General features: G+C 65.7%; 46 protein-coding genes (1 of these 46 only partly in view). 24 read left to right on the top strand and 22 right to left on the bottom strand.

Features of this window, described 5'->3' with window-relative positions; all coding sequences use genetic code 11:
* The 3 genes from PXJ20_RS29060 to PXJ20_RS29050 all read right to left on the bottom strand — a co-directional run.
* Positions 1-513: AAA family ATPase (locus tag PXJ20_RS29060; protein WP_421057462.1), on the bottom strand; the 513-nt coding region annotated here is incomplete at its 3' end.
* Between the two features lie 407 nt (positions 514-920).
* Positions 921-1,688: a type I methionyl aminopeptidase gene (gene map / locus PXJ20_RS29055; protein WP_017775488.1), complete on the bottom strand. Its 768-nt coding sequence runs from the start codon at positions 1,686-1,688 to the stop codon at positions 921-923.
* The gene (locus tag PXJ20_RS29050; protein WP_017775487.1) at positions 1,685-1,897 is read right to left on the bottom strand and encodes a ParD-like family protein; all 213 of its coding nucleotides are present in this window, start codon (positions 1,895-1,897) and stop codon (positions 1,685-1,687) included. The genes map and PXJ20_RS29050 overlap by 4 nt, the downstream gene beginning before the upstream one ends.
* 350 nt (positions 1,898-2,247) lie before the next feature.
* On the opposite strand from PXJ20_RS29050, the gene PXJ20_RS29045 reads away from it, so the two are divergent.
* Entirely contained in the window at positions 2,248-3,210 is a 963-nt protein-coding gene (locus PXJ20_RS29045) for a PTS sugar transporter subunit IIA (protein WP_421032136.1), read from the top strand.
* 68 nt (positions 3,211-3,278) lie between these two features.
* Here the strand turns inward: PXJ20_RS29045 and PXJ20_RS29040 are convergent, their stop codons facing one another.
* Both PXJ20_RS29040 and PXJ20_RS29035 read right to left on the bottom strand, forming a co-directional pair.
* Entirely contained in the window at positions 3,279-3,620 is a 342-nt protein-coding gene (locus tag PXJ20_RS29040) for a hypothetical protein (protein ID WP_017775485.1), read from the bottom strand.
* Between the two features lie 156 nt (positions 3,621-3,776).
* Positions 3,777-6,107, bottom strand: coding sequence for a putative bifunctional diguanylate cyclase/phosphodiesterase (locus tag PXJ20_RS29035; protein WP_421032135.1), 2,331 nt, complete (start codon positions 6,105-6,107; stop codon positions 3,777-3,779).
* Positions 6,108-6,484: 377 nt separating this feature from the next.
* On the opposite strand from PXJ20_RS29035, the gene PXJ20_RS29030 reads away from it, so the two are divergent.
* Both PXJ20_RS29030 and PXJ20_RS29025 read left to right on the top strand, forming a co-directional pair.
* Entirely contained in the window at positions 6,485-6,979 is a 495-nt protein-coding gene (locus PXJ20_RS29030) for a RidA family protein (protein WP_421032134.1), read from the top strand.
* Between the two features lie 113 nt (positions 6,980-7,092).
* Positions 7,093-7,386, top strand: coding sequence for a DUF1330 domain-containing protein (locus PXJ20_RS29025; RefSeq protein ID WP_017775482.1), 294 nt, complete (start codon positions 7,093-7,095; stop codon positions 7,384-7,386).
* A 72-nt stretch (positions 7,387-7,458) separates the two neighbouring features.
* Here PXJ20_RS29025 and PXJ20_RS29020 read toward each other — a convergent pair whose 3' ends face one another.
* From PXJ20_RS29020 to PXJ20_RS29010, 3 genes are all read right to left on the bottom strand, one after another.
* On the bottom strand, positions 7,459-8,349 hold the full coding sequence (locus PXJ20_RS29020; protein WP_421032133.1) for an amidohydrolase family protein: 891 nt from the start codon (positions 8,347-8,349) through the stop codon (positions 7,459-7,461).
* Between the two features lie 64 nt (positions 8,350-8,413).
* On the bottom strand, positions 8,414-9,748 hold the full coding sequence (locus PXJ20_RS29015; RefSeq protein WP_421032132.1) for an MFS transporter: 1,335 nt from the start codon (positions 9,746-9,748) through the stop codon (positions 8,414-8,416).
* Between the two features lie 106 nt (positions 9,749-9,854).
* Entirely contained in the window at positions 9,855-10,577 is a 723-nt protein-coding gene (locus tag PXJ20_RS29010) for a GntR family transcriptional regulator (protein ID WP_413215949.1), read from the bottom strand.
* 198 nt (positions 10,578-10,775) lie between these two features.
* Between PXJ20_RS29010 and PXJ20_RS29005 the strand changes: the two genes are divergently transcribed.
* Positions 10,776-12,044, top strand: coding sequence for an MFS transporter (locus tag PXJ20_RS29005; RefSeq protein WP_421032131.1), 1,269 nt, complete (start codon positions 10,776-10,778; stop codon positions 12,042-12,044).
* A 144-nt stretch (positions 12,045-12,188) separates the two neighbouring features.
* Here the strand turns inward: PXJ20_RS29005 and PXJ20_RS29000 are convergent, their stop codons facing one another.
* Positions 12,189-13,046 (bottom strand): class I SAM-dependent methyltransferase, encoded by an 858-nt coding sequence (locus tag PXJ20_RS29000; RefSeq protein ID WP_421032130.1) that lies wholly within the window; start codon positions 13,044-13,046, stop codon positions 12,189-12,191.
* Positions 13,047-13,372: 326 nt separating this feature from the next.
* On the opposite strand from PXJ20_RS29000, the gene PXJ20_RS28995 reads away from it, so the two are divergent.
* Positions 13,373-14,002, top strand: a complete 630-nt coding sequence (locus tag PXJ20_RS28995) for a transglycosylase SLT domain-containing protein (protein ID WP_421032659.1) — start codon at positions 13,373-13,375, stop codon at positions 14,000-14,002.
* Positions 14,003-14,109: 107 nt separating this feature from the next.
* Here PXJ20_RS28995 and PXJ20_RS28990 read toward each other — a convergent pair whose 3' ends face one another.
* The 3 genes from PXJ20_RS28990 to PXJ20_RS28980 form a co-directional block, all read right to left on the bottom strand.
* A complete protein-coding gene (locus PXJ20_RS28990; RefSeq protein ID WP_421057461.1) occupies positions 14,110-15,144 on the bottom strand; it encodes a hypothetical protein in 1,035 nt (344 codons plus the stop codon).
* Positions 15,145-15,379: 235 nt separating this feature from the next.
* Positions 15,380-16,714, bottom strand: a complete 1,335-nt coding sequence (gene argG, locus PXJ20_RS28985; RefSeq protein ID WP_199544990.1) for an argininosuccinate synthase — start codon at positions 16,712-16,714, stop codon at positions 15,380-15,382.
* A 145-nt stretch (positions 16,715-16,859) separates the two neighbouring features.
* A complete protein-coding gene (locus tag PXJ20_RS28980; RefSeq protein WP_421032128.1) occupies positions 16,860-17,663 on the bottom strand; it encodes a FadR/GntR family transcriptional regulator in 804 nt (267 codons plus the stop codon).
* 141 nt (positions 17,664-17,804) lie between these two features.
* Between PXJ20_RS28980 and PXJ20_RS28975 the strand changes: the two genes are divergently transcribed.
* The 4 genes from PXJ20_RS28975 to PXJ20_RS28960 all read left to right on the top strand — a co-directional run bounded on the left by PXJ20_RS28975 (position 17,805) and on the right by PXJ20_RS28960 (position 22,673).
* The gene (locus tag PXJ20_RS28975) at positions 17,805-18,584 is read left to right on the top strand and encodes a (Fe-S)-binding protein (RefSeq protein ID WP_421032127.1); all 780 of its coding nucleotides are present in this window, start codon (positions 17,805-17,807) and stop codon (positions 18,582-18,584) included.
* Positions 18,581-19,345, top strand: a complete 765-nt coding sequence (locus PXJ20_RS28970; RefSeq protein ID WP_421032126.1) for a LutC/YkgG family protein — start codon at positions 18,581-18,583, stop codon at positions 19,343-19,345. Before PXJ20_RS28975 ends, PXJ20_RS28970 begins: the two co-directional genes overlap by 4 nt.
* Positions 19,342-20,796, top strand: coding sequence for a LutB/LldF family L-lactate oxidation iron-sulfur protein (locus PXJ20_RS28965; RefSeq protein ID WP_199544985.1), 1,455 nt, complete (start codon positions 19,342-19,344; stop codon positions 20,794-20,796). The genes PXJ20_RS28970 and PXJ20_RS28965 overlap by 4 nt, the downstream gene beginning before the upstream one ends.
* 155 nt (positions 20,797-20,951) lie before the next feature.
* A complete protein-coding gene (locus PXJ20_RS28960) occupies positions 20,952-22,673 on the top strand; it encodes a lactate permease LctP family transporter (protein ID WP_421032125.1) in 1,722 nt (573 codons plus the stop codon).
* Positions 22,674-22,844: 171 nt separating this feature from the next.
* Here the strand turns inward: PXJ20_RS28960 and PXJ20_RS28955 are convergent, their stop codons facing one another.
* The gene (locus PXJ20_RS28955) at positions 22,845-24,158 is read right to left on the bottom strand and encodes an Nramp family divalent metal transporter (RefSeq protein WP_421032124.1); all 1,314 of its coding nucleotides are present in this window, start codon (positions 24,156-24,158) and stop codon (positions 22,845-22,847) included.
* A 252-nt stretch (positions 24,159-24,410) separates the two neighbouring features.
* Here PXJ20_RS28955 and PXJ20_RS28950 point away from each other — a divergent pair, with 252 nt between their 5' ends.
* From PXJ20_RS28950 to PXJ20_RS28930, 5 genes are all read left to right on the top strand, one after another.
* Positions 24,411-25,856, top strand: coding sequence for an NAD-dependent succinate-semialdehyde dehydrogenase (locus PXJ20_RS28950; RefSeq protein WP_017775468.1), 1,446 nt, complete (start codon positions 24,411-24,413; stop codon positions 25,854-25,856).
* Between the two features lie 246 nt (positions 25,857-26,102).
* Entirely contained in the window at positions 26,103-27,002 is a 900-nt protein-coding gene (locus tag PXJ20_RS28945) for a DMT family transporter (protein ID WP_421032123.1), read from the top strand.
* Positions 27,003-27,124: 122 nt separating this feature from the next.
* Positions 27,125-28,309 (top strand): PAS domain-containing sensor histidine kinase, encoded by a 1,185-nt coding sequence (locus tag PXJ20_RS28940; RefSeq protein WP_421032122.1) that lies wholly within the window; start codon positions 27,125-27,127, stop codon positions 28,307-28,309.
* 305 nt (positions 28,310-28,614) lie between these two features.
* On the top strand, positions 28,615-29,700 hold the full coding sequence (locus tag PXJ20_RS28935; RefSeq protein WP_413215066.1) for a fatty acid desaturase: 1,086 nt from the start codon (positions 28,615-28,617) through the stop codon (positions 29,698-29,700).
* Positions 29,701-29,718: 18 nt separating this feature from the next.
* Positions 29,719-30,510 (top strand): phosphate/phosphite/phosphonate ABC transporter substrate-binding protein, encoded by a 792-nt coding sequence (locus PXJ20_RS28930; RefSeq protein WP_421032121.1) that lies wholly within the window; start codon positions 29,719-29,721, stop codon positions 30,508-30,510.
* A gap of 103 nt (positions 30,511-30,613) precedes the next feature.
* Here PXJ20_RS28930 and PXJ20_RS28925 read toward each other — a convergent pair whose 3' ends face one another.
* The 4 genes from PXJ20_RS28925 to PXJ20_RS28910 all read right to left on the bottom strand — a co-directional run bounded on the left by PXJ20_RS28925 (position 30,614) and on the right by PXJ20_RS28910 (position 36,433).
* Positions 30,614-32,638, bottom strand: coding sequence for an acetyl/propionyl/methylcrotonyl-CoA carboxylase subunit alpha (locus tag PXJ20_RS28925; protein WP_421032120.1), 2,025 nt, complete (start codon positions 32,636-32,638; stop codon positions 30,614-30,616).
* A gap of 126 nt (positions 32,639-32,764) precedes the next feature.
* Positions 32,765-33,553, bottom strand: coding sequence for an enoyl-CoA hydratase/isomerase family protein (locus tag PXJ20_RS28920; protein WP_413215068.1), 789 nt, complete (start codon positions 33,551-33,553; stop codon positions 32,765-32,767).
* A gap of 37 nt (positions 33,554-33,590) precedes the next feature.
* Entirely contained in the window at positions 33,591-35,198 is a 1,608-nt protein-coding gene (locus PXJ20_RS28915) for a carboxyl transferase domain-containing protein (RefSeq protein ID WP_421032119.1), read from the bottom strand.
* 53 nt (positions 35,199-35,251) lie between these two features.
* Positions 35,252-36,433, bottom strand: a complete 1,182-nt coding sequence (locus PXJ20_RS28910; protein WP_017775460.1) for an isovaleryl-CoA dehydrogenase — start codon at positions 36,431-36,433, stop codon at positions 35,252-35,254.
* A 245-nt stretch (positions 36,434-36,678) separates the two neighbouring features.
* Between PXJ20_RS28910 and PXJ20_RS28905 the strand changes: the two genes are divergently transcribed.
* A complete protein-coding gene (locus PXJ20_RS28905; RefSeq protein WP_421032118.1) occupies positions 36,679-37,458 on the top strand; it encodes a TetR/AcrR family transcriptional regulator in 780 nt (259 codons plus the stop codon).
* A gap of 283 nt (positions 37,459-37,741) precedes the next feature.
* Entirely contained in the window at positions 37,742-38,752 is a 1,011-nt protein-coding gene (locus PXJ20_RS28900; protein WP_421032117.1) for a DUF2891 domain-containing protein, read from the top strand.
* A 28-nt stretch (positions 38,753-38,780) separates the two neighbouring features.
* Here the strand turns inward: PXJ20_RS28900 and PXJ20_RS28895 are convergent, their stop codons facing one another.
* Positions 38,781-39,776 carry a LysR family transcriptional regulator gene (locus tag PXJ20_RS28895; protein ID WP_421032116.1) on the bottom strand — a complete coding sequence of 332 codons (996 nt, stop codon included), beginning with the start codon at positions 39,774-39,776 and terminating at the stop codon, positions 38,781-38,783.
* A 116-nt stretch (positions 39,777-39,892) separates the two neighbouring features.
* Between PXJ20_RS28895 and PXJ20_RS28890 the strand changes: the two genes are divergently transcribed.
* The gene (locus PXJ20_RS28890; protein WP_421032115.1) at positions 39,893-40,336 is read left to right on the top strand and encodes a VOC family protein; all 444 of its coding nucleotides are present in this window, start codon (positions 39,893-39,895) and stop codon (positions 40,334-40,336) included.
* A gap of 114 nt (positions 40,337-40,450) precedes the next feature.
* Here PXJ20_RS28890 and PXJ20_RS28885 read toward each other — a convergent pair whose 3' ends face one another.
* A complete protein-coding gene (locus PXJ20_RS28885; RefSeq protein WP_199542457.1) occupies positions 40,451-41,923 on the bottom strand; it encodes an NCS1 family nucleobase:cation symporter-1 in 1,473 nt (490 codons plus the stop codon).
* 546 nt (positions 41,924-42,469) lie between these two features.
* On the opposite strand from PXJ20_RS28885, the gene PXJ20_RS28880 reads away from it, so the two are divergent.
* The 5 genes from PXJ20_RS28880 to PXJ20_RS28860 all read left to right on the top strand — a co-directional run bounded on the left by PXJ20_RS28880 (position 42,470) and on the right by PXJ20_RS28860 (position 47,817).
* Positions 42,470-43,210 carry a GntR family transcriptional regulator gene (locus PXJ20_RS28880; protein ID WP_126878786.1) on the top strand — a complete coding sequence of 247 codons (741 nt, stop codon included), beginning with the start codon at positions 42,470-42,472 and terminating at the stop codon, positions 43,208-43,210.
* Positions 43,211-43,560: 350 nt separating this feature from the next.
* Positions 43,561-44,571, top strand: coding sequence for a sugar ABC transporter substrate-binding protein (locus PXJ20_RS28875; protein ID WP_277598386.1), 1,011 nt, complete (start codon positions 43,561-43,563; stop codon positions 44,569-44,571).
* 62 nt (positions 44,572-44,633) lie between these two features.
* A complete protein-coding gene (locus PXJ20_RS28870) occupies positions 44,634-45,626 on the top strand; it encodes an ABC transporter permease (RefSeq protein WP_017775452.1) in 993 nt (330 codons plus the stop codon).
* 67 nt (positions 45,627-45,693) lie between these two features.
* Complete coding sequence (locus PXJ20_RS28865; RefSeq protein ID WP_017775451.1) at positions 45,694-46,491, top strand: ATP-binding cassette domain-containing protein; 798 nt, start codon at positions 45,694-45,696, stop codon at positions 46,489-46,491.
* 60 nt (positions 46,492-46,551) lie between these two features.
* Entirely contained in the window at positions 46,552-47,817 is a 1,266-nt protein-coding gene (locus PXJ20_RS28860; RefSeq protein WP_421032114.1) for an ROK family transcriptional regulator, read from the top strand.
* A 98-nt stretch (positions 47,818-47,915) separates the two neighbouring features.
* On the opposite strand, the gene PXJ20_RS28855 is transcribed toward PXJ20_RS28860, so the two are convergent.
* The gene (locus PXJ20_RS28855) at positions 47,916-51,068 is read right to left on the bottom strand and encodes a transglycosylase domain-containing protein (RefSeq protein WP_421032113.1); all 3,153 of its coding nucleotides are present in this window, start codon (positions 51,066-51,068) and stop codon (positions 47,916-47,918) included.
* Between the two features lie 371 nt (positions 51,069-51,439).
* Between PXJ20_RS28855 and PXJ20_RS28850 the strand changes: the two genes are divergently transcribed.
* Positions 51,440-52,708 (top strand): NAD(P)/FAD-dependent oxidoreductase, encoded by a 1,269-nt coding sequence (locus tag PXJ20_RS28850; RefSeq protein WP_421032112.1) that lies wholly within the window; start codon positions 51,440-51,442, stop codon positions 52,706-52,708.
* Positions 52,709-52,917: 209 nt separating this feature from the next.
* On the top strand, positions 52,918-53,598 hold the full coding sequence (locus PXJ20_RS28845; RefSeq protein ID WP_026121590.1) for a TetR/AcrR family transcriptional regulator: 681 nt from the start codon (positions 52,918-52,920) through the stop codon (positions 53,596-53,598).
* 57 nt (positions 53,599-53,655) lie between these two features.
* Here PXJ20_RS28845 and PXJ20_RS28840 read toward each other — a convergent pair whose 3' ends face one another.
* Positions 53,656-55,032 (bottom strand): MFS transporter, encoded by a 1,377-nt coding sequence (locus PXJ20_RS28840; RefSeq protein ID WP_421032111.1) that lies wholly within the window; start codon positions 55,030-55,032, stop codon positions 53,656-53,658.
* 93 nt (positions 55,033-55,125) lie between these two features.
* Positions 55,126-55,190, bottom strand: partial view of a shikimate dehydrogenase gene (locus tag PXJ20_RS28835; protein ID WP_421032110.1) — the end only. Its footprint extends 790 nt past the window's final position; only the last 65 of its 855 coding nucleotides appear in the window; its start codon lies beyond the right edge, outside the window — the gene reads right to left on this strand; it ends in the stop codon at positions 55,126-55,128.

The raw sequence follows: 55,190 nt of genomic DNA, 5'->3' as shown, positions 1-55,190 counted from the left end.
CACTTCGATTCCATTCTCTCTCGCGGTATCTCCGTACAGAACGGGTTTTGCCGACTTCCTCGATGTTGCGTTCCTGATGTAGTCCGAGACGGGGATCCGCTTCGAATCCGCTTCATGGATCGAGGCAAGCAATCCATATTCGAGCGCCTCACAGAGACTCGACTTTCCGGTCCCGTTCGGCCCGTAGACGAACGTGTACGGGTTTTTGAATTCGAAAGTGTGCCTCTCGGAAAACCCACGAAAATGCTCGACCTCCAATTTGGTAAGCCGGACGATCTCCCTCTCGTTTGCTTTCGCTTCGTCCGCCACGATTTCGAGTGCCGAAGGCGCTGCCTCCCCCTTGGCGACGATCAGTTTCGCCAAGACTTTCCCGCGCCGACCTCCGGCCGTCCCGACCGATGCGACTTCGTCGAACCCACCCAGTATCAGATTGGCCAGCTTTTTCTCGTGTTCGGACAGAGTCGGGGCCGATTTGGTCAAGAAGCGTTTGAATTCGACTAGGGATTTGGACATTTCCGTTCGCTGAGCGGTTGTTATCGGTTATGCGGTCGGGCGCGGATCGTTGACACGATGTCTTCATTTTATGCGAAAGCATTTTCTGGGAAAGCCGTGTGCGACGTTTTGCGGAAGGCCGCGCGAGGTGTCAAGCGACGACTTTTAGCGCGCCGCCGGACAAAAAGCTGGCTCTCCGTCCGCTCGACTCAGTTTCTTGCCATTGGCAGCGTAAACCAACGTACGTCCGGATTGGGTCGATCTATGCCCTTTGGCCGCGCCCCCGCCGATCGCCGCACTTGGCATCGGACGCGAGCCGGCCATGAGCAGACTTACTCAATCGCCCGACCGATGTCCATTGACGATCGGCGAGCCGCCACGAATGACGACCTCGCGCCCGTATGCGCCAACGCGTGGTTGCCGAGCCGTCAATTGAGCATCGTTTCCTCGGGACGCAGCGTTAAGACACGTACGCCGTTTCGGGTCACGGCTACGGTGTGCTCGAACTGCGCGGACAGTTGCCCATCGCGTGTAACAACCGTCCAGCCATCGTCTTCAGTCCAAACGGCGGAACGTCCCTGGTTAATCATCGGTTCGATGGTGAATACCATGCCTTCCCGCAACATCAAACCCGTTTTCGGTTTTCCCCAGTGCAGCACCTGTGGATCCTCGTGCATTTCCCGCCCAATGCCATGCCCGCAATATTCTCTTACGACCGAATAGCCGTTTCTCCGAGCGTGCCGCTCGATGGCATAACCCACATCGCCAAGCCTCGCGCCTGGACGAACGGCGCTAATCCCCTTCCACATCGCTTCGTAAGTCACTTGCACGAGCTGTTTAGCCCGCGGCGACACGTCACCAACAAGGTACGTTTTGCTGGAATCAGCGATATAGCCATTTTTCTCTAACGTGATGTCGAAATTAACGATGTCCCCGCTTTGCAAGATATCTGTCGTGGACGGAACGCCATGGCAGACCACGTTGTTGCGGGAAGAATTGAGCGCGTAGGCATACCCGTACTGTCCCTTGCTTGCTGGGCGTGCGTCGAGTTCATTGACGATGAAGCTATCGACCAGATCGTTCACCTGCATCGTGGACATGCCGATCAAGCTCAATTGATCCAGATAGCCGAACACATTCGCCAGCAACTTGCCCGACTCCGCCAGTAATGCGATTTCTTCCGGTCTCTTGGTCATATCGAAGTCGCCTTGATGGCTGGTGCTACAACGCCAGCGGCTCGCATTTCCTGTGCGACGATCTCATTGAAACCCATCGTCGGATTCATTTCGCACAACATGCCGACCTTGATCCAGAAAGCAGCTTGCGCGTTAATTGACCTGCACGACACTGCACTTGCCTTTCGTATCTGATCGTGCAAATCGTCGTCGATATTGACAATGCCCACTCGCCCCTCCATATACGAAACATATACTAATCGTATATTCAAATCGGACGGGAGTGCAAGGGCTTTCCGGCAGGAGACGCCCGCAACTATCCTGACGAGGACCGCTCCGGGTCGATAACGCCCCCACCTCCCGTATAGTCTTCAAACCTCCCCCCCAGCACCACGAGTCCCCCATGACGCACCCGCTGTCCGCCCTGCGCGCCCTTGGGGCTCTTCTGAAAATGGCTCTCCTGAAAATCCGCAAACCGCGAACCGACATCGCCGGCATGGCCCGCCACGGCAAACCGATCGCATCCAAACCGCCTGTCACCCACGACACCCGTCGCCCCCCATCCACGAGCCGCTACGTGATGATGCACGTCACCGTGGACCCGCAGCACGCCACGCCGTTGCGCAAGGCGCTGATCCGCGACTGCTGCGACCAGCCCTGGACGCTGCGCCTCACCTCCCTGCACGCCGCCGGCCGCGTGCGTCTTTCGCTGTACCTGCCGAAGTCCGCGGTGAGCGGCGCGATGCTGCGCGTGGCACATCTGGCGCCCACGGCCGAAATCGGTCGGTTGCTCGAAATTCCGGCCGCGCCCACTGGCGCCTGGCAGGACCTCATCCACGGCGACGCGCGTGCGCGCGCCGAATCGCCCGCAGACTCAGCCAGCCAAGAGGCTGGACAGGCCGGCGCGACGCTGGCGCGGCTGCTTTCGCCCGCACGTGTGCTGCTCGATCTGGAAATCGCGGATCGCGAAACGCTGTTCGCACGGCTCGGCGAACTCGCCGAACATAAAGCGGGCCTGCCCGCCGATACGGTCACGTCGGCGCTCGCCGCGCGCGAAACAATGGGGTCGACGGGTCTGGGTCAGGGGGTGGCCGTGCCGCACGGGCAGGTCAAAGGATTGCGCGAAGCCGTGGCGCTCTACGCTCGGCTCGCCACGCCTATCGCGTTCGATGCACCCGACGCGAAGCCCGTGCGCGACGTCGTGATGCTGCTCGTGCCGGAATGGGCGACGAGCACGCACCTGCATCTGCTCGCAGACGTCGCGCAGCGCTTTTGCGATCAGCGCTTTCGGGATCAACTGCACGCATGTGCCGACGCGACTGCGGTATGCCGGTTGTTCGGCGGCGCGTATGAACAAAGCGCGTATGAACGAAAGTCCGGGACAAACGCCGCATCGACATCGCCGCCAGGCGAAGCGAACGAAGACAACGGCGTTGACGCATCGGCTCAACGGGGCACATCGATCGCCGGCTCGCAGGTCATCGTCCCGCTCCCGCAAAACCGCAGCGGCAACACTAGCGGCAACGACTCTACCGACGCCTGAACGCGCAGCCCGTCGCGCTTCACGAACAAACGTCCGGCCTGTCACCCGCCGCGTCACACGCGCAGCGCTTACGCCGTGCGCCGTCTCACATGCCCGATGGTCGCCTCGGGCACCGTGGCAATCAACGTATGAATGGCAAAGTCGAGATCGTCGGGCGAGATGTCGAGGTGCACGCGCACCCCGACACGTGTGCCGTCATGCACGGCTTGCGTATGCGCGACGTACACGCCCAGCGCGGAATGGAGCAGCGCCGTGAGTCGCTCGCGCGTCGATGCGGCATTCGCGCAATCGAGCGTAATGGGCAGCAGGACGCGGGAAGAAGGAAAGGGGATGACGTTGTTGCGCGGGGCGCGGGGTTCATTGCGGTCTGCGCCGCTCTCGAACGCCCGGGCCGGTTGAATCGGAGCCATTGTGTTCTGCGAGGTTGCCCTGCCAGTGGAGATGGCTAGAGCATAGTCTTCGTGGAGTAAACAAAACACAAAAATACCGCATCTGGCCGAAAAGGGTCGGCCAACGCGGCAATCGGGCACAGCGTCAGTGTGCCTGCGCAACCTCAACCGCCACAGTCAGGCGCTCATTTCGTTGAGCACGCCCAGCCCGACAGGCGGCGCCATCAGCCGCTCCGCGTAGGTGCATGCGGGCATGGGCCGGCTGAAGAAGTAGCCCTGCTGCTTGTCGCAGCCGATAGACCGAAGAAATAGCGCCTGTTCGCGTGTTTCCACGCCTTCGGCCGTCACTGTCATACCGAGCGAATGCGCCATCGCCACCACGGCACTCGTAATCGCCACCGAATCGCGATGATCGGGCAAGCCATTCACGAACGAACGATCGATCTTGAGGTTGTGCAGCGGAAAGCGCTTCAGATACGAGAGCGACGAGTAGCCCGTGCCGAAGTCGTCCACGCTGATGTGCACGCCCATGTCCGTGAGCGCCTTCAGCATGGGCAGCACGGTCTCGCTGTCGCGCATCAACAGGCCTTCGGTAATTTCGAGTTCGAGCGCGCCCGGCGCGAGGCCCGTGCGCGCCAACGTCTGCGCGACGTGTTCGACGAGGTCGTCGTTGAGCTGACGCGGCGAGAGATTCACGGCGACCACAAGGTCCGGCGCGAGCGTGCGGCGCCATTCCGCGGCCTGCGCGCAGGCCTGTTCGATCACCCAGCGGCCCATCGGCACGATGAGCCCGGTGTCTTCTGCTACGGGGATGAACTCGGCGGGCGTCACGGGGCCGAGCTCCGGGTCGTTGAGCCGCAGCAGCGCCTCGGCGCCGGCCGTGCGGCTGCATCGTCCGTCGACGATGGGCTGGTAGACGAGGCTCAGGTCGCCCGCTGCCATCGCACGCCGCAGTGCACGCTCGATCGTGAAGCGGCGTTGCAGATGCCGGTTCAACTGCTCCGTGAAGAACTGGAATTGATTACGACCGTGCTGTTTCGCGTGATACATCGCGGCGTCGGCGTTGCGCATCAGCGTGGTCGCATCGCGGCCGTGCTCGGGAAAGAGGCTGATACCGATGGACGCGCCCAGGTAGTACTCGTTGCCCGCCACCGCGAACGGTACGGCCACGGTGTCCACCACGCGGCGTGCGAGCCGCGCGAGCGCGTCCGGGCCGCCATGATCGGCGACGAGCATCACGAACTCGTCTCCGCCCACGCGCGCAAGCGTGTCCTCCGCGCGCACGCAGCCCGCCAGCCGCTGCGCGACGCTGCAGAGCAACGCGTCGCCCGCATCGTGGCCGGCGGTGTCGTTGACTTTCTTGAAGCCGTCCAGGTCGATGAAAAGCACCGCGGCATGCTCGGGCCGGGCCGCTCTCGCCAGCGCGTCCAGCGCATCGGGCGCGCCCGCAGGGTCGAGCATCTCGCGCATGCGGTCTGCAAGATACGCGCGGTTGTAGAGCCCCGTGAGCGAGTCGCGTGTGGCGAGATATCGAAGCTGCTGCTGGGCCGCGCGAACCGGGCCGATGTCGTTGAACGAGATCAACACCGCGCTCGGCTCGCTCTCGCCCGGCTTGATGATGGGCACGACGTTTTCGGTAATCCACACCGTGTCGCCGTCCACGAGATCGAGCGAAAGCGTAAGGCCCACGAGAGGCTTGCCGCTCGCGAGCACCCAGCGCGTCGGCTGGTCCGCTTCCTCGATGACGGTTCCGTCTTCGCGGCACGCGCGCAGAATGACGCTGCCGATCTGCCGTCCCACGAGATTGCCGCTCGCATGCAGCATGCGATGCGCGCTGGGATTGCACGCAATGACCTCACCGGCGGGCGTCTGCACCACGATGCCTTCGTTGAGATGATTGACGACGAGCCGGTGGTATTCCTCGCTCTGTGCGAGCCGCCGCGCGATGGCGTCCTGATGGACGGCAAGGCCCACACTGCTGCTGATGTCGCGCAGAATCGCTTCTTCCTGCGCAGTAGGCCCGCGCGGCGTGCGGTAATAGACGCCGAATGCGCCCAACACCTTGCCCGACTCGTCTTCGAAAGGCACGGACCAGCACGCGCGCAAGCCATGCGGCAAAGCCAGCGCCTTGAACGGCGCCCATAGCGGATCGGTCGCGATGTCCTCGACGATCACCATGCGCCGCTCGAACATTGCCGTGCCGCACGACCCGACGTCAGGGCCGATCTCGAGCCCCTCTATCGCGTTGCTGTAGTCCTTCGGCAACGACGGCGCTGCGCCCACCAGCATGTGACGCCCTTCGGCGTCGAGCAGGAGGATCGAGCATCGCGCCTCGTGGCCGAGCAGCGCCTCGGCGCGGCGGCACACCTCCTCGAGCAACGCCGGCAAAGGCGTGTTGCGCGTGATGAGGCGTAGCACCGTCTGCTCGGAGGCGAGCACTTCTTCGGCAAGAGCCGAACCGTAGCGAGCCTTGCTGGCCCCTGAACCCGTGTCCTTATCTGCGCTCATTGGACGCTTCATGATTGGATTGCTCCCCTGTCCGTTAACGGCAGGATCCCGGCATGGTTGAGTCGGGCTTACACGGATGGTGTCCGCGTCACGGCGATGGTTCGACCAGAATGCGCGCAAAGCGTGTGAAGTATAGGCACTCCGGCTGACGGGCGTGAGCGTTCGTGTGCGGATTCGCGTCAGGAGATGCCCAGACGCGGTGCACGCTGCGACCGCGTCGATTTGTCGGACTATACGGCTTTCGAGAGCGATGGCGCCTGCCACTATTGACGCTTGATGCCGCATCGCACGCTGATCGTACCGAGACGGCCGCGATGGCAGCCATGCATCCGGAATGCTACGCTGCACGCTCTTCCATTCAGCCGCATGCCTGCGACATGAACTCTTCACGACAAACCCGATTCGACGACATCGCTGCCACGCTCGGTTATCGCTTCGACGGCGAAATCAAGGTAGGCGGGCACTACGTGCCTGTCATGCGCAACGACAGCGAGGTCTATGTTTCAGGACAGATTCCGCGTGTAGACAACGCGGTGGTCGTAACGGGACGCGCAGGCGCTGACGTCTCGCTTGCCGATGCGCAACGCGCCGCGCAGGTTTGCGTGATGCGCGCGCTGGCACTGCTGGCGCGCGAAGCCGGGTCGCTCGATTGCATACGCCGCATCCTGCGGATCACCGTCTACGTGCAATGCGCAGCGGACTTCACGCTGCAAAGCGAAGTGGCCGACGGTGCGTCGGACGTGCTGCACGCTGTGCTGGGCGACGCGGGGCGGCATACACGAACCTCGGTGGGCGTGTACCAGTTGCCGAAGAACGCGACGGTGGAGCTGGATCTTGTGGCGGTGCTCGAAGACGCCGGCAAGCCACGCTGAACGCGATACGCCGCTGCGCTGCCGCGCCTCTTGCGTGGGCTGCGCCGCCTTCAACAGCGCTCGCGGTTTCGTGGCATCATCGCCAGACCCCAAACGGAGAAAGGAGGCAGGCCATGGCGACGTACATCGTGTTCACGCGCGAAAGCACGCAGGATCAGGGCGAACTCGACACTTACATGAAGAAGGTAGGCGAGACGTTCAAGGGCCATCCGATCAAGGTGCTCGCGGCATACGGACCGCAGCAGGTGCTTGAAGGCGATGCGCCCGAAGGCGTGGTGGTCGTCGAATTCCCCGATACGCAGGCAGCGCGCGCGTGGTACGACAGCCCGGCCTACCAGCAGGTTGCCCAGCATCGTTTCAAGGGTTCGCGTTATCGCGCGGTGCTCGTGGAAGGCGTGAAGGGATAAGCGGGCCGCCACGCGTGCGAGGGTGCGGATGAAAGCCGGCGCCGCCCTCGCACGTCGATTCGTATCGATAGATCAGCGCACGGTTGCTTCGCGAAAGCCGTAGAAGTGTGCCGCTGTGGTGCACAGCACCGCACGGCGCTCGGCTTCCCCGCTGAAGAGCCGCTGCGCGATACCGAAGGTCGACGCAAAGTTCGCGGATGCTTCGAACTGCGTGTGTGGCCAGTCGCTGCCCCACATGAGTCGCTCCACTGTCGCAGCTTCCTTCAAGAGAGACAACGCCTCACGCGCGAACGCTTCGCCCGAGTCGCCCACGCTGTTGCGATACGCCGCGGACACTTTGACCCACACCCGCCCGCTTCGCGTTATTTCGAGCAATCGACGCAACCCCGGGTCTCTCACGCCGAGTTCAGGTTCCGGTCGACCAAAATGATCGACCACCACCTCCACGCCGCGCTCCAATAGCGGCGCAACGATCCCCTCGATGCGCGCGGCCTCCGCGTGCACCTCGACATGCCAGCCCAGTTCGCGAATGTGCGCGAGTGTGCCCGGCGCAATGTGACTTGAGAGTGGCGCGTCCGGCAAGCCGATCAGGTTCAGTCGAATGCCGACCACCCCTGCTTCGGCCATCGCTGCAAGCGTGCCGAAGCCGCAGTCGGGCTCGATCACGGCAACGCCGCGAAGCCGCCGGGGCTCACGGCGCAGCGCGGCCAGCAGATAGCTGCAATCCGTTCCGAGAAAACTGGGTTGCACGAGCACGCCGTGTGATACGCCGCAGCCGTCGAGCTGCGCGAAATACGCCGGGAGCGGCGCGTCGTAGTCGGGCACATACCGGCGATGCGCGGCGAGCGGCAGGCCGCGTTCGAACACGTGCGCGTGCGCGTCGATGGCGGTCACGGCAAACGGCTCGCGTGCGGGCCGCTCCGCATCACGGCGAACCGAAGCCGCACCGGACGTTACGATCATTGAGGTTCCTCCACTACACATTCTCTTGCCGCCGCTCGGCAGGCGTTGCTACGGCGAGGCGCGCTCAGTGACGATGCGCCTGCGAAAACCGATGCGCCCCTTCCGCTTCGCAGGCGGCTTCGTCCGATGAGCCCGCGGGCAGGCCACCGAGCGTGCGGCCGCGCGTTTCAGGCAGCATCAGCACCGACAGGACGACGATCGAATAAGCGAGCGCGGCATCGATGCCGATGGCCGTACCGAGCGACATGTTCGCGGACATATGGCCCACCAGCACGGGAAAGCCCGCCGACACGACGCGGCCGAAGTTATAGCAGAAGCCCACGCCCGTTCCGCGAATGCCATGCGGATACAACTCGTTGAACAGCGCGCCCATGCTCGCCGGAATGCCGGCCGCGAAGAAGCCCAACGGAAACCCGAGCACGAGCATGGCCGCGTTGCTGAGCGGCATGAACAGATAGACGACCACCGTAACGACGCAGCAGATCGCAAAGGCCAGAATCGTCGTGCGCCGCCCGATGCGATCGAGCAGTTGCGCACACACAAGACACCCCACGAAGAACGCGACGATGACCACCGCCAGATACGCGCCCGTGCCCAGCACCGAGAGATGACGTTCGGTTTTCAGATACGTGGGCAGCCAGGTCATCAGCGCGTAGTAGCCGCCATGCGCGCCGACGCCGAGCAGTGCGCCGATCAGTGTCATGCGAAGCACCTGCGGCGAGAAGATGCCGAACACTGCATCGAGTGCCGGTTCATCCGCCGATGCATCTGCACTGCGCGTGTTCTGGCCGGTGCACTTCAATGCAGTTGCATCGGGTTCCTGCACACCACGCCTCACATAGACGATAAGCAGCGCGGGCAGAATGCCGAGGGCGAACATGGCGCGCCATGCGGTGGCCGCCGGCATGACGGAAAACATCAAGGCATAGAGCAGCACCGCGGCACCCCAGCCGACTGCCCACGCGCTTTGCACGCTGCCCATTGCCTTGCCGCGATGCTCGGCGCGAATCGTTTCCGCCATGAGCACGGCACCCGCGGCCCACTCGCCGCCGAAACCAAACCCTTGCAGCGTCTTCAGCACGAGGAACTGCGGATAGTTCTGCGCGAACGCACAAAGAAACGTGAAGACGGCAAAGCAGGCCACGGTCCACTGCAACGTCTTCACGCGGCCCACTCGGTCCGAGAGCATGCCCGCAATCCATCCGCCCAGCGCCGACGCGACGAGCGTCGCGCCGCTCACAAGACCGGCCTCCGTGCGGCTGATCGACCACTGGGCGATGATCGCCGGAATTACGAGGCTGAACATCTGCACGTCGAGCGCATCAAGCGCCCAACCGCCAAAGCATGCCCAGAACGTGCGCCGCTCGTTGGCGGATATTTCCCTGAACCAACCGGACATGGCTGTCTCCTGTGTCCTGAATTCCGCTACGGGAATCGTTTAATCGTTGTGGTGCGGCTGTATTTCAGTGCAGTGCATTCACGTGCATTGAAACGCTTTGCACGTGCTAGCGAATCTCGGCCTGATAGATGAACTCGCTTGCCGGCCCGCGGGAACGCCGCCATTCCAGCGGCTGCCGATCGTATCCATATGCGAGACGCTCGATCACCACGGCGGGCGTGCCGGGTTCGATGCGCAACAGTCGCGCATGCAGTGGCCCGATGGCCTCCACCGTGAGCGTTTCCGTGGCCGACGCGATGATCTGATTGCACTGCGCTTCATACACCGGATAAAGCAGATCGCCGATCTGCTCCAGTTCGAGCTGCATGAAGGCAGCAAAGCGGTCAAAAGGCAGCCAGATTTCTTCGGTCAGCATCGGCACGCCATCGATCAACCGTAGCCGGGACATCTGGATCGCCTTGCCGCCGTTCGGAATCTGCAAGGTGGCGGCCACGGCAGACGGCGCTTCAACGACCTCGCGCCGCAGGATGCGGCTCTCGGGAATGCGCCGTTCGCCCTGCCGCGTCTGGAAGCGGAAGAACCGGAACAGTGAGCTGTCGAAACTGGCGCGACGCACGAAAGTTCCTCGCCCCTGGAAGCGCTCGAGCAGACCTTCGGCCACGAGCAGATCCACGGCCTTGCGCACGGTGCCGACGGCTACGTCGTATTGCTTCGCCAGTGCCTGTTCGGTGGGAATGGCCTCACCCGGTCGCCAGTGGTGAGCCGCGATGAGTGCCACGAGTTCATCGCGCACTTGCTGGTAGCGAGGGAGCCGGTCGTCCGCATGCATCATGATTCTCCTTAATTCATATATATGTTTGCATGAATTGGCTGTTCGACGGATAGGGACTAACCCGCGCATCAGGCCTTTCCAAGCGAGGACGGGTTTATACCCATTGGCCTGCATTCCAATTCAACCAATCATATATATGAATTCCAATTCCGGAGACCTGTTGTGAACCATCCCCCCTTATCCGAGCAGGCTGTCATGAAAAAGATTGCGCGCCGGCAGATGCCGCTGCTCGTGGTCATGTTCCTGATTGCCTTTATCGACCGGCAGAACGTCGGCTTCGCGAAGCTGCAGATGGTGCACGCACTCGGCATGACGGAGACGGCGTATGGCCTTGGCGCCTCGCTGTTCTTCATCGGCTATCTGCTGTTCGAGGTGCCCAGCACCCTGGCGCTTCACCGCTTCGGCGCCCGCCTCTGGCTCGCGCGCATCATGGCCACGTGGGGCGTGATCACGGTGGCGATGGCTTTCACGCATTCCACGACACTCTTCTACGTGTTCCGGTTTGCGCTCGGCGTGGCCGAGGCCGGTTTCTATCCGGGCGTGATCTTCTATCTGACGCTGTGGTTCCCGCAGAGCCAGCGCACCCGCATGCTGGGCTTCTTCACGCTGGGCAGCGCGCTCGCGAACATGCTGGGGTCGCTTGCAGGCGGACTCCTGCTGTCGCTCGATGGCCAATTCGGCTTCGCCGGCTGGCAGTGGGTGTTTATGGCGACGGGCGCGCCTGCCGTCATCGTCGCACTGGTCGCACTGCGGTTCCTGCCCGAATCCGTCGAACGCGCACGCTTTCTTTCCGCGGACGAGAAGCAGATCGTGCTCGCCGCACTCAAGCGCGAAGCGCCCGCCGGCACGGTATCCGGGCATCCGTGGCGCGCGTTCATCGACTGGCGCGTGCTGATGTTCGCGGGCGCCTACATGCTGATGTCGACTTCGCTCTATGGCGTGACGTACTGGCTGCCCACGCTGCTCAAGAGCGGTGGAATCGCTTCATCCACGAACGGCCTGCTGAACATGATTCCGTGGGCACTGGGTGCACTTCTGCTGCTGTGGCTGCCCGCGAGGCTCAAGCGCGAAGGCGTGGTGCTCAAGGCGATGGCGATCGTGGCCGGCATCGGCGTCATCGGCTTCGCTCTGAGCCTCGTGTTGCCCGGCCTGCCGCTGCGATTCGCTGCACTCGTGCTGGGCGGCGCATGCATTCCATTGCTCTACCCGTGCTTCTGGTCGTTGCCGCCACGCTTTTTTAGCGGCGCGCGTGCTGCGGCAAGCATCGCCGCGATCAACTCCATCGGCAATCTTGGCGGCTTCTTTGCCCAGAACCTGATGCCCTATGTGGGCAAGGTGGCAGGCAACGCTGGTGCGCCGATGCTCGTTCCGGTGGTGTGTCTCGCGCTTCTCGGCGCGGGCATGCTGGTGGCCAGTGCTTCCAGCGGACGGCGCGAGCAGGTGGGCATCTCGGCGGGGCAATGAACGCGAACGGGTAGCGCCGGGCCGCCATCCGTAAACACGCAACCGCTGCTGCAGCGTGCCCGTGCGATCACGTGCACTGGCTTGCCGCGCCGGCACGCCAGTGCATCTGCGTGAAGCAGGATGCCTGTGCGCGAGCGTGCCCCGCTACGTCGTCGCCACGAGGAACGCCTCGCCGCTCGATGGCCGGAGCCCGTCGCTTCGCCCGCTGAAATAGCGCGCAACGATGTCTTCTGTGGACACGTAGCGCGCCTCGTTGAAACCCGTTGCACGTGCCAGTTCCAGTATTTCCGCTGGACGGAAAAAGCTCAGGAACGGCGTGCCGGCCGCCCGCGCCCGCTCATACACCATTTCATGCTGGGCGCGCTCAGCAGGGTCGATGAGATCGAGGGGCAGAAGGAACGTCATGGCGAAGGTCGAACCCGGCGCGAGCCCGGCGATCTGGCGCAGCATCGCGGCAACGGCGTCGCGCGTCAGATACATCGACACGCCCGTCGACGACACGATTGCGGGCCGCCCCGCGTCGAACCCCGCCGCGACGATGCGCTCCCACCACGATGCGCCGGCCTCGAAATCCACGGGCACGAGCCGCAACCAGGCGGGCACGCCGAAGCCGAGTTCTTCCAGACGCTGCCGCTTCCATGTCTGAGCGCCCGGTTGATCGACTTCGAACACGGTCATGCGCGCGGCAATCTCGGGCCTGCGTTGCGCGAAGGTGTCCAGCCCCGCGCCGAGTAGGACGTACTGCGTTACGCCCCGGCCGGCCTGTTCGGCGACGAGATCTTCGACGAAGCGGGCCCGGCCCACGATGGACGCCCGATAGCCCCGCGTGCCCTGCGGATGCATGTCGGGACGTTCGCGCCAGTTCCCGTCCGGGTTAGCCAGTTGCAGTCCGACTTCGTCTTCGATCACGTGCGGTGGCGCGTCGACCTGAACGTGCATGGCACGCCATAACGCCACCCGCACGGCCGTGCTGTCGGGCGCCTCGGTCTGCCTGTCACGCATGATGGTCCTCCTCCAGCAAATGCGTCTCCTGCCCTCGCGGGCGCAATGTCGCGCGGTAGTGTAGCGACCGGCACCTCCGTGCATTCGGGCAGGCATTCGCCTGACGTGTCACGGCTGCGCACGGGTACCGCCGGCAATCCACCTGAACCGTGGTGCAGGTGTTTCTCTGTTTCCTTCGTCCTTCAGTACAACGCTTGCCCCGCAGCGGTTCGGCATGCGAACCGCGCCCTCGAGGCTTGAGCATGCAGGATATTGCCGCCGCTATAATGCCGGTCCACCCCACTTCACTTCAGCCGATGAGCCGACCCTCTTACGCACTGCTGTTCATGTTAGGGATCTGCCTGCACGCCGGCGCCGAAGAGCCCGTGCGCGCGCATGCCCTCACCAGTGATACAGCAACGGCGTCGGCCACGATTGCGGACAGCCGCGATGCCGCGGCCAGCATGCCGCTGGCATCGGCCACGAGCACCGCGGCATCGGACGCCAGCTCCGTGGCAGAGCCCATCGCGGGACCCGTGGCGACCCAGATGCACAAGATTTCCGCCATGCTGATGGCGAAGTTCGGCCTCGCGCGCGAAAAGGCTCAGCGCATCTCGTCGGCGGTGATGACGTCGGCCGAAAAGTATTCGCTGCCGCCGGCACTCGTACTCGCCATCATTTCGATCGAATCGCGCTTCAAGGAAACGGCCCGCGGCGCGCACGGCGCAACGGGCCTCATGCAGGTGGTACCCGCAGCACACAGGCAACTCGTCAAAAACATGGACCTCAACGAGGCGTCGGACAACATCGACGCCGGCTCCGCCATCCTGCACGGGTATCTACAGTCCGCGCGCGGCGATGTGGGCGCCGCACTGAAGAGCTACGGCGGCTCGTCGGCCTACGCGAAAAAGGTGAGCCTGCGCGCGAAGGACTTCGACGTGGCCCCCGCCGCAAGCAGCGCCGACAGGACGCAGTAACCCCAGCCCATCCGGCGCGCGCTCGCCGGGAACATCCGCGGGTTCGTCGCGATTCGCCTTCCCGGCGGAAAGCCGCCGCTACAACACAACGCACCCAGACCGCGCCGCTACGATTTCCCGTCGCGCTGACGCTCCTTGCTCCATTTGGCGAGCGTGCGAGGCGAAATGCCGAAATGCGCCGCGACGCTTTTCAGCGTCGGTTTCGTACCATCGACTGCTCGCTGCAACGCCTTCACCGCCCGGTCCTTGCCGCCCGGAATGAGCCACGCCGGCAATATCTCCTTCTTGAAAAACTCCGGTGCGCGGGCCTCGCGCGCGATCGCTTCATCGGGATCGAACGTGAAGGCCTGGGCGGTCCGGTCGTATGGCGCGCGCTCGTAGATGCTTTGCAGGCACCCCTCGCACACGTGCGCCGTGGGCGCGAAATACGCGATGCCCTGCACGTCCGCGCGGTTGTCCGCCCAGCGCAGCGCCTGCTGTTCGGCATGGTGCGCCGTGGTCTCGTCCAGCTTGTCGTTGCGCGAGCGCGGGTAGGCCGGCGCGTCAGCGCCCTTTTGCATCGGCACCACGACGTGGCCCGCCACCAGCGGCTTCACCTTTGCGTCGTTCAGCAGATCGAGCGCTGCTTTGCTGTTGCCCGCAATCCCTATGCGGTAGCGGCCATCGGCATGCTTGAAGACAAACGGCAAAAGCGTCGTGTTGGCCGCAAGGTCACGCTCGCGCAGCACCTTGCGCAACGCAGCACGAATGGCGTCCGCCTGGCTGCGCAGCACGTCGAACGCGGGGCGTTCTGCGGCGCGGACCTCAAACAGCGGCTTTGCGTTCACCGGCAGGGAGTCTTGCTGCAACAAGGCTCCCACAACCGGTTCGGCGGACTTGATGCGAAACTGCGCGCCGTTCCAGGTCGCCGCCTGAAGCGGCGCCGCTCCGGCGGCGCCCGCCACGGCTGCGGCCGCTGCAGGCGAGACGGCGTCGGAAGGCGTTCGTGACCCGATCTGCGTAAGCCCGACAAGGGTCGCCGCTAACGCCGGAACGGACTGCGCCGTCGGCGTAGCGCGCGCCTCTGGCGATTCGTCCAGCGCGACAGGATCAGGAACGAACGGACCGTACCGCGACAAGTCGCTCCGAATGCGCTCAGCCATGGGGTTCTCCTGCGCGAATGAAAGTGAATCCCAGCGTAGCAGCATGCCCGCCGCGCGGAGGGGGATCGCGAAGACATGGCCGGGCATCCGAAGCCGGCTTCGGCGGTTCGATCGCTGGGCCGACAACGTGGAACGCATCGCTATACGCCAACATCGGCGCGCCTCACGCCAACAAAAAAGGGGCGCCTCAGCGCCCCTTTTCTTCCTGTGCCCGCACACATCCGGGCACAGCAGATTACTTCGTGTCGTCCTTGATCTGCGGCAGCGCCGACGCTTCGCCCGCAGCGAGCAGGCCGACCTGCGAATAGATGCGCAGCTTGTCGCGCGTGTCCTTGATATCGAGGTTGCGCATCGTCAGTTGGCCAATGCGGTCGCGCGGCGAGAACGTGGAAGCCACCTTTTCCATCGAAAGGCGTTCGGGTTGGTACGTGAGGTTCGGCGAACGCGTGCTGAGGATCGAGTAGTCGTTGCCGCGGCGCAGTTCGATGGTGACCTCGCCCGTGATGGCGCGTGCCACCCAGCGTTGCGCCGTTTCGCGCAGCATGATGGCCTGCGGATCGAACCAGCGGCCCTGATACAGCAACCGGCCCAGACGGCGCCCGTGGTCGCGGTATTGCTCGATGGTGTCTTCGTTATGGATGCCGGTGACGAGGCGCTCGTACGCGATGTAGAGCAGCGCGAGGCCCGGGGCTTCGTAGATGCCGCGGCTCTTCGCTTCGATGATGCGGTTTTCGATCTGGTCGCTCATGCCCAGACCGTGACGGCCGCCAATGCGGTTGGCCTCAAGCAGCAATTCCACGGCGTCGGTGTACGTCACGCCGTTGAGCGCCACCGGCTGGCCTTCCTCGAAGCGCACCGTGATCTCTTCCTTCGCGATCTGCACCTCGTCGCGCCAGAACGGCACGCCCATGATGGGGTTCACGATCTTGATGCCGCTTTCCAGGCTCTCCAGGTCCTTCGCTTCGTGCGTGGCGCCGAGCAGGTTCGAATCCGTCGAATAGGCCTTTTCCGCCGACATCTTGTACTCGAAGCCCGCGCGGCGCATGAACTCGGACATCTCGGCGCGGCCGCCCAGCTCGTCGATGAACTGCTGGTCGAGCCACGGCTTGTAGATCTTCAGGTCCGGGTTCACGAGCAGGCCGTAGCGGTAGAAGCGCTCGATGTCGTTGCCCTTGTACGTGCTGCCGTCGCCCCAGATGTTGACGCCGTCTTCCTTCATCGCCGCGACCAGCATGGTGCCCGTGACGGCACGGCCGATCGGCGTGGTGTTGAAGTAGGTAACGCCCGCGGTCGAGATATGGAATGCCCCACATTGCAGCGCTGCGATTCCCTCGGCGACGAGCTGGGCGCGGCAGTCGATCAGCCGGGCGCCTTCTGCGCCGTACTGGATGGCGCGCTTCGGGATCGAGTCGTAGTCGTCCTCGTCGGGCTGGCCCAGGTTCGCGGTGTACGCGAACGGCACGGCGCCCTTGAGCCGCATCCAGTGCAGTGCCGCGCTGGTGTCGAGGCCGCCGGAGAACGCGATGCCGACCTTCTGCCCGGCCGGGAGACTTTCGAGAATTGTGGTCATACGGATAACCGCTGAATGGAGTCTGGAAGAGGGGAAATGTGCAAGTATCCGCTGTGTGGCGGTTCCGGGCAAGGTTCGACAGGTTATCGAAAGGAAATTGCGGGGCGCAAATGGCGCCTGAGAGACGCTTAGGACGTCCCGATCATCACGGCGTACCCCCTGTGTTTACCCGAATACCGGAGGGCACAACGCTGCGCTGTGCGGCCAAATCGGGCGAGGTCCGACCACTTTTGGCCCGTGCAACCTCGTCGGCCAGCCGGCCGCGCACGAAGTCGATATGCCCCTGCATCGCGGTGCGCGCCTCCTCGGGCCGGCCCGCGCAGATCGCGTCGCAGAGCGTGCGATGTTGCTGCAGCAGCATCGCCGACGATTCGTCGCCCTGCTCGCGCAAGCCCGTGCCGTGAATCGTGATGTGCTCGCGCAGTACGCTCAGCACGCTCGTGTGCAGATGCAGGAACATCGCGTTGTGCGACGCGAGCGCGATGGCCTCGTGCAGCCGCGTGTCGGCGCTCGCCTCGGCCGCCTTGTCGTCCGTGGCGCGGCTGCGTTCGAGTGCGGCCAGTTCCGCGCGGATGCGCGCAATATCCTCCGGGCCCGCGCGCAGCGCCGCGAAATACGCGGTTGCGCCTTCCAGCACACGGCGAAACTCGAGAATGTCGTCGCGCAGCGCGGGATGATCGCCAATCAGCTGCCCCCACGGCGACGCAACGCCCGTGCGCAACTGTTCGGTCACGAACACGCCGGTGCCGTGCCGGCTCTGTAGCAGCCCGCGCGCGGCAAGCCGCTGGATCGCTTCGCGCACCGTGTTGCGCGACACGCCGTACTGCGCCGCGAGGTCCCGCTCGCCCGGCAGCCGTGCGCCCGCCGGCCAGCTACCGTTCAGCAGCGCCGTTTCCATGGTTCGCATCACCGCTTCCACGCGGCCGCGTGCATGCCCTGTTTCCGCCATCGTCCAGTCCTCGTCAAGGTCGCCATTGTGCCGCGATTTTGAGCAGTGGTCCAACCAGTTTGTCCCAAATGGCGGAACGGAGAATGATGCGCCACAGTCCCCGCCGCCCCGCCGCGGCACGAAACTGGATATCAGCGACTCATGAAGGAACGGCTCTACCCCGCCACCCCGCCCGCCGACGTCTATCTGTTCGGCACCTGCCTCGTCGATCTGTTCGTGCCCGAGGCCGGCGTCGACGCAGTGCGCCTGCTCGAACGCGAAGGCGTGACGGTTCACTTCCCGCGCAACCAGAGCTGCTGCGGACAGCCCGCGTATAGCAGCGGCTACCCGGACAAGGCGCGCGAAGTCGCGCGCGCGCAACTGGAACTGTTCGCGAACCCGTGGCCGGTCATCGTGCCGTCGGGTTCGTGCGCGGGCATGATGCGGCACCACTGGCCGCGTCTGTTCGAGAACGACCCGCAGGCGGCGCTCGTGCGCGACCTCTCCGAACGCGTCTACGAACTGGGCGAATTCCTGCTGCGCGTGTTGAAGGTCGATTTCAGCGAAGCAGGCGCCGGCGCCGACGAGCGCGTCGTCCTGCACACCTCGTGCGCCGCGCGCCGCGAAATGGGCACGCGCGAGCACGGCGTCGAACTGGTCGATTCGCTGCCGGGCGTGACGCGCGTGGAGCATGAGCGCGAATCCGAATGCTGCGGCTTCGGCGGCACGTTCTCGCTGAAACACCCGGACATTTCCGGCGCGATGGTGGCAGACAAGCTCGCATCCGCATGTGCGACCGGCTGCGAACGGCTGGTGTCCGCCGACTGCGGCTGCCTGCTGAACATCGGCCACGCGGCCGCACATAAAGACGCGCCGTTGAAGGTGGAACATCTCGCGTCGTTTCTGTGGCGCCGCACGCAACGCAAGGAGAACGCAGCATGAGCCGCCCGCCCGCGACGTTGCACGACGGGTCCGCGCGGTCGAATGCGGCCGGCGAATCAAACCGCGCCCGCGCACGCATTCTCGACCGGCTGCGCGCGAGCGCACCTGCCTCGGCGGCATCGACCGTCGGCTCGATCGATAGTCGCATCGACGCGCATTACGCAAACCATCGCCCGGGTGCTGACGATGCTGACGATTCGCAGCCAGCCCGCCTCGATCGTTTCCAGCAGATGCTCGAAGCCTCGCACGCCGACGTATTCCGGGCGAGCGCCGACACCTGGGCCGCCGAACTCGCGCGCCGGCTCGCGGCGGCGGGCGTGCGACGCGTGCTGATCGACCCGAGCCGCGCTGAGGGCGCCGCACTCGTGCGCGCGCTGCCCGACAGCGTCGCGCCGCAGTCGTACGCGCGGCCCATCGAAGCCTGGAAGGACGAACTCTTCGAGACCATCGACGCGGGCTTCACCGTCGTGCGCTCCGGCATCGCGGCCACGGGCACACTGATCGTCGAACCGGACGCCGGCTCGCCGCGCACCATGTCGCTCGTGCCGCCGCTGCACGTCGCGCTGATTCACGCCAACACGCTGCACCTCGACCTGCATGCGGCTGTGGTCGCCGAACGCTGGTGCGACGGCATGCCGACCAATCTGGTGATGATCTCGGGCCCGTCGAAGACCTCGGACATCCAGCAGACCCTCGCCTACGGTGCACACGGCCCGCGTGCGCTGTGGGTCGTCATCGTGACCGACGAGGCCGCCGCATGAGCACCACCCACGAAAGCCCGCTGCATTTCGTACCCAGCGCCGACTTCCGCGCGCGCGCCCGCGCCGCGCTCGACGACCCGCAGTTGCGCAAGAGCTTTCGCGGCGCGATGGACTTCTTGCAGAGCAAGCGGCGCGCGCAGTTCCCCGAGGCCGACGAACTCGAACACCTGCGCGACCTCGGCGAGGCCGTACGCCAGCACGCACTTGCGCGCTTGCCCGAACTGCTGGAACAGCTCGAAACAAAGCTGCGTGCTAACGGCGTGCAGGTGCACTGGGCCGAGACCGCGGACGACGCCAACGCCATCGTCCACGCCATCGCGCAGCGGCACGGGGCGAAGCGCATCGTCAAAGGCAAGTCGATGGCGAGCGAGGAAATCGAACTCAACCATTACCTCGCCGAACGCGGTATCGACTGCATCGAGTCGGACATGGGCGAATACATCGTCCAGATGGCGGGCGAAAAGCCCTCGCACATCGTGATGCCGGCCATCCATAAGACGAAGAGCGACATCGCGCATCTGTTCGAAGAGCACATTCCGGACACGCCCTACACGGAAGACGTGGACGCCTTGATCCAGACGGGCCGGCGCGCGCTGCGCCGCGCGTTCGTGGACGCGGACATCGGCCTCTCAGGCGTGAACTTCGCGGCCGCCGACACCGGCACGCTGTGGCTCGTGGAAAACGAGGGCAACGGCCGCCTCTCGACGACCGTGCCTGACGTGCACATCGCCATCATGGGGATGGAGAAGGTGGTCGCGAAGCTCGAACACATCGTGCCGCTGTCGAGCCTGCTCACGCGCTCGGCAACAGGCCAGCCGATCACGACGTACTTCAACCTCATCAGCAGCCCGCGCCGCGAGGGCGAACTCGACGGCCCGCGCGAGGTGCACGTCGTGCTGCTCGACAACGGCCGCAGCCAGGCCTACGCGGACGAAGAGTTGCGCACAACGCTGCAGTGCATCCGCTGCGGCGCGTGCATGAACCATTGCCCGGTCTATACGCGCATCGGTGGCCACGCGTATGGCACGACCTATCCCGGGCCGATCGGAAAAATCATTTCCCCGCACCTGCTCGGCCTCGACGCCACCGCGGATCTGCCGACCGCGTCGAGCCTGTGCGGCGCGTGCGGCGAGGTGTGCCCGGTGCGCATTCCGATTCCGCAACTGCTCGTGCGCCTGCGCACCGAGTCGAACCGCGCGCCCGATGAAGCGGTGGCGCATCCGCTGCGCGGTCAGGGCGCCCGTCACAGTCGCGGCGAAGAATTTGTATGGCGCTTCTGGAGCGGCGCGTTCGCGCATCCGCGTGCGTTTCGCGTGCTGCGCTGGGCGGCGACGCGTCTGCGCGCATTCGCGCCCTCCCAGCAGATGGGCTGGACTCGCCATCGCACACCGCTCACACCCGCGCCGCGCAGCCTGCATGACTTACTGCGCGAACGCGGCCAACCGGAGTAGCAGACACCTGATCCATGTGCGGCTCGCGCACCCCGTCGATCGCGACGGACGTGCGCGGGCCGCCTGCTTCACGCGAGCCGCCGGAGAACGCGGCGCGTCATCCACGATTTCCACGATCCCACGATTTCTGAACCATCCCTTCGGGAGGAGACCCTGTGCAACCCTGGACCCAGAGCTACACCCCATCAGGCAGCCTGTGGCTGTCCGCCGCCATTGCGGCGATTCCCATCCTGTTCTTCTTCATCGCGCTCACGGGACTGCGGCTGAAAGGCCACGTCGCGGCCGCGATCACGCTGCTGCTCGCGCTCGCCGTTGCGATCTTCGAGTACGGCATGCCGGTGAAAATGGCGCTCGCATCGGCAGGCTTCGGCTTTGCATACGGCCTGTGGCCCATCGCGTGGATCATCGTGACCGCGGTGTTCCTCTACAAGATCGTCGTAAAGACGGGCCAGTTCGACATCATCCGCGCGTCGGTGCTCTCGATCACCGACGACCAGAGGCTGCAACTGCTGCTGATCGGCTTCTCGTTCGGCGCATTCCTGGAGGGCGCAGCGGGTTTTGGCGCACCGGTCGCCATCACGTCCGCGCTGCTGGTCGGCCTCGGCTTCGAGCCGCTGTATGCCGCGGGCCTGTGCCTGATCGCGAACACCGCGCCGGTCGCGTTCGGCGCGATGGGCATTCCGATCATCGTGGCGGGCCAGGTGACGGGCATCGATCCGTTCCTGATCGGCGCGATGGCGGGCCGTCAACTGCCGCTGCTCTCGGTGTTCGTGCCGTTCTGGCTCGTGTTCATCATGGACGGCAAGCGCGGCGTCAAGGAAACGTGGCCCGCGGCGCTCGTCGCGGGCGGCAGCTTCGCCGTCACGCAGTACTTCACGTCGAACCACATCGGGCCCGAGTTGCCGGACATCACGTCGTCGCTCGTCAGTCTCGTCGCGCTCGCCTCGTTCCTGAAGGTGTGGCAGCCGCGCCCCGCGGGCGCTGCGGCTGCATCGTCCATCGGCGTGAGCGGCGGCGCCGCGGCGCTGGGTGCTGGCTTCGGTGGTGGTGCGTCCGCTGGTGCCTCATTCGGCACCGGCTCGCGTAAGGCGTCGCCGTACTCGGCCGCGCAGACCGTGCGCGCATGGGCGCCGTTCCTGCTGCTGACCGCGATCGTCACCGTCTGGAGCACGAAGACGTTCAAGGCGCTGTTCGCCGCGAAGGGCGCGCTCGCCGGAACCATCCTGAGCATTCACGTGCCCGCGCTCGACAAGCTCGTGATCCGCACCGCGCCCATCGTCTCGTCGGCCAAGCCCTTCGACGCCGTGTTCAAGCTCGACCTGATCTCGGCAACCGGCACGGCGATCCTGCTGACAGCGCTCATCTCCATCGTTCTGCTGCGCATGAAGCCGCGCGCCGCCGTCGCCACGTTCTTCGCGACCGTGGGCGAACTGCGCCGGCCGGTGCTGTCGATCGGCCTCGTGCTCGCCTTCGCGTTCGTCGCGAACTATTCGGGCATCTCGTCGACGCTCGCCCTCGCCCTCGCCGCAACGGGCGCCGCGTTCCCGTTCTTCTCGCCGTTCCTCGGCTGGCTCGGCGTATTCCTGACCGGCTCGGACACCTCGTCGAATGCGCTCTTCGCGTCGTTGCAGAACACGACCGCCCATCAGATCAACGTATCGAACACGCTGCTGGTCGCAGCGAATACGTCGGGCGGCGTGAGCGGCAAGATGATCTCGCCGCAGTCCATCGCGGTGGCCTGCGCCGCAACGGGTCTCGTCGGCAAGGAAGCGTCGCTGTTCCGGTTCACCGTGCGGCACAGCCTGTTCTTTGCTGCAATCGTAGGTGTCATCACGCTGCTGCAGGCTTATGTGCTGACGGGGATGATTCCGCACTGACGGTCTTGTCGGGTGTCTGCCTGGACACCGGCGGTGGCCGTCTTTGAGTCGGTGGCCTCCGATGCGGCCGCTCAGACACGGCCTTCGGAGCACCGAAAAACGAACGAGGCCCGGTGCCACGCGCCACCGGGCCTCGTCCTTTTGAAGCTTTGAAGCGGACCCGTCGCCGCGCTACCCCGCCACGCCGGCAATCAGCATCAGGTTCGTCCCCGTAATGACCGCAAACAGCACCCACGCGGCGATCTGCGTGGGCAGACCGATTGCGTGATCCTTCATCACGGCGCGGTCGCTCACGGAGCGAATGAGCGGCCACATCGCGAAAGGCAATTGCAGACTGAGCAGCACCTGGCTCCAGACCAGCAACTGTCCGACCGCCCCGTCCCCCAGCCACAGCACGCCGATCAGCGCCGGCACGAGCGCAAGACCGCGGGTGATCAGACGACGCTGGTAGCACGGAATCTTCACGTGCATGAAGCCGTCCATGATGACCTGGCCCGCGATGGTGCCCGTCAGCGTCGAACTCTGACCCGAGGCAAGCAACGCGAGGCCGAACAGCAATGCCGCGCCGCCGCCCACGATCGGCGTAATGAGCTTGTAGGCCTGCTCGATGTCGCTCACGCCCGTCTGGCCCGTGGCATGAAACGCGGCGCCCGCGAGGATCAGGATGGCCGCGTTCACGAGCATTGCGACCAGCAGCGACACCCACGTATCGACGCGCACCAGCGCGAGCGTCTCATGCACGTCGCCGCGCACGCCGCCCACCACGCGCCGCGTCTGCACCACCGACGAATGCAGATAAAGGTTGTGCGGCATGATCGTGGCGCCCACGATGCCGAGCGCGAGCACGATGGCGTCTTTCCTGTCGTGCGCGGGCGCGCCCGGAACGAGGCCGCGCGCGACCGCGTGCCAGTCCGGCGGCACCATGGCGAGTTGGGCGACGAAGCAGAACATCATGGTGCCGATCAATGCGAGCACGATGGCTTCCACCTGCCGGAAGCCTTTGCCCTGCAAGCCGAGCACGATCATCGTATCGAGCGCGGTCAGCACGATGCCCCACGCGACGGGCACGCCCAGCAGCAGCTTGAAGGCCAGCGCGCAGCCGAGCACTTCCGCGATGTCGCACGCGATGATCGAAATTTCCGCCGTGATCCATTGCAGGACTTTGCCGAACGGGCCATAGCGGGTGTAGCTGGCCTGAGCCAGGTCCATGCCCGAGGCGAGACCCAGGCGCGCGGCGAGCATCTGCAAGAAGATGGCGGCGAGACTCGACATCGCGACGACCCACAGCAACGCGTAGCCGAATTTCGAGCCCGCTTCGATATCCGTCGCCCAGTTGCCGGGGTCCATGTAGCCGATCGCGACCAGAAACCCCGGGCCGGCGAAGCGGCGGAGCTTGGTCCAGCGGGAAACGCCCGCGTCGATGACGATGCTGCCCTTCACTTCGGAAGGACAGAACGGGGCCGTGGGGATGGTCGGAAGCCGCATGCGTGGTGGGACGTGGGAGTCGATGGCCGTAGCCGTGGAAGTGCGGCCACATTGTACGCAGGGTCGGGACAGCGAGCCTGGGTAGGCGCCTTGTGGCCCTTTCGCCCTTCCTGCCGAAACTCCGGATTTATGCGAAAGTGCGTGTTTGCCCGCCGGCTGCCGGCCCGGTGTCCCGAACACCCCGGCAAGCAGGCGCTCTGCAGGTCCCGGCGCGCCGGGCGGTTTATCTGAACGAAGAACGGGAGATACGGTATGGCGGTTTCAGGCTACGCGGATACGCAACTACTGATCAACGGCGAGTGGTGCGACGCCGAAAGCGGCAAGACGATCGACGTGGTGAATCCGGCAACGGGCAAGGTCATCGGCACGGTGGCCCACGCCGGCATTGCGGATCTGGATCGTGCGCTCGCGGCCGCGCAACGCGGCTTCGAAGTGTGGCGCAACGTGCCCGCCCACGAGCGCGCGGCGACCATGCGCAAGGCAGCCGCGCTCGTGCGCGAACGCGCCGACACCATCGCGCGCCTCATGACCCAGGAGCAGGGCAAGCCGGTTGTCGAGGCGCGTATCGAAGTGATGTCCGCGGCGGACATCATCGAATGGTTCGCGGACGAAGGCCGCCGCGCCTACGGCCGCATCGTGCCGCCGCGCAATCTTTCGGTGCAGCAGATGGTCGTGAAGGAGCCGGTCGGCCCGGTCGCCGCGTTCACGCCGTGGAATTTCCCGGTCAATCAGGTCGTGCGCAAGCTGTGCGCCGCGCTCGCCACCGGTTGCTCGTTCCTCGTGAAGGCGCCCGAAGAAACCCCGGCGTCGCCCGCCCAACTGCTGCGCGCGTTCGTCGATGCGGGCGTGCCCGCCGGCGTGGTGGGCCTCGTGTTCGGCAGCCCCGCTGAAATCTCCGCTTATCTGATTCCGCATCCGGTGATCCGCAAAGTGACCTTCACGGGCTCCACGCCCGTGGGCAAGCAGCTCGCCGCGCTCGCGGGCCAGCACATGAAGCGCGCCACGATGGAACTGGGCGGTCACGCGCCCGTCATCGTCGCGGAAGACGCGGACATCGAACTGGCAGTCAAGGCAGCGGGCGGCGCGAAGTTCCGCAACGCGGGCCAGGTCTGCATTTCGCCCACGCGCTTTCTCGTGCACAACAGCGTGCGTGAAGAATTCGCGCGGGCGCTCGTCAAGCATGCGGAAAGCCTGAAAGTGGGCGACGGCCTCGCCGACGGCACGCAACTCGGGCCGCTCGCGAACGCGCGCCGCCTCACGGCGATGGCGAAGGTCGTGGAAGACGCACGCGCGACAGGCGCCACCGTTGCGACGGGCGGCGAGCGTCTTGCGGGCGACGGCAACTTCTTCGCGCCCACGGTGCTGACCGACGTGCCGCTCACGGCCGACGTCTTCAACAACGAACCGTTCGGCCCCATCGCGGCGATTCGTGGCGTGGATTCGCTCGAAGAGGCCATCGCCGAAGCGAACCGCCTGCCGTACGGCCTCGCGGGCTACGCGTTCACGCGCTCGTTCCGCAACGTGCATCTGCTCACGCAGCGGCTCGAAGTGGGCATGCTGTGGATCAACCAGCCCGCCACGCCGTGGCCGGAGATGCCGTTCGGCGGCGTGAAGGACTCGGGCTATGGTTCGGAAGGCGGCCCGGAAGCGTTGGAGCCGTATCTCGTGACGAAGTCGGTGACGGTGGCTGCAGTCTGACGCCTGCGGCTTTGCCGATGTGAATACGCGATGACACGCCGCTCCACTTCGGGGCGGCCATGTCATCGCATGTCACGAACACCGCGCGCCGCGAATAAAAACCGCGGCGCTTTTCTTTTGTCCTCCCGTTCTTTCCCCGTTGCACGTTTGCCTCGACGAGGCGCGCAATCGCGAGCCGCAGCGCACGGTCGGCAAGCGATAAGATCGAACCTGCCCTCCACTGCCGCCCGCCCACTCCGTCTGCCTATGCCGCCCATCGCCACCGCATCCGCGCGTACCGTCCCACTGCGCAGCATCGCGCTCGTGCTGGCGTCCATGTTCTGCTTCGCCGTGGTCGATGCGCTCGGCAAGTTCGTGGCGCTTGCCTACCCGGCCAACGAGGTGACGTTCTTCCGGATGCTGTTCGGCCTCGTTCCGGCACTCGCGCTCTGCATGCGCGGCACGCCGCTCTCCGTGCGGCTCAGAAGCATGGACGTGCGCGGGCAGACCATCCGCGCCATCACCCTGCTCGGCGCGTCAGCGCTGTTCTTCGCGGGCCTGCCGTATCTGCCACTTGGGGAAGCGGTCTCCATTGCGTACTCGGAAACGCTGCTCGTCATCGTGCTTGCCCCGTTTCTCCTCAAAGAACCGCTGACGGCGCGCGACGCCCTCGCCGCCCTCGTCGGCTTTGCGGGCGTGCTGCTCGTGGTGCGGCCCGGTGGCGGCCAGTCGAGCTGGCTCGGCCCGGTGCTGCTGCTGTGCAGTGCGCTGTGCGGCGCGCTCTCGATCATCCAGATCAAGCGCATTCACGCACGCGACGATTCCGCCCTCACGGTGCTCTTTTTCACATCGGTGGGCACCGTGGTGATGGGCGCGTCGCTGCCGTTCTCGTGGCGTACGCCCACGCTGGATGGCCTCGCCGTCATGGCGCTGCTCGGTGCGTTCGCCACCGTCGCCCAGTACCTGATGACCGTGGCGTTCCGTGAGGCCGATGCGAGCGTGCTCGCCCCCTACAACTACACGAGCGTGGCGTGGGCCGCGCTCTTCGGCTACGTGGCATGGGGCGAGGCAATTGGTGTGGTGTCGCTCGCCGGCATCGCGTTGATCGTGGGCAGCTCGATTGCCGTGGCGATTCGCAGGCGGCCGCCCGAAGGACCGCAGTTCTGACGCGCGAACACATGCAAGGCGAATGGACACATGCCCGAGGGTAAAGGCTTCTTCCCTCAGGCATGGGTTCTGCTCGATTTGTCTACTGGAATAGCGCGAAGGGAATTGATATAACGCTTTTTATGACCCGCGCAGCCACGCGAGTCGCGCTCGCAGGCCCGTGCAACAACGCTTTTTGCGAGGTGACGCATTTGAGCCCCACCAACAAAGCGTCTGAGTCGAACGACCCGGTTGCCACGGCGGCCAGGGTTCCCGTCGACGAGCGTTACCGCATCCTCGTCGAGACGGTGCGCGAGTACGCCATCTTCCTGCTCGCTCCCGACGGCACGGTTGCCACCTGGAACGCGGGCGCCCAGCGCATCAAGGGCTATCGCGCCGACGAGATCGTCGGCCGCCACTTCTCCGTGTTCTATCCCGAAGAGGACGTTGCCGCCGGCAAGTGCGAGCGTGAACTACGCACGGCGGCAACCGAAGGCAGCGTCGAAGACGAAGGCTGGCGCGTGCGCCGCGACGGCTCGCGCTTCTGGGCCAACGTGCTCATCACGGCTGTGCGCAACGCGTCGGGCGACCTGCTCGGCTTCGCGAAGGTGACGCGCGACATGACCGAGCGCAGGCGGCTCGAAGAACTCGAACACGCGCGGCTCATCTCGGCCCGCATCGACCAGGTGCGGGAAAGCGAGCAGACGCGCATTGCACGCGAATTGCACGACGACCTGGGCCAGCGCGTCACGGCCATGAAAATGAGCATCGCGCTGCTGGAAGGCCAACTGGGCGACGACGAGCCGGCGCGGCAGACGCGCGCCGCATTGGCCGACCTCGCAGGCGAGATGGACGGCATGGCCGCCGCGCTGCGGCGCATCGCGTCCGACCTGCGTCCGCCCATACTCGACGACCTCGGCTTGCAGGCCGCGCTCGAATGGATGGCGGAGAACTTCACGCGCCGCTACGGCGTGCAGGCCACCTTGCACTTCGACGCCGACGATGTCGCGTTCAGCGAAGTTGCCGCCACCGCAATCTTCCGCATGACCCAGGAGGCGCTCACGAACGTGGCACGCCACGCTCACGCGAAGCATGCGCACGTGGAACTGGTTGCGTCCGGGAACGAATGCAGTTTGCGGATCGCCGACGACGGCGTCGGCATGGCACCCGATGCCCAACGCAAGGAACGCTCGTTTGGCCTGCTCGGCGTGCGCGAGCGCGCGCGGCTGCTGGACGGCGACGTCTTCGTGGATACCTCGCCGGGCAACGGTTTCCGGCTCGCCGTGAGTCTGCCGCTTGCCGCGGTGGGGTCGGCACAGGACGAATGACAGCGAGGCTTTCATTCGCCTCGCGCCGGGTCGCTGTTCTCGATTGCGCTTTAACGTCACTTTAACGTCGCTTTAACGCCGCTTTAACCGGCCTCTAACCAAGCTATGACCCGGCTGTAACCAGGCCGCAACCAGGCCGCAACCAGGCTTTAGCCGCGCGCGCTTTAACCACGTTCCAACTGCGTTTTCCGGTCTGCTTTCCCGGCTTTTCACGTCTCCCGTCATTTGCTTTTTCTTCACTCGCGCAAAAGCTTTGCGCAACGAATTGGTTCCGCGTGCGCCGTGCGGTCCGTAGGATCGGCGGCATGGCGAACTATCTGGACACCGATCAGCGCGACGCGCTCGCGCGCCTTGCCCGCAGCTGGACCTGGCGCACGCGCTGGCCGACGTGGCTCGCCATCGTCGTCATTTACGGCGGATGGTTCGGCACAGCACTACACGCCGCCGCGCTCGGCCTGCCGCTCGCAACCGTGCTGCTCATTGTGTTCGGTGCGGGGTATTCGTCGCTGCAGCACGAGTTGCTGCACGGCCACCCCACACGCTGGCGCCGTGTCAACGCGATCATCGGGTTCGCGCCGCTCGCCGTGTGGTTTCCCTATGCGATCTATCGCGACTCGCATTTGCAGCATCACGACGATCCGCATCTCACGCATCCCGGCGCGGACCCCGAAAGCTGGTTCGTGACGGCTAACACCTGGCGTCGGGCGTCGCCGCTGGTTCGCGCGCTGTTGATGGCGAGGAATACCCTGGCCGGTCGCGTGCTGACGGGGCCGGCCTGGTCGATCGCCGCGACGGCGGCGAGTGCCGTTCGCAAGATCGCGCGCGGCGATTATCGCGACGTGCCGGCGTGGCTCGCCCACGGCGCGGCGCTCGCCATGCTCGCGAGCTGGCTCGATCGCCGGTGCGCGATTCCGCCGTGGCTCTTCGTTTTCGTGATCGGCTACGGGTCGCTTGCGCTGGCCGCCGTGCGGGCCTTTCGCGAGCATCGGCCGCATCACGCGCATGAACAGCGCTCGGCCATCAACGAAGCGGGGCTGTTCTGGCGCCTCCTGTTTCTCAACAACAACTATCACGCCGTGCATCACGCCCTGCCGTTCGTGCCGTGGTTCGCGCTACGCGCCGTGTATCTCGACCGTCGCGACGACTACCTCGCGCGCAACGGCGGCTTTCTCGTGAAGGGCTACGGCGAATGGTTCCGGCATCACGCGTGGACGCCCGTGGCGCATGCGGTGCATCCTGGGGTACGTCCGTTCCCAGATCCCGCACAAACGCAGACGCTCTCGTTCGGCGCGCCGCCTGCGCCTGCGCTTTTACACGAACGCCTACCGGCGCCATCCGTCCATGGCCCGGCGCCGGCGGCCAACGACACCCCGGCGCGGCTCGCAGGCTGATGTGCCAGAATCGCCCGCATGAACTGGATTGCATCGCTGCCGATGTACAACGTCACGCCCGCGCTGGCCTCGCACTGGCGCGCGCTGCTCGCCGATACGCTGCGCGTGGCAGCGCCGGGCGCACGCATCGAAGCGCGCGACGATGACCTCTACGCACTCTGGCGCGACGACCGCCTGTTGCTCTCGCAGACATGCGGCTATCCGCTCATGCATTCGCTTGCAGATACCGTGCAGGTGGTCGCGACGCCGCACTTCGACGCACCGGGCTGCGACGGCCTCCACTACCGCAGCCTGCTCGTGGTGCGCGCTGACGCGCCGTACCGGTCGCTCGAAGCGTGCCGCGGTGCGCGCGCCGCGTTCAATCAGGACGATTCGAACAGCGGCATGAACCTGTTCCGGCACGCCGTTGCGCCGCTGGCGCGCGGCGGCCGCTTCTTCCGCAAAGTGCTGGAAACGGGATCGCACCTCGGCTCGTTGCAGGCATTGGGGGAACGCCGCGCGGACGTGGCGGCCATCGACTGCGTGACCTTCGCCTTCGTGCAGGACAGCCTGCCGGCACTCGCCGCGACGGTGCGCAGCATCGGCTGGACCGCGCCCGCACCGGGGCTACCGCTCGTGGCCGCGCGCACGGCGCCTGCGGCGTTGCTCGAGCGTCTGCGCGGTGCGCTGGACATCGCCCTGCAAGCCGACCCCAACCGCGCGCGGCTCCTGCGTCTAAAGGGCTTTTCGGTGCCGGCCGCCAATGCCTACGATCGCATCGTGACGCTTGCGCGAGAGGCCGAAGCAGCCGGCTATCCGCACCTCGCGTGACGCGAAAGGGGTTCCGAAGCAACGCAATGCGGATGCGTCGCGACCGGCTGGAACGAAAGCCCGCCCGACGCAAACGCGCCGGGCCGCCGGTACCGCGTCCGGTTCACTGCGCTTCCATCACCAGCAACTGCGCTCCGTCGGCCACCTGATCGCCCACACCGTAGAGCACTTCGGTAACCTTGCCGGCAGCCGGCGCGCCGATGGTGTGCTCCATCTTCATCGCTTCCATCACGATGAGCGGCGCGCCCTTCTCCACTATCGCGCCGGGCTCCACGAGCACCGCGATCACCTTGCCCGGCATGGGCGCGGTCAGGCGCCCCTCGCCGTGCTCGGCGTCCGCCGCGTGCGCGAGCAGGTTCTGCCACTCGAACGCGAGCGCCGCGCCGTTACAGAACACGTGGAAGACGTCGCCGTCGGCGAAAACGCGGCCTGTCGCACGGCTTTCGGCCACGCCGTCGCCGATGGTCACGCCGTACTCGTGCGCGCCCTCGCCGCGCCACCAGCGGTACGGCTCGCTCTTGCCTCCGTCATGCAGCGTCTGCGTGTCGCCGTCGCGCGAGAAGACGACGTCGAACGCCGCCTCCGATTCGGGATCGCGCCACGCGAGCTTTTGCGTGTAAGCGCCGTTGACCCGCCAGTGCGAAAGCGCGTCCCACGGCGAGCCGCCCTGCGGCGTGCCGCCTTCGCGCGAGAGCAACGCCGCGCAGGCCAGCGCCAGTGCCTCGCGCACGGGCTTCTCGTGCACACCGAACAGCGAATCGGCATGGCGTTCGATCAGGCCCGTATCGAGTTCGCCCGTCATGAACGGATGGCTCGTGACGAGGCGCTGCAGGAACTCGACGTTGGTATGCGGCCCCACCACCTCGCACGCTTCGAGCGCGCGTTTCATACGCGCCAGGGCCTCGTCGCGCGTGGCGCCGTAGACGATCAGCTTTGCGATCATCGGGTCGTAGAACGGCGTGATGGTGTCGCCTTCGCGAATGCCGCTGTCGATGCGCACCGCCGCGCGCTCGCCCGCCGTACCCAGCGCAAACGCCGCGCCCTGCGGCATGCGCAGATGCTTGAGCGTGCCCGTGGACGGCAGAAAGCCGCGCGCCGGATGCTCGGCGTAGATGCGCGCCTCGATGGCGTGGCCCGTGCACGTCAGTGCGTCCTGGCGCAGCGGCAGCGGCTCGCCGGCCGCCACGCGCAGTTGCCACTCCACGAGATCGAGGCCCGTCACCATTTCCGTGACGGGATGCTCCACCTGAAGGCGCGTGTTCATTTCCATGAAATAGAACGCGCCGCTGCCGGTCATGATGAACTCGACCGTGCCCGCGCCCACGTAGCCCACCGCGCGCGCCGCGGCCACCGCCGCTTCGCCCATGGCACGGCGCACGTCGGCGGCAAGCCCCGGCGCGGGCGCTTCTTCGAGCACTTTCTGATGGCGCCGCTGCACCGAGCAGTCGCGGTCGAACAGGTAGACGGTGTGGCCGTGGCGGTCTGCGAAGACCTGCACTTCGACGTGACGCGGACGCGTCAGATACTTTTCGATCAGCACGCGGTCGTTGCCGAAACTGGCCGCCGCCTCACGCTTGCACGAGGCGAGCGCCGCCGCGAAGTCCTCGTGCCGCTCGACCACGCGCATGCCCTTGCCGCCGCCGCCCGCGCTGGCCTTCAGCAGCACGGGGTAGCCGATCTGGTCCGCTTCGCGCTGCAGCAGCGCCGCGTCCTGGTCATCGCCGTGATAGCCCGGCACGAGCGGCACGTCCGCCGCATGCATGAGCGCCTTGGCCGCCGCCTTCGATCCCATCGCGGCAATAGCCTCTACCGGCGGCCCGATGAAGACGATGCCGGCCCGCTCGCAGGCGCTCGCGAAGTCCTCGTTCTCGGAGAGAAAGCCGTAGCCCGGATGAATCGCCTCGGCGCCCGTGGCGCGCGCGGCCTCGATGATGCGTTCGATGCGCAGATAGCTTTCGGCCGCAGCCGACCCGCCGATATGCACCGCCTCGTCGCAGGCGGCCACGTGTTTTGCGCCGGCATCGGCATCCGAATACACGGCGACGGTGGCGATGCCGAGCCGCCTGCACGTGGCGGCGACGCGGCAGGCAATCTCGCCGCGGTTCGCTATCAGGATCTTGTTGAACATGAGCTGTCTCGCTGGAGCAGGATCGTGCTGCCTGGTGTTGTTGTGAGGTTTCGACGTGGGGTCCGCGTGGCGCCCGCGCCGTATGGGTTCAGTGATTTCGCTGCGCCATGAAAGGTCTGGCGGTTCTCACCCCGCGCGCCACGCCGGCGTGCGCTTTTCGAGAAACGACGCCACGCCTTCACGGCCCTCTTCGCTTGCGCGAATGCGTGCGATGCGCGCGGCCGTGTCTTCGATCAGCGTTGCGTCGATCATGCGGCCCGCCATGTCCTGCACGAGCCGCTTGCATTCGCGCACGGCGTTCGGGCTGTTGGTGGCGAGCGAATCGGCAATCTGCTGGACTGTGGCGTCAAGCTGGTCTTCGGGCACCGCTTCGCCGACGAAACCGAGGCGCAGCGCCGTGGCGCAGTCGAACGCCTCGGCCGTGGTGAAGTAGCGCCGCGCAGCCTGTTCGCCGAGCGCGCGGATCACGTACGGCGCGATCGTGGCCGGAATGAGCCCGAGCCGCGCTTCGGAGAGACAGAAGCGCGCCGTTTCCACGGCCACGACAATGTCGCATGCCGCGATCAGCCCCATGCCGCCCGCGTAGGCGTCGCCGTTCACGCGCGCGATCACGGGCTTGCGGCAGCGGTAGATGGCCGCCAGCATGTGCGCGAGACGCAGCGCGTCGGCACGGTTTTCCTCGTCGGAAAAGCCGGCCATCTTCTTCATCCAGTTGAGGTCCGCGCCCGCGCAGAACGCCTTGCCGTTGGCCGCGAGCACGACGGCGCGCACGTCGTCGCGCGTGTCGAGCAGGCCGAACACGGCCGTGAGTTCCGCGATCATCTTCTCGTTGAACGCGTTGCGTACGTCGGGGCGATTCAGCGTGACCGTCGCCACGTGGCCCGCGAACGTTACGCCGAGAGTTTCGTATTGCATCGCCGCTTCTCCGTCAGATCGGTCGTCACATGCGTCGTCACATGCGGAAGACGCCGAAGCGCGTCTCTTCCACGGGCGCGTTCATCGCGGCGGCAAGGCCGAGACCCAGCACGTCGCGCGTTTGCGCCGGATCGATCACGCCGTCGTCCCAGAGGCGCGCGCTCGCGTAGTACGGGTGCCCCTGGCGCTCGTATTGATCGCGAATGGGCTGCTTGAACGCTTCTTCCTCTTCCGCGGACCAGGCGCCGCCCTTCGCCTCGATGCCGTCGCGCTTCACCGTGGCGAGCACCGACGCGGCCTGCTCGCCGCCCATCACAGAGATGCGCGCGTTGGGCCACATCCAGAGAAAGCGCGGCGAGTAAGCGCGTCCGCACATGCCGTAATTGCCCGCGCCGAACGAGCCGCCGATGATCACCGTGAACTTCGGCACCTTCGCCGTGGCCACGGCCGTCACCATCTTGGCGCCGTTACGCGCAATGCCTTCGTTCTCGTACTTGCGGCCCACCATGAAGCCCGTGATGTTCTGCAGGAACACGAGCGGAATCTTGCGCTGGCAGCACAGCTCGATGAAATGCGCGCCCTTCAGCGCCGACTCGGAAAAAAGGATGCCGTTGTTCGCGACGATGCCCACCGGGTGCCCCCAGATGTGCGCGAAGCCCGTGACGAGCGTGGTGCCGTAGCGGGCCTTGAATTCGTCGAAGGCGGAGTCGTCCACGATGCGCGCAATCACTTCGCGCACGTCGAAGGGCTTGCGCGTGTCGGCGGGAATCACGCCGTAGAGGCTATTTGCGTCGAAGCGCGGCGGCACCGGTGGCTTCAAGGCGGGCCCGGCCGCCTTCGAGCGATTCAGGTTGCCGACGATGCTGCGCGCAATCGCGAGCGCATGCGCGTCGTTTTGCGCGAGATGGTCGGCCACGCCCGAGAGGCGCGTGTGCACGTCGCCGCCGCCCAGGTCTTCGGCGCTCACTTCCTCGCCTGTCGCGGCCTTCACGAGCGGCGGGCCGCCCAGAAAAATCGTGCCCTGGTTCTTCACGATGATCGACTCGTCGCTCATCGCCGGCACGTAGGCGCCGCCCGCTGTGCACGAGCCCATCACCACGGCGATCTGCGGAATGCCCGCGGCCGAGAGGTTCGCCTGGTTGTAGAAGATGCGGCCGAAGTGGTCGCGGTCGGGAAACACTTCGTCCTGGTTCGGCAGATTCGCGCCGCCCGAGTCCACCAGATAGACGCAAGGCAGCCGGTTTTCCGCGGCGATTTCCTGCGCGCGCACGTGCTTCTTCACCGTGACCGGGTAATAGGTGCCGCCTTTCACGGTGGCGTCGTTGCAGACGATCACGCATTCCTGGCCCGCAATGCGGCCAATGCCCGTGATGATGCCCGCGCCCGGCGCATCGTTGTGATACATGCCGTACGCCGCGAGCTGCGAGAGTTCGAGAAACGGCGTGCCCGGATCGAGCAGTTGCGCGATCCGGTCGCGCGGCAGCAGCTTGCCGCGCGAGACATGCTTGTCGCGCGCCGCCTCGCCGCCGCCGAGCGCAAGCTTGCCCACCTTCTCGCGCAGGTCGGCGACGAGCGCTTCGAGCGCCGCCGCATTGGCCCGGAAGTCGTCCGAGCGCGGATTGAGCTTCGTTTCGATGATCGGCATCGCGTGAGTTTTCCGCTGGGTTGCTGTTTGAGTGCCTGTTGTCCGGTAGCGCGTTACATCGTTTCCGCGAACAACTCGCGGCCAATCAGCATGCGGCGAATCTCGCTCGTGCCCGCGCCGATTTCGTAGAGCTTCGCGTCGCGCCACAGGCGACCCACGGGGTACTCGTTGATGTAGCCGTTGCCGCCCAGAATCTGGATGGCTTCGCCGGCCATCCACGTGGCCTTTTCGGCGGTGTAGAGAATCACGCCCGCGCAATCTTTGCGTACCTGACGCACATGTTCGCGGCCCAGTGTGTCCAGTTGACGACCCACGGCGTAGAGATACGCGCGGCAAGCCTGGAGCGTGGTGTAGAGGTCGGCCACCTTGCCCTGGATGAGCTGGAATTCGCCGATGGACTGGCCGAACTGCTTGCGGTCGTGGATGTAGGGCACCACGGCGTCCATCACCGCGACCATGATGCCGATGGGGCCGCCGGCCAGCACGGCGCGCTCGTAGTCGAGGCCGCTCATCAGCACTTTCACGCCGCCGTTCACCTGGCCGAGGATGTTCTCTTCGGGCACTTCCACGTCCTGAAACACGAGTTCGCCCGTGTGCGAGCCGCGCATGCCGAGCTTGTCGAGCTTCTGCGCCACCGAAAAGCCCTTCATGCCCTTCTCGACGATAAACGCCGTCATGCCGCGCGCGCCCGCTTCGGGGTCGGTCTTCGCGTAGACCACGAGCGTGTCGCAATCCGGGCCGTTGGTGATCCACATCTTCGTGCCGTTCAGCACGTAGCGGTCGCCCTTGCGGTCCGCGCGCAGCTTCATGCTGACGACGTCCGAGCCCGCGTTGGGCTCGCTCATGGCGAGCGCGCCGACATGCTCGCCCGACACCAGCTTCGGCAGGTACTTGCGCTTCTGCGCTTCGGTGCCGTTGCGGTGAATCTGGTTCACGCAAAGGTTCGAATGCGCGCCGTACGAAAGCCCAACGGACGCCGACGCGCGCGAGATTTCCTCCATCGCGACCATGTGGGCCGTGTAGCCCATGTTCGCGCCGCCGTATTCCTCGGAGACCGTCATGCCCAGCACGCCCAGGTCGCCGAACTTGCGCCACAGGTCCATCGGGAACTGGTCGGTGCGGTCGATTTCGGCGGCGCGCGGCGCGATCTCTTTCGCCGCGAAGCTCGCCAGGCTGTCGCGCAGCATTTCGATTTCTTCACCGAGCGGGAATTGCAGGCCGGGCACGTTGGTCATCGATGTCTCCTGGTATTTGTGAGGGCGCTCAAAGACGCCGTAAAGACGCCTGGGGCGCTTGGGGCGCACGTTGAGCGCGCCGGTCAACGCGAATTTCACGCCACATTTACGTATACGTCAATAGGTATTTCTGAGCCAGACTCATATTCTTGATCAATCTCTGCAGGCCCGTAACATGGGCTATCCTTCGCAGATAATCGCGCGCATCCGCCTGAACTGCCCATCTAAAAGTGACCCTTACTCATATGTCGCCCGCCCCCCCAGCCGCCCAGCCCTCGCCCGCTTCGCGCCGGCAGCCTGCCGGACGCAAGTCGCAGCAGCGCGTGAAGGAAATTCTTCAGGCCGGGCGCGACGTGTTCTCGGAAAAAGGCTACGAACGCGCCACCACGGCGGAGATCGCGCAGCGGCTCGGCATTTCCGAGGCCACCGTGTTCAGCTACTTTCGCGGCAAGCGGGAGCTGTGCGCACGCGTGATCGGCGACTGGTACGACGAAATCATCGACGCCATCGAAACAGGCCTGCCGCGCGACGGCACCGTGCGCCAGCAGTTTGCGTTCATCGTGCGTACGCATTTGCGGCTCATGCTCGTGAACGGCACGGGTCTGTGCGCGCTGGTGCTCTCCGAAGGCCGCACACGTCACCACGATCTGTCCGAAGCGCTCACGGACCTGCAACGCCGCTACACGGCGCCGCTCATGCGCGTGCTCGCGCGCGGCCAGCAAGGTGGACAGGTGCGCTCCGACATGCCGCTGCGGCTGTTGCGCTCGCTCGTGTTCGGGCCGATGGAGCATGTGCTGTGGGACGCCACGCTGGCGAACCGCCGCATCGATATCGAAACCACCGCCGAGCGGCTCATCGACGTGCTCTGGGCCGCCTTGCAGCCGCCCGACGTGGCGGTCGCGGCGCTCGTGCAGTTCAGCCAGGAGGTGGGCGAAGCCGCGAAGCGGCTGGAGGCGGCGCGGGCGGCCCAGTCCGGACGCGCAAGCGTTCAAGGCGACGGCGCGGCAGCGGCGCGGGAGGATTGAGCGGTGCGGGTGACGGGGTGCCGCCCCAGCGGCCGATCGTGCCTCGTCTGCCGTAGCGGCGCCTGGCGGCTTGTGGTGCCTGGGCGCCAGCCACGCCAGCCCGGGCGCAAAGCTGACCGCGCCTGGTAACGAGCACCCGAGCCGCCTCGTCACGCCACCCGCGTTTCCCCTCGCTTCACTTTATCGATTATTTATCGATAATCTGTCGTGTAAGATTCGCCGCTGCTCTTCCGCTCTTCCCCGTACCCGCTCCCCACGATCCCCCAATCCCCACGAGGCGCCGATGTCCGCACAACTCACCTCCGCCCTTGCATCGAAATTCGCCACGCTCGCGCTCGGGCACCTCACGCGCGAGTACCCCAACAAGCTCACGCATTCGCTTGCGGGTCCGCAGGACGTGCAAGGGCCGCGTGCGCTGCATCCCATCTTCTACGGCAGCTACGATTGGCATTCGTGCGTGCACGGCTATTGGCTCGTGCTGCGTCTGATCGACCGCTTTCCGGGGCTGCCCGAAGCCCCGCAGATCGTCGCCGTGGTGGATGAGCATTTCACCGAGGAAAAAGTAGCCGGCGAGCGCGCCTACCTCGACCTGCCGCACAACCGCGGCTTCGAGCGGCCCTACGGCTGGGCATGGCTGCTGGCGCTCGCGGCCGAAGCCGCGGAATTGAGGGTGCCGCAGGCGCCGCGCTGGTCGCAGACGCTCGCGCCGCTCACGGAGGCCTTCGTCGAACGCTTCGAGGAATTCCTGCCGAAGGCGACGTATCCGCTGCGCGTCGGCACGCACTTCAATACGGCGTTCGCGCTCGCGCTGGCGCTGGATTTCGCGCGGCGCACGTCGCGCGATTCGCTGGCCGCGCTGATCGAAGAGACGGCGAGGCGCTGGTATCTGAACGACGCGGGATGCCAGGCATGGGAGCCCTCCGGCGACGAGTTCCTCTCGCCCGCGCTGATGGAAGCGGAGTTGATGAGCCGCGTACTGACGCCGCGCGAATTCGAGTCGTGGCTTACACGCTTCCTGCCTGAGCTCGAGGCACGCAAGCCTGCCACGCTCTTTACGCCCGCGACGGTCACAGACCGCAGCGACGGCAAGATTGCGCATCTCGATGGCCTCAACCTGAGCCGCGCGTGGTGCCAACGGTCGCTCGCGCGCGTGCTGCCGAGCGCCGACCCGCGCGTGCCGGTGCTGCTCGACGCCGCACAAACGCATCTGGCGACCGCACTGGATCACGTGGCCGGCGACTACATGGGCGAGCACTGGCTCGCCACGTTTGCGACGCTGGCGCTCGAAGCGTAAGAGAAAGGTCCGCCGCGGGCGCGCGGGATTAGCGTGCTCCCCGCGCCTTTGCGGCGCGCGGTGTGGCTGCGGGTTGGGGCTTCACCCCACGTGGCAGCGGCTGCGTCGTCTTCTTCGCCCTGCCCGGCTTCTCCAGTCTCGCCGCCCGCGCCGGCCACGACTGTGCCGCAAGGCTCACCGCATCGGCAAATGCATGCGCGGCCTCGCTGCGGCTGTGCGGCGCCCGCTCTACCAAGCCGATCTCACGGCAGAACGACGGGTCGCCAACATCGAGGGCCGTCACGCCCGGCGGCCATGCCGTGAGCCCCAACGTCTTCGGTACCAGCGCGCAACCCACGCCATGCGCCACCAACTGCACGATGGCGTCGAGTTCATCGAGTTCCACCACGTCGCGAACCGTGATCCGCGTACGGCGCAGAAAGCGGTCCACCACGCGCCCGCCGAACGAACTGCGGTCGTAACGCACGAACGGCGCCGTCTTGAGCATGGTGCGCCAGTCCGTGACGGCAAGCGCATCGGGCACGAGCAGCACGAACGGTTCGACCGCGAGCGTGCGCCACTCGAGTTCGGAAGGCAGCGCAAACGGCGGGCGAATGATGACGCCGGCGTCGACCTCGCCCGCGTCCACCTGCCCGAGCAGATTCAGCGACACGCCCGGCACCACGCGAATGCGCCAGCCCGGCCACTGGCCGCAAAAGGCATGAATGGCGCCGACGAGAAACGACGTCTGCGCCGAAGCGATTGCGCCCACGCGCAGCACGCCGGTCTTCTGCGCGGCCGCCCCACGCTTGCCGAGCCGCGCGTAGAGCGCCATCAATTCGCCGGCTAGCGCGAGCGTCTCGCGACCTGCGGGCGAGAGCCGCGCCGAGCGCCCCGTGCGGTCGAACAGCGCGACGCCGAGTTCCTCTTCGAGCCGCTGCATCTGCGCACTCACCGCGGACTGCGTGAGCCCGATACGCGCGCCGGCTGCAGAAAACGTGCCGTGCTCGGCCACGGCGAGAAAAGTCTTGAGTTCGCGAAGCATGGTGATTCATCGATAAATTTTGTGCTGAGCACGAAAATATATCGTTTCTCGCCAATTTCCGTCATGAGTAGACTGGGCGTTTTCTAACCGGTCACATCGCACAGCCGCCCATCGCCATGAGCCAGACTGCCGCCGCATCCACCTCCATTCCGCCGTTCCACCTCGCCTTCCCTGTTCACAGCATCGCCGCCGCGCGCGAGTTCTACGGCGCGCTGCTGGGCTGCCCCGAAGGACGCAGCGCGGACGCCTGGGTGGACTTCAATTTCTACGGCCACCAGATCGTTGCGCACCTCGCGCCCGAGGAAGTCGGGCACCGCAAGACGAGCGCCGTGGACGGCGATGCCGTGCCCGTCCGCCATTTCGGCGTCGTGCTTTCCATGCCGGAGTGGGAACAGATTTCGGCAAAGCTGACGGCGGCGGGCATCGACTTCATCATCGAGCCGCATATCCGCTTCAAGGGCGAAGTGGGCGAACAGGCGACCATGTTCTTTCTCGATCCGTCGGGCAACGCACTGGAAATCAAGGCGTTTGCGAATAGGGCGTCGCTGTTCGCGAAGTAGAGGCGAGGTAGACGTGAAGCGCGCTGCGCCCGCGTCTCATCACGCGACGGGGCGCAGCGCGGAAGCTTTCATGCGCGCGGGCCACGAGAGCAATCGCGCGGCCGCGCGCAAACATCAACGGCGCGCCAGCACCCAGTAGAACACCCCACCCAGCGCCACGCCGATAAACCACGAGAAGTTCGCGAACGCCTTCAGCGAAGGCACGAACGCGCACGCCACCGCAATCGCCGCGGCCGGCAGCAACGCGCCCACCGCGCGCCAGTTCACGCCGTTGCTGTACCAGTACGCGCCTTGCGGGGACATCGAGTAAAGCTCGTCCGTCACGACCTGCTGGCGCTTCACGAGGAAGTAGTCCACCAGCAGCAGGCCATACAGCGGCCCGATGAAACCGCCCAGCACGTCGAGCGTGTAGTGGATCACTTCGGGATTGTTGAACAGGTTCCACGGCGTGATGAACACGGACGCCACGGCCGCCAGCATGCCACCCGCGCGCCAGCTGATGCGGCTGGGCGCAACGTTGGAAAAATCGAACGCGGGCGAAACGAAGTTCGCAACGATGTTGATACCGATGGTGGCCACCATGAAGGTCAGCGCGCCGAGCACCACCGCGAACGGCTGATCGATGCGGCTCACCGTTTCTACGGGATCCGTAATAAGTTGGCCGAACACAGGCAGCGTGGCCGACGTCGTGATGACCGTGATCACCGAGAACGCCAGGAAGTTGACCGGCAACCCCCAGAAGTTGCCGCGCTTCACGCTGCCGAAGCTCTTGCAGTAGCGCGAGAAGTCGCCGAAGTTGAGCATGGGCCCCGAGAAATACGAGACCACCAGCGAGATCGCGGTGATCATGACGGGCAGCCCGTCCCAGCCGCTGTATTTCACCTGGCCCAGGTTGAGCCCGATGTTCGAGACGCCCGCGCGCGCCACCATGTAGATGGCAAGCACGAACATCACGACGTAGACGGCTGGCCCCGCGAAGTCGATGAACTTCTTGATGGTCTCCATGCCGTTCCAGAACACGAGCGCCTGCAAGAGCCACAGCACCATGAAGCCGGCCCAGCCCAGGTACGAGAGACCCAGCCAGCCGTGCTGATGCACGTCCGCGTACGGCATGAGCGAAGGCGCGAACTTCAGCACGACCACCACGAACGCGCTCGACGCGAGGTAGGTCTGGATGCCGTACCACGCCACGGCAATGAGCCCGCGAATCACCGCGGGCACGTTCGCGCCGAGCACGCCGAACGTGGCGCGGCAGATCACGGGATACGGCACGCCATGCTTCTGGCTCGACTTGGCGATGAGGTTGCAGAACACGTTCACGATCGCAATGCCCACGATCAGCGAAACGAGTACCTGCCAGCTTGCCAGTCCCAACGCGAAGAGGCTGCCTGCGAACACGTAGCCGCCCACGCTGTGCACGTCGGACATCCAGAACGCGAAGATGTTGTAGGCGCCCCAATGCTGGTCCTTGAGCGGCGCGAGGTCGTCGTTGCACAGGCGCTCGCTGTAGCCGGCGTGCGCCGCGATGTCGTCCTGCGCATCCGCAGGCCGCCCCGGAATGGCGGCGGAATTGATGAGATCAGCCATGACGGCCTCCAGTCGAAGGGAGCGCGCTGCGAGGCCTGCGTAGAGGGTCGGCCTCGATCGCGCCGGATCGAAATGGACTCTCCCGCCACCCTGCGCGGCGCTGCGAACGGACGATGCAGCGCCGCGCCTTCGGCGAAGAAAGCGCGGGGGTACTTCGGTGCTGCCGGTTGGAAAAATAGGTGGAGCGGCGCTGCGACTGCATTCACTGCCAATCTGCAAACGACGACTGCAAGCATGGACTGCGGGGCACACGCGGCGGCCGACGCGTATTACCCGAGTTGCTGGAGGCCCATCGTAAAGCGGCCAAAAAGATTGTCAACAAATTTCCTGGCAGGTCGAATCATTTCGACGCCTCAAGGCAGGGTCAAAAGGTAAACAAGTGCTGAACGCCGCGCTATTCCGGTGCATTTGCACCGCTACGCGGCATAGCCCGCACCAGATATTGATAACAATCCTGCTCGCGAAAATGCGCTTGCCGCGCATCCCACATTGTTGACAGTCTTTGTATTCGCGCTACGATGGAGCGCGATCCGAACCCTGCCCGCCATGACAGAAACGAATACCAACGGAACCGGCAATCTGAAACCCGATGCGATTGCCGCTCACATCCGCACCGCCATTCTCGAACACCGCCTGGCGCCAGGCACCAAGCTCACCGAAGCGCAACTGTGCGACATCTTCGGCGTGAAGCGCGGGCCCATCCGCCTCGCCCTCGCCCAGCTGGCGAGCGAACGGCTCGTCGATCTGGAGCCGAACCGCGGTGCCTATGTGGCGAGTCCGTCGCTGAAGGAGGTGCATGAAGTGTTCGAGATGCGACGCATCATCGAGCAGGCCGTGATCGAACGCGTGGCGGGCGAACGCGGCATGCCGCGGCATCTCAAGACGATCAAGAGCCTGATCGGCCAGGAGCGCAAAGCGTTCGAGAGCCGCGACTTCGCACAATGGATTCGCCTCTCGGGCCAATTCCATACCGAGCTTGCGACGCTCACGGGCAACGAAGTGCTTTGCGACTGCCTCAATGGCCTCGTCGCGCGGTCCACCCTGATCTCGGCGCTCTACGAATCGCTGGGCCGCAGCCCGTGCTCGTTCGACGACCACGCCGCCATCGTCGCCGCCCTCGAAGCCGGCCACGCCGCCGAAGCCGCCGACCTCATGTCGCGCCATCTGCGCAGCGTCGAGGTGAAGATGCTGGACCGGCCCTCGCACGGCAACGTCGATCTGCGCGACGTGTTCGGACCGATGCAGACACAGTCGCGCGACGCGTCGGCCGCCGCCGATAAAAGCTGAGGAAAGCCAACGATAGCCAACCAAAGCCAACCAAAGCCGACAACAAACACGGCACGCCAATTCGCCCGCACGCCCGTTCCAAAGCGGGCCACGCACTGTCAAAGCCCTCCTGATTTACCCCAATCCCGGCATTCGTCCTGCTGCAACGCACGACATTTCGGAGGCCTTGTGTCGCAAGGCTTCTCGCCCTTCGTTCTAACGATCCCTGACGCCTTGCATCGTTTAGCGTTCCTTGACGACGCCGCATGGGGCTGCTGTACTAAATCAAACCAATTGATTTACTCCCACAGAGCCGAGCCACGCAGCCGGCCACCCCACAGCCGTCAATCAAGAAACCGGAGGAGCGTTCCATGAGACTTCATCTGCATCCCGTCAGCCGGCGAGTCTTCGCCCGGTGTGCCGCCTTGAGCGTCGCCGTTTCCGCCATCTGGTGCGCCGCGTCCGCGCAAGCCGCCGATCAGGTCGTGGTGGGCCTCATCACGAAAACGGACACCAATCCGTTCTTCGTGAAGATGCGTCAGGGCGCCGAGGCCGCCGCGCAGAAGAACGGCGCGAAGCTGCTCACGGCGGCGGGCAAGTTCGACGGCGACAACGCAAGCCAGGTCACCGCCATCGAGAACATGCTCACGGCCGGCGCGAAAGCGATTCTGATCACGCCGAGCGACACCAAGGCCATCGTGCCGAGCATCAAGAAGGCGCGCGCGGCAGGAGCCATCGTGATCGCGCTCGATACGCCGACCGAGCCGCAGGACGCCACCGACGCCCTCTTCGCCACCGACAACTTCAAGGCCGGCGTGCTGATCGGCGAATACGCGAAGGCGGCGATGGCCGGCAAGCCCGCGAAGATCGCGACGCTCGACCTTGCGCCCGGCATCTCAGTGGGCGTGCTGCGCCACAACGGCTTTCTGAAGGGCTTCGGCATCAAGGAAGGCGACGCGTCCATCGTTTGCAGCCAGGACACGCGCGGCGACCAGGCGAAGGGCCAGACGGCGATGGAGAACTGCCTGCAGAAGTCGCCGGACATCAACGTCGTCTACACGATCAACGAACCGGCCGCGGCGGGCGCCTGGCGCGCGCTGAAGGCCGCGGGCAAAGACAAGAGCGTGATGATCGTCTCGATCGACGGAGGCTGTGACGGCGTGCGCAACGTGCAGGCCGGCGCCATTGCGGCGACCTCGCAGCAGTATCCGCTCAAGATGGCCGAACTCGGCGTGAACGCGGGCGTGGAGTACGCGAAGACGGGCAAGAAGCCGAGCGGCTATCACGACACGGGCGTCACGCTCATCACCGACAAGCCGATGTCCGGCGTCGACAGCAAGGACTCGAAGTTCGGGCTGGAGAACTGCTGGGGCAACAAGTAAGCAGCGCCGGCGCCGTGTCGCTTTCCGTTCTTCCCGCTGTCATTGCCTGAGAGGAGTGCATCATGCCGACTCCAACCGCGCCGGCGCCGAGCCCGCGCCAGCATCACTTCGCAGACCACCTGCCGTCCATCGCCGACGTCGGGCCGTTCCTCGCGCTCGTGCTCGCGTGCGCGTTCTTCATCTCGCAGAGCAACCGCTTCCTCTCGTTCGAGAATCTTTCGCTGATTCTCCAGCAGACGATGGTGGTCGCCGTGATCGCGATCGGTCAGACGCTCATCGTACTGACGGGCGGCATCGATCTTTCCTGCGGCATGGTGATGGCGTTCGGCTCCATCGTGATGACGCGCTTCGCCGTGATACTCGGCCTGCCGCCGGTGCTCGCCATCGCCTGCGGCATCGCGGCCACCACGCTGTTCGGGCTCTTGAACGGCGTGCTCATCACGCGTATCAAGCTGCCGCCGTTCATCGTGACGCTCGGCACGCTGAACATCGCGTTCGCGCTCACGCAGATCTACTCGAACGCGGAGAGCGTGTCGAACCTGCCCAACGCGATCATGTTCTTCGGCAACACGTTCGGCCTGGGGCACGCGCAGGTGACGTACGGCACGGTGCTCACGCTCTTCATGTACCTCTTCACGTGGTTCGTGTTGCGCGACACCGTGCCGGGCCGGCATCTCTACGCGCTCGGCAACAACGCCGAAGCAGCGCGACTCATGGGACTCTCGTCGCAACGCATCCTGCTCACCGTCTACGGCCTCGCGGGCGCCATCTACGGCATCGCGGCGCTGCTTTCGGTGGCACGCACAGGCGTGGGCGATCCGCAGGCCGGGCAGACGGAAAACCTCGACAGCATCACCGCCGTGGTGCTGGGCGGCACGAGCCTTTTCGGCGGACGCGGCACGATTGTCGGCACGCTGCTGGGTGCGCTGATCGTGGGCGTGTTCCGCAACGGGCTCACGCTGATCGGCGTGTCGTCGGTGTACCAGGTGCTGATCACCGGCATTCTCGTGATTCTCGCCGTGGCCGCGGACAAGCTCTCGCATCGCCGCGCCTGACGCGCGACGGTACGAGTCCAGCCTCGGTCTCAGCCTCAGCCTACGTCTCGCAAGCAAGGAGCAAGCGATGTCGACATTCCCCTCCTCTTCGGCCGCCACGCCCGTGCTCGCGGCGCGTGGCCTCGTGAAGCGCTACGGCCAGGTCACGGCGCTGGACGGCTGCGATTTCGAAGTGATGCCCGGCGAAATTCTCGCCGTGATCGGCGACAACGGCGCGGGCAAGTCGTCGCTCATCAAGGCGCTTTCGGGCGCCACGGTGCCCGACGAAGGCGAGATCCTGCTGGACGGCAGCGCCGTGAAATTCCGCAGCCCGCTCGATGCGCGCGACCACGGCATCGAAACCGTCTATCAGGACCTCGCGGTGGCGCCGGCCATGACCATCGCCGAGAACCTGTTTCTCGCGCGCGAACTCGTGAAGCCGGGCTGGCGCGGCAAGCTGCTCAAGATGATCGACAAGCGGCGCATGCTCGAAGAAGCCACGGCGCACATGAAGGGCCTGCAGATCGGCATCCGTTCGATGAAGCAGGCCGTGGAAACGCTCTCGGGCGGCCAGCGCCAGGGCGTGGCCGTGGCGCGCAGCGCGGCCTTCGCGCGCCACGTCGTGATTCTCGACGAGCCCACCGCGGCACTCGGCGTGAAGGAAGGCAACATGGTGCTCGAGCTGATCCGGCGCGTGCGCGATCGCGGCCTGCCCGTGATCCTCATCAGCCACAACATGCCGCACGTGTTCGAAGTGGCCGACCGCATCCACATCCAGCGGCTGGGGCGGCGCGCGGCGCTCGTGAAAACGAAGGACATTCATATGTCCGAAGCAGTGGCCATCATGACGGGCGCGAAAGAAGCCGACGTGAAGGCAATTGCCTGAACGTCTTGCGCGCCAGCCCCTTCGCTCTCATTTCCCGCACGCCCAGCCCGCTCCCCCGCAATGGAAAACGGCCACCGTACCCCGCTCAAGCAATCGGTCATGCAGCCCGGCAGGCAACCTGTCGGCTCGAATCAGGTCGGCATGCGGCAGTTCAACGAGCGCATCGTGCTGCAGGCCATCCGGCTGCGCGGGCCGCTCGCGAAGGCGGACGTGGGCCGGCTCACGCGGCTTTCCATGCAGACGGTCTCGATGATCGTCGACCGGCTGATCGACGACGGCCTGCTTGCACGGCAGCCGCGCGTGCGCGGCCGTATCGGTCAGCCGTCGGTGCCTATCGCGCTTGCACCCGACGGCGCGTTCACCATCGGCATCAAGGTGGGGCGGCGCAGCCTCGACGTGCTCGCCATGGACTTCATGGGCAACGTGCGCACACGCGACGTGCTGGAGTACGAATACCCGGATCCGCACATGCTGTTTCCGGCGCTCGAAGCCAAGCTCGCGCGCGTGAACGCGCAACTGGGCGCGCACGCGAAGAAGATTGTGGGCGTGGGCGTGGCGGCGCCGCTGTGGCTGGGCGGCTGGCGCGACTTTCTCGGCGCGCCGCCCGAAGCGCTCGCGGCATGGAACGATATCGACATTCGCACGCGCATCGAAACCATGACGGGCCTGCCCGTCGAGTTCGCAAAAGACACCACGGCCGCCTGCGCCGCGGAACTCGTGATGGGCCAGGGGCGCGGCATCAATCACTTCCTGTATCTGTTCGTCGGCACGTTTATCGGCGGCGGGCTCGTGATCGACGGGCGCCTGCACGGCGGTCCGCACGGCAACGCGGGCGCGGTGGGCTCGATTCCGCTGGCCGGCAGCGCAACGGGCCCACAGGACGCAACGGCCGATCCTGCCCGGCAATTGCTGCATGCCGCCTCGGGCTTCGTACTGGAACGTCTGTTCGCTGCGGCAGGCGCGCCGCCCACGGCCGCGCACGACCACCGCGCGTTATCCGCGGAGTTGTGGCGCCTGACGGAACAATGGCTCGACACCGCCTGCCCCGCCATCGCCGCGACGCTCACAAACGCGGCGGCGCTGCTCGATCTGGAAGCCGTGGTGATAGACGGCGAACTCGACCGGCAACTGCTGCGCGAGATCATCCGCCGCACAGAGCGCGTGCTGGACCGTTTCGAATGGGAAGGCATGGTGCGTCCGCAACTGCTGGAAGGCACCATCGGCGCAGACGCGCGTGCCATGGGCGGCGCGATTCTGCCGCTCTACGCGCATTTCGCGCCCACGCACGAGCTGTTTCTCAAGCCCGCTACGCAGCCGGACTACTGACGGCGGCGGCGCGAGGCGCGGCTCGGTGCCACGCACTCGCCCCTGGCTTCTTCGAGTCGAGTCCAGCTTTGACCCATGCGATACAACAGGCCCCACGCTCACCACCGCTCGACCACGTTAGACGGCGCCGCCACACGTTGCAGCGTCGCTACACCGCCTGACATGGGCTGAGGCTGAGTCTGTGCCGCTGCATTCGCCACCTGCGTACTCCCCGCCGCCTTCGCCGGCGCATCCACGAGCGGCTGCAACGCCGGCGCCAGCGACTTCAGCAACTGCACCGCCAACGCGCTCGTGAACGAGTAGTGGCTGGCATACGGCTCGTGCACCCAGGCGGTGAGCGTGCCGTAAAAGCGGTCGCCAATCGCGAACACGAAGGTTGCCGAACGGTTCACCTTGCGCGACTCGATGAGCCGTGCCCCGCGCGCATAGACGTTGAAGCGCTGGTCGCCCGTGCCGGTCTTGCCGTACACCGGGAGCGTGCGGCCGTCGGGGAACGTCATGCCCTCGGCCAGCCGGCGCGCCGTGCCGCCCTGCACCACGTCGCCGAGCAGGCCATGCACGACCGCTGAAATTTCCGGCGAGATCAACGGTTGCGGCGGCGTCGCCGTTCTCGCGAAGCGCGTTTCGTAGGGCGTGCCCTGCGCGAATTCGAGCGACTCGATGCTGTGCGTCGGCAGCTTGTTGCCGCCGTTCGAAATGAGCCCGATGAGTTGCGCGAGCGCGGCGGGCCGGTCGCCCGATGCGCCGATCGCCGTGCCATACGAAGGCGTGATCGACGCGAACGGATAGCCGAGCGCCTGCCACGACTTGCCGATCGCCTCGTAGGCGCGTTCTTCCACCATGCGGCGGATGCGCCGGTCCTGCGTGCCGTGATAGCGCGTCTTGAAGAGCCACGAGTACGTGTAGGCGCGCACCTGGGCGCTGGCATCCTGGGTCTGCGCAAGCGTTGCGTCCGGATGCGTGCGCAGGTAGTCCACGGTCCACAGTTCGAGTGGATGCACGCGCGCGATGTAGCCCCGGTCGTTCAGGTTGAAGCGGTCCACGCCGTACTTCGTGTAGAGGTTCGCGAGGTCGTCGTCGGTGAGCCACTGGCCCGGCGTGCCCTTCAGGGCGGCCCGCATCTGCGCGTTGAACCAGACCTGCGGCTGGTCGGGCGCCACGCTGCGCAGCACGGTGGCCACCTTCGGCGGCGACTTGCGCACGTCATGCAGCAGCGTGGCGAGCGCGTCGCTGGCGGACTTGCCGTGGTACTTCTGATAGAAGCGCTTCAGGTACACGCGGCTTTCCTGATCGGCAAAGCGCGTGAGGTACGAGCGGCGCACGGCAGGGTCGTCGAGCCATTGCGACGGCGGCCCCGAGGTCTGGATCATCTCGTAGTGGACGATGTCGCGCATGAGCCGCACGAACACCAGGTTCACCGAGTGCTGAAACGCCTTGTGGACCGTGAGGATGCGGCTGTTGTCGCTGGACTCGAAGTTGTTGAAGCTCTGCGCGCCGCCGCCCGTGTAGAAGGTTTCGCCGGGGTTCGCCGAGTATTTGCGCTCCACCGCAGTGTCCAGCATGGCGCGCAGCGAATGGTCCGGCGTGTGCTGGAGGTAGTCCACGGCCCAGCGTGTCAGTGCGTCGGACGGATCGGGCTTCACCTGCTTCAGTTGCGCGGGCGTCATCGCGCCGTAGCGCGCGTGCAAATCGCTCACGATCTGCAGGTACGTCACGACCGTGCGCAACTTCGCCGTGGAACCGAGGTTCAGGCGCGCGCCCTGGTTGATGTCGAACGGCTGGTTCACGCTGTCGGTCTGCACGCGCACCACGTTGGAGTCGCCGCGCTTTTCGAACAGCGTGAAGCTGTAGGCGATCTTCGACGGGTCGTCGCGCGGCGTCAGCATCTCGAAGCCCACGAGGCCCGCGGCGTTCGCGCCGTCGCGCGTGGCGGCCTGCGCGAGGCGATCGCTAACGGCGCGCTGAACGGCGTTGTCGAGCGTGGAGGTGGCGGTCAGGTCGAGCCGGTCGAGATCGTAGACGTTGCTCACACCAAGCGTGGTCATCAAGTACGTGCGCACCGCGTTCACGGCCTTGCGCGCAACGAACGACTGCACGGTATGCGCGGGCCGCGCCGTGCTCAATTGCAGATGCGCCGCGAGCGCCGCGTCGCGCAGCGCGGGCGTAATCACGCCGCCGCCCGCGAGCAGGCGCAGATAGCTGTCCGTGAGCCGTTCCAGATCCGCGTTGCCGTGCAGGAGGAAGCGCGACGGCGAGCGCTGCGCGATCAGGAGCGACAGCACCTGACGAAACGCGAGGGCCTGCTCGTCGAGCGTCGCGCCCGATTGCGGTGCGCGCAGAATGCGGTTCACGTCGTCGAAGTCGCGGCCGTACCAGGCCGCAAGGCCATCGCCGATGCCGTTGATCTCGCCCACACCGGCCTTCGCCGCCAGCGGCACCGAGTTGAGGTAATGGACCACGATCTGCCGGCGCGCCGGCATGGTCTGCGGACCGTCCAGATAGGCGCGCACCGAAGCCGACGCGATCTGCCGCAGCTTTTCGGGCGGCGTCGCGGTGCGGCCCTCGGGCGAGTGCCGGAACTTCTCGATCTGCGTGGCGAGCGTGCTGCCGCCGGGCGTCGGCTGGCGCCGGTTGAAAAAGCGCGCGCCCTGGTCGAAGAGGGCACGGCTGAAGCGCCCCCAGTCGATGGCAGGATTGCGGTTCGGCTGGTCCGCAGCCAGCAGGTAGCGGTCTTCGATGAAGAGCAGCGAGTTGGCGACGAGCGGCGGCACGTCGTCGAAGCGCTCGTAGACGCGCATCGGGTAGCGCGCCGAAAACAGCGACTCGCCGCTCGAATCGCGCAGCACGAGGCCGGCGTCGTCTTTCTCCTGATAGGGCAGGAAGAGCCCGCGGTCCGCGAGGTCGGCCATGCGTTCGGAATCGCGCGCCTGCGCCACGATGGCAAAACCGTGCGCCTTGAGCCGCGCTTCGAACGCAGGAATGCGCGCGTAGCCGAGGCGTTCGTCGTAGGGACCGTGTGAAGGAAAACGGATGCTGTCGCTCGGACCGGAGCCCACCGTGAAGCCCACGTCGCGGGTCAGCTCGGAAAGATAGTGCGCCTGCAGCCGCGAGGTTTCGATCTCGATCTGGATGATGCGACCGGCAATGACCGCGGCGACGAGAATCGCGGCGACAAGCCCCCACTTGATCCATCTCCAGATGGATACCGCGCTCGCGACGCGAACGGGAAATCGAACCAGCGGCCGATTCATGGCGGCTTCTCCCTGGCGTTGGCCAGATCGCTGCACTGCACTTCCAGACTGCACATTTCAAACCCAACTTTTTAACAGTCTAGCTCGCCCTTTCAGACTTCGGGAAATACGGACAAACACCGCTTCACAGCAGTCGCGCGACCACAACACACTCGTGCGCGGCACCGGATTTCATGTCCGTTCCTATGCGCAATGTGCGGCGCTGCACGATACTGCCGGTTGATTGCCGACTGTCACGCATGAAGTGCGAGCCTGGTGCATTCGTGCATGATCGAGCAATCGCAATACCTGCGCCGGCGGGTGTCCGCCGGCATCCGTTGGTACTCGCCGACACCCTCTCCACCGCGCCCCTACGCCTTCCTGTCTTCGCCATGCAAAGCTATTACGAAACCACTGCCACCCGCCCCGTGCGGCCTGCGCTCGCCGGACGGCACAGCGCGGCGGTCTGCATCGTCGGCGGCGGGCTGGCGGGACTCTCCACGGCGCTGGGGCTCGTCGAGCGCGGCGTGCGCGACATCGTCGTGCTGGAGGCAAAACAGGTGGGCTTCGGCGCCTCCGGACGCAACGGCGGGTTCGTGTTCGGCGGCTACAGCCTGGATTGCGCGGAGTTGCTGCGCATTCTCGGCGCGCCCCGCGCGCGCGAGCTTTACGCGCTCACGACGTCGGCCGTGGACCTGATGCGCAAGCGCATCCGCCGTTATGCGATCGACTGCGACGCAACCGACGCCGGCGTGATCCTCGCGAACTGGTTCGACGACCCGGCGCGGCTCGATGTGCAGCGTCAGTTGATGAAGACATCGTTCGGCGTGGACTGGGAGCCGCTCAGCGCAGCCGAACTCGCCGCGCGTCTCAAGACCACGCGTTATCACGGCGGTCTCTTCGAACGCAATGCGTTCCACTTTCATCCGCTGAAATACGTGCTCGGCGTGGCGCAAGCCGCTGCCGCGGGCGGTGCGCAGATCTACGAGCAGTCACCGGTGCGCGCCTTGCGCCGCGAAGGCAGCGGTTATGTGGTGCAGACCACGGAAGGCGAAATCGAGGCACGGCACGTGGTGATGGCGGGCGGCGGCTACGCGCGGCGCGTCTACCAGCGCGTTGAGCGCGCGGTGCTGCCTATCGCGACCTACGTGATGGCGACCGAACCGCTCGGCGCGCGGCTTGCCGACGCCATTGCCTGCGAGAGCGCCGTCTACGACACGCGCTTCGCGTTCGACTACTACCGGCCGCTGCGCGACACGCGCATCCTGTGGGGCGGCCGCATTTCGGTGCGGGAGCGCGAGCCCGAGGCGATCGCGCGGCTGCTCAGGCGCGACCTGCTCAAGGTCTATCCGCAACTGCACGACGTGCGTATCGATTACGCCTGGGGCGGGCTCATGAGCTACGCGCGTCACAAGATGCCGCAAATCGGGCAGAGCGATGACGGCGTCTGGTACGCGGTCGGCTTCGGCGGACACGGCATGGCGCCCACGACGGTATCCGGCGAACTGCTGGCCGCGGCCATCACGGGCGAACGTGCCGTACCCGAAGCGTTCGCCGCGTTCGGGCTCACGCGGGCGTACGGGCTCGTCGGGCTCGCCGCCGCGCAGCTCACCTACACGGCGATGCAGGCACGCGACGCGTTCGCGGACCGCGGGCGTTGAGGGCTCGGTTAGACGTTCTTTGGGTCGCCTGCGGTGCCGTGCGCGCCGCCTTGGGGTTTATCGCCAAAACCATCGGCTCAACGCATCGGCTCACCCCATCCGCAAGCCGTCAGCAAGGCCCGAAACACCGGTCCATCACCGCGCAAATCCTTGCCGGACGGCCTTTTTCGCCATGCTAGAATGCCCCGTCAATGCCCGTGAAACGCACAATGAAAAAGGCAAGCAGGGTCGCCGCCCCCGAAACCGACGGCATGCCGTCCGAAGCCCGCCGCAAGTACGATCCTGAACAGACGAAGCGCAACATCCTCGAGGTGGCCACCCAGGAGTTCTCGTCCATGGGCCTCTCCGGCGCGCGCGTCGATGCCATCGCGGAGCGCACGAACACCACCAAGCGCATGCTCTACTACTACTTCGGCAGCAAGGAAGGGTTGTACGAGGCCGTGCTGGAAAAGGTGTACGGCGACATCCGCACGCTCGAACAGGACCTGCCCATCAGCGAGCTGGACCCCACCGAAGGGCTGCGCAAGCTCGTGGAATTCACCTTCGACTATCACGACCGGCACCGCGACTTCGTGCGGCTCGTTTCCATCGAAAACATTCACGGCGCGAAATACATCGAGCAGCTGAAGTCGTTCAAGAGCCGCAACGCGAGCGTGATCCGCACGATCGAAGACCTGCTCGCGCGCGGCGTGGCGGCGGGCCAGTTCCGCCCCGACATCGACGCCATCGACCTGCACCTGCTGATCAGCTCGTTCTGCTTTCACCGCGTGTCGAACCGCTATACGTTCGGCAGCGCATTCGGGCGCGATCCGTCGCATCCGCGGCTGCGGGCGCGGCATCGCGAGATGATCGCCGACGCCGTACTGCGGTTCGTGCGCAAGGAAGCCTGACCGCAAACAAACAGGGGCCCGTTCGGGCCCCGGCTCTTTACCACGCAGCCGTCGAGTTCAGTCGAGCACGATGCGCTTGATGTCCCCCACCACGAAGATGTAAGACAGCGCGCCGATCAACGCGATCACGCCGATGAACGCGAGCGCGCCGACGAACGAGCCCGTGGCCGACACGATGAAGCCCACCGCGAGCGGCGTGACGATGCCGGCAAGATTCGCGGCGAAGTTGAAGATGCCGCCCGTCACGCCGAGCAGGCCGTCCGGCGCGATGTCGGAAACGAGCGTCCAGCCGAGCGCCGCCATCCCCTGCGCGAAGAACGCCACCGAGAGAATCACGATCACCGTCACGTTGCTTTCGACGTAGTTCGCCAGCACGATCGTCGAGGCGAGCAGCAGGCCGGCGATGATCGGCAGCTTGCGCGCCACGTTCGCCGACTTGCCCCGGCGCAGCAGCCAGTCGGACAACGTGCCGCCGAACATCACGCCCACCGACGCCGCAATGAACGGCATGATCGCGAAGAAGCCGATCTTGAGCCAGCCCATGTGGCGTTCGGTGGCGAGGTAAGTCGGGAACCATGTGAGGAAGAACACGAGCGTCGAGTTGCCTGCGAACTGGCCGAGGCAGATGCCCGTGAGTTGCCGGTGCTTGAGCAGGCGCCCGATGGTGCGCCACTCGAAGCCGCCTTTCTTGCCTTCGCTCGCAGCCCGCGCATTGTGTGCCGCGGTATCGGCCGGCTTGCGATGCGTGAGACCGCCGCCCGCTTCGATGTAATCGAGTTCCGCCTGGTTGGCCGCGGGATGCTCGCGCGGCTCGCGATAGAACAGCCACCAGATGCCGCCGAACACGATGCCCACGCCGCCCACCACGTAGAACAGCGAGCGCCAGCCGAAGGCGCCCATCAGCGCGAACAGGAACGGGCTGAAGAACGCGAGGCCGATGTACTCGCCCACCGTGTACGTGCCTGTCGCCATGGCGCGCTCGCGCTGCGGAAACCAGGTCGCCACGACGCGGCTGTTGGTCGGAAAGCACGGCGCTTCCGTCACGCCCAGCCCAAGACGGCATGCGAACAGCGCACCCACGCCGCTCACGAAACCCTGCAACAGCGTGAATACCGACCACAGCGTCATCGAAAGGTAATACGTGACGCGGCTGCCGAAGCGGTCCAGAAACAGGCCGCCCGGAATCTGCGCCGCGACGTAGCTCCACGAGAACGCCGAGAAGATCAGCCCCATCAGCGCGGCGCCAATGCCCAGTTCCTTCGTGAGCTGCGGCGCGGCGATGCCGAGCACTGTGCGGTCGAGGTAATTGATCATCGTGCCGACGGCGAGCAGCGCCAGAATGCGATAGCGCGCCTTCGAACGCCGCGCGGTGGCGGCGGACGTGCGGGCGGCGGGCATCAGAGGCTCGTCGCCAGTTTGGGTTGATCCGGACATGGTTGTCTCCAGGTGTATTCGAACGATGTTGTTGTAGTGAGCGCGGGTGCGTACCGACGAGCGCCGATGAGCGTGAAAAGTGGCGGCAGCCCCTCAGCGGTTCAGCAGCGACTGGAAGTGCCGGTACATACGTTCGGCGTCGGGCTCGCGGCCTGTAA

Source organism: Paraburkholderia sp. A1RI_3L (assembly GCF_048957895.1).
In the GTDB taxonomy this organism is placed as follows: domain Bacteria; phylum Pseudomonadota; class Gammaproteobacteria; order Burkholderiales; family Burkholderiaceae; genus Paraburkholderia; species Paraburkholderia kururiensis.
This window is presented reverse-complemented; position numbering and strand designations above follow the sequence as displayed.

Excerpts from the sequence above, each read along its gene's own strand:
- PXJ20_RS28840 (WP_421032111.1), bottom strand. The coding sequence starts at position 55,032 with ATGTCCGGATCAACCCAAACTGGCGACGAGCCTCTGATGCCCGCCGCC.
- PXJ20_RS28855 (WP_421032113.1), bottom strand. The coding sequence starts at position 51,068 with ATGAATCGGCCGCTGGTTCGATTTCCCGTTCGCGTCGCGAGCGCGGTA.
- PXJ20_RS28895 (WP_421032116.1), bottom strand. The coding sequence starts at position 39,776 with ATGCTTCGCGAACTCAAGACTTTTCTCGCCGTGGCCGAGCACGGCACG.
- PXJ20_RS28990 (WP_421057461.1), bottom strand. The coding sequence starts at position 15,144 with ATGGCTGAGCGCATTCGGAGCGACTTGTCGCGGTACGGTCCGTTCGTT.
- PXJ20_RS28950 (WP_017775468.1), top strand. The coding sequence starts at position 24,411 with ATGGCGGTTTCAGGCTACGCGGATACGCAACTACTGATCAACGGCGAG.
- PXJ20_RS29020 (WP_421032133.1), bottom strand. The coding sequence starts at position 8,349 with ATGATCGTAACGTCCGGTGCGGCTTCGGTTCGCCGTGATGCGGAGCGG.
- PXJ20_RS28910 (WP_017775460.1), bottom strand. The coding sequence starts at position 36,433 with ATGACCAACGTGCCCGGCCTGCAATTCCCGCTCGGTGAAGAAATCGAA.
- PXJ20_RS28875 (WP_277598386.1), top strand. The coding sequence starts at position 43,561 with ATGAGACTTCATCTGCATCCCGTCAGCCGGCGAGTCTTCGCCCGGTGT.
- argG (WP_199544990.1), bottom strand. The coding sequence starts at position 16,714 with ATGACCACAATTCTCGAAAGTCTCCCGGCCGGGCAGAAGGTCGGCATC.
- PXJ20_RS29015 (WP_421032132.1), bottom strand. The coding sequence starts at position 9,748 with ATGTCCGGTTGGTTCAGGGAAATATCCGCCAACGAGCGGCGCACGTTC.
- PXJ20_RS29030 (WP_421032134.1), top strand. The coding sequence starts at position 6,485 with ATGAACTCTTCACGACAAACCCGATTCGACGACATCGCTGCCACGCTC.
- PXJ20_RS28965 (WP_199544985.1), top strand. The coding sequence starts at position 19,342 with ATGAGCACCACCCACGAAAGCCCGCTGCATTTCGTACCCAGCGCCGAC.
- PXJ20_RS28870 (WP_017775452.1), top strand. The coding sequence starts at position 44,634 with ATGCCGACTCCAACCGCGCCGGCGCCGAGCCCGCGCCAGCATCACTTC.
- PXJ20_RS28955 (WP_421032124.1), bottom strand. The coding sequence starts at position 24,158 with ATGCGGCTTCCGACCATCCCCACGGCCCCGTTCTGTCCTTCCGAAGTG.
- PXJ20_RS28905 (WP_421032118.1), top strand. The coding sequence starts at position 36,679 with ATGTCGCCCGCCCCCCCAGCCGCCCAGCCCTCGCCCGCTTCGCGCCGG.
- PXJ20_RS29025 (WP_017775482.1), top strand. The coding sequence starts at position 7,093 with ATGGCGACGTACATCGTGTTCACGCGCGAAAGCACGCAGGATCAGGGC.
- PXJ20_RS28880 (WP_126878786.1), top strand. The coding sequence starts at position 42,470 with ATGACAGAAACGAATACCAACGGAACCGGCAATCTGAAACCCGATGCG.
- PXJ20_RS29005 (WP_421032131.1), top strand. The coding sequence starts at position 10,776 with ATGAAAAAGATTGCGCGCCGGCAGATGCCGCTGCTCGTGGTCATGTTC.
- PXJ20_RS29040 (WP_017775485.1), bottom strand. The coding sequence starts at position 3,620 with ATGGCTCCGATTCAACCGGCCCGGGCGTTCGAGAGCGGCGCAGACCGC.
- PXJ20_RS28975 (WP_421032127.1), top strand. The coding sequence starts at position 17,805 with ATGAAGGAACGGCTCTACCCCGCCACCCCGCCCGCCGACGTCTATCTG.
- PXJ20_RS28850 (WP_421032112.1), top strand. The coding sequence starts at position 51,440 with ATGCAAAGCTATTACGAAACCACTGCCACCCGCCCCGTGCGGCCTGCG.
- PXJ20_RS28945 (WP_421032123.1), top strand. The coding sequence starts at position 26,103 with ATGCCGCCCATCGCCACCGCATCCGCGCGTACCGTCCCACTGCGCAGC.
- map (WP_017775488.1), bottom strand. The coding sequence starts at position 1,688 with ATGACCAAGAGACCGGAAGAAATCGCATTACTGGCGGAGTCGGGCAAG.
- PXJ20_RS28940 (WP_421032122.1), top strand. The coding sequence starts at position 27,125 with ATGACCCGCGCAGCCACGCGAGTCGCGCTCGCAGGCCCGTGCAACAAC.
- PXJ20_RS28980 (WP_421032128.1), bottom strand. The coding sequence starts at position 17,663 with ATGGCGGAAACAGGGCATGCACGCGGCCGCGTGGAAGCGGTGATGCGA.
- PXJ20_RS28865 (WP_017775451.1), top strand. The coding sequence starts at position 45,694 with ATGTCGACATTCCCCTCCTCTTCGGCCGCCACGCCCGTGCTCGCGGCG.
- PXJ20_RS28970 (WP_421032126.1), top strand. The coding sequence starts at position 18,581 with ATGAGCCGCCCGCCCGCGACGTTGCACGACGGGTCCGCGCGGTCGAAT.
- PXJ20_RS28860 (WP_421032114.1), top strand. The coding sequence starts at position 46,552 with ATGGAAAACGGCCACCGTACCCCGCTCAAGCAATCGGTCATGCAGCCC.
- PXJ20_RS28995 (WP_421032659.1), top strand. The coding sequence starts at position 13,373 with ATGTTAGGGATCTGCCTGCACGCCGGCGCCGAAGAGCCCGTGCGCGCG.
- PXJ20_RS28920 (WP_413215068.1), bottom strand. The coding sequence starts at position 33,553 with ATGCAATACGAAACTCTCGGCGTAACGTTCGCGGGCCACGTGGCGACG.
- PXJ20_RS29010 (WP_413215949.1), bottom strand. The coding sequence starts at position 10,577 with ATGCATGCGGACGACCGGCTCCCTCGCTACCAGCAAGTGCGCGATGAA.
- PXJ20_RS28915 (WP_421032119.1), bottom strand. The coding sequence starts at position 35,198 with ATGCCGATCATCGAAACGAAGCTCAATCCGCGCTCGGACGACTTCCGG.
- PXJ20_RS29035 (WP_421032135.1), bottom strand. The coding sequence starts at position 6,107 with ATGAGCGCAGATAAGGACACGGGTTCAGGGGCCAGCAAGGCTCGCTAC.
- PXJ20_RS28845 (WP_026121590.1), top strand. The coding sequence starts at position 52,918 with ATGAAAAAGGCAAGCAGGGTCGCCGCCCCCGAAACCGACGGCATGCCG.
- PXJ20_RS28925 (WP_421032120.1), bottom strand. The coding sequence starts at position 32,638 with ATGTTCAACAAGATCCTGATAGCGAACCGCGGCGAGATTGCCTGCCGC.
- PXJ20_RS28930 (WP_421032121.1), top strand. The coding sequence starts at position 29,719 with ATGAACTGGATTGCATCGCTGCCGATGTACAACGTCACGCCCGCGCTG.
- PXJ20_RS29045 (WP_421032136.1), top strand. The coding sequence starts at position 2,248 with ATGATGCACGTCACCGTGGACCCGCAGCACGCCACGCCGTTGCGCAAG.
- PXJ20_RS29000 (WP_421032130.1), bottom strand. The coding sequence starts at position 13,046 with ATGCGTGACAGGCAGACCGAGGCGCCCGACAGCACGGCCGTGCGGGTG.
- PXJ20_RS28900 (WP_421032117.1), top strand. The coding sequence starts at position 37,742 with ATGTCCGCACAACTCACCTCCGCCCTTGCATCGAAATTCGCCACGCTC.
- PXJ20_RS28935 (WP_413215066.1), top strand. The coding sequence starts at position 28,615 with ATGGCGAACTATCTGGACACCGATCAGCGCGACGCGCTCGCGCGCCTT.
- PXJ20_RS28890 (WP_421032115.1), top strand. The coding sequence starts at position 39,893 with ATGAGCCAGACTGCCGCCGCATCCACCTCCATTCCGCCGTTCCACCTC.
- PXJ20_RS28885 (WP_199542457.1), bottom strand. The coding sequence starts at position 41,923 with ATGGCTGATCTCATCAATTCCGCCGCCATTCCGGGGCGGCCTGCGGAT.